The organism is Streptomyces sp. NPDC086549, from assembly GCF_044746205.1.
Lineage (GTDB): Bacteria > Actinomycetota > Actinomycetes > Streptomycetales > Streptomycetaceae > Streptomyces.
The window spans coordinates 55,166-110,966 of sequence record NZ_JBIVBS010000009.1 but is presented as its reverse complement, the minus strand read 5'-3'; the positions used below and the strand labels follow the sequence as shown (position 1 = coordinate 110,966).

52 protein-coding genes (2 of these 52 cut by a window edge) are annotated in these 55,801 nt (G+C 70.3%); 16 read left to right on the top strand and 36 right to left on the bottom strand.

Annotated elements, in window-relative coordinates; translation table 11 throughout:
* Positions 1-750, bottom strand: partial view of a pyridoxamine 5'-phosphate oxidase family protein gene (locus tag ACIPSA_RS26965; RefSeq protein WP_402638810.1) — the 5' portion only. It extends 126 nt beyond the left edge of the window; only the first 750 of its 876 coding nucleotides appear in the window; it begins with the start codon at positions 748-750; its stop codon lies off the left edge, out of view.
* Positions 751-918: 168 nt separating this feature from the next.
* Positions 919-1,215, bottom strand: a complete 297-nt coding sequence (locus tag ACIPSA_RS26960) for a hypothetical protein (RefSeq protein WP_402638807.1) — start codon at positions 1,213-1,215, stop codon at positions 919-921.
* 185 nt (positions 1,216-1,400) lie between these two features.
* On the opposite strand from ACIPSA_RS26960, the gene ACIPSA_RS26955 reads away from it, so the two are divergent.
* Positions 1,401-3,680 carry a heavy metal translocating P-type ATPase gene (locus tag ACIPSA_RS26955; protein WP_402638805.1) on the top strand — a complete coding sequence of 760 codons (2,280 nt, stop codon included), beginning with the start codon at positions 1,401-1,403 and terminating at the stop codon, positions 3,678-3,680.
* Between the two features lie 8 nt (positions 3,681-3,688).
* On the opposite strand, the gene ACIPSA_RS26950 is transcribed toward ACIPSA_RS26955, so the two are convergent.
* Positions 3,689-4,498 carry a CBS domain-containing protein gene (locus ACIPSA_RS26950; protein ID WP_402638802.1) on the bottom strand — a complete coding sequence of 270 codons (810 nt, stop codon included), beginning with the start codon at positions 4,496-4,498 and terminating at the stop codon, positions 3,689-3,691.
* A gap of 263 nt (positions 4,499-4,761) precedes the next feature.
* On the opposite strand from ACIPSA_RS26950, the gene ACIPSA_RS26945 reads away from it, so the two are divergent.
* From ACIPSA_RS26945 to ACIPSA_RS26935, 3 genes are read left to right on the top strand one after another with little or no spacing between them, the layout of a single operon-like run.
* Positions 4,762-5,079 (top strand): hypothetical protein, encoded by a 318-nt coding sequence (locus ACIPSA_RS26945; protein WP_402638801.1) that lies wholly within the window; start codon positions 4,762-4,764, stop codon positions 5,077-5,079.
* Entirely contained in the window at positions 5,079-5,966 is an 888-nt protein-coding gene (locus ACIPSA_RS26940) for a hypothetical protein (protein ID WP_402638799.1), read from the top strand. Before ACIPSA_RS26945 ends, ACIPSA_RS26940 begins: the two co-directional genes overlap by 1 nt.
* 47 nt (positions 5,967-6,013) lie before the next feature.
* Positions 6,014-6,901: a universal stress protein gene (locus ACIPSA_RS26935; protein WP_402638797.1), complete on the top strand. Its 888-nt coding sequence runs from the start codon at positions 6,014-6,016 to the stop codon at positions 6,899-6,901.
* Positions 6,902-6,985: 84 nt separating this feature from the next.
* On the opposite strand, the gene ACIPSA_RS26930 is transcribed toward ACIPSA_RS26935, so the two are convergent.
* From ACIPSA_RS26930 to ACIPSA_RS26915, 4 genes are all read right to left on the bottom strand, one after another.
* A complete protein-coding gene (locus ACIPSA_RS26930) occupies positions 6,986-7,201 on the bottom strand; it encodes an SHOCT domain-containing protein (protein WP_402638795.1) in 216 nt (71 codons plus the stop codon).
* Between the two features lie 110 nt (positions 7,202-7,311).
* Positions 7,312-8,208 (bottom strand): universal stress protein, encoded by an 897-nt coding sequence (locus ACIPSA_RS26925; protein WP_402638793.1) that lies wholly within the window; start codon positions 8,206-8,208, stop codon positions 7,312-7,314.
* 55 nt (positions 8,209-8,263) lie between these two features.
* A complete protein-coding gene (locus ACIPSA_RS26920) occupies positions 8,264-9,142 on the bottom strand; it encodes a universal stress protein (protein ID WP_402638792.1) in 879 nt (292 codons plus the stop codon).
* A 70-nt stretch (positions 9,143-9,212) separates the two neighbouring features.
* A complete protein-coding gene (locus tag ACIPSA_RS26915) occupies positions 9,213-9,413 on the bottom strand; it encodes a hypothetical protein (protein ID WP_402638789.1) in 201 nt (66 codons plus the stop codon).
* 397 nt (positions 9,414-9,810) lie between these two features.
* On the opposite strand from ACIPSA_RS26915, the gene ACIPSA_RS26910 reads away from it, so the two are divergent.
* On the top strand, positions 9,811-10,479 hold the full coding sequence (locus ACIPSA_RS26910; protein ID WP_402638788.1) for a CBS domain-containing protein: 669 nt from the start codon (positions 9,811-9,813) through the stop codon (positions 10,477-10,479).
* 174 nt (positions 10,480-10,653) lie between these two features.
* Here ACIPSA_RS26910 and ACIPSA_RS26905 read toward each other — a convergent pair whose 3' ends face one another.
* The 7 genes from ACIPSA_RS26905 to ACIPSA_RS26875 form a co-directional block, all read right to left on the bottom strand.
* On the bottom strand, positions 10,654-11,151 hold the full coding sequence (locus ACIPSA_RS26905; protein ID WP_402638786.1) for a flavodoxin domain-containing protein: 498 nt from the start codon (positions 11,149-11,151) through the stop codon (positions 10,654-10,656).
* 16 nt (positions 11,152-11,167) lie between these two features.
* On the bottom strand, positions 11,168-11,893 hold the full coding sequence (locus ACIPSA_RS26900) for a CBS domain-containing protein (protein ID WP_402638784.1): 726 nt from the start codon (positions 11,891-11,893) through the stop codon (positions 11,168-11,170).
* Between the two features lie 13 nt (positions 11,894-11,906).
* Positions 11,907-14,600 (bottom strand): GNAT family N-acetyltransferase, encoded by a 2,694-nt coding sequence (locus ACIPSA_RS26895; protein WP_402638781.1) that lies wholly within the window; start codon positions 14,598-14,600, stop codon positions 11,907-11,909.
* 183 nt (positions 14,601-14,783) lie between these two features.
* Positions 14,784-15,797 (bottom strand): type I glyceraldehyde-3-phosphate dehydrogenase, encoded by a 1,014-nt coding sequence (gene gap, locus ACIPSA_RS26890; protein ID WP_402638778.1) that lies wholly within the window; start codon positions 15,795-15,797, stop codon positions 14,784-14,786.
* A gap of 45 nt (positions 15,798-15,842) precedes the next feature.
* Positions 15,843-16,748: a universal stress protein gene (locus ACIPSA_RS26885; RefSeq protein ID WP_402638775.1), complete on the bottom strand. Its 906-nt coding sequence runs from the start codon at positions 16,746-16,748 to the stop codon at positions 15,843-15,845.
* 150 nt (positions 16,749-16,898) lie between these two features.
* Positions 16,899-17,528, bottom strand: coding sequence for a hypothetical protein (locus tag ACIPSA_RS26880; protein WP_402638773.1), 630 nt, complete (start codon positions 17,526-17,528; stop codon positions 16,899-16,901).
* Positions 17,529-17,789: 261 nt separating this feature from the next.
* Complete coding sequence (locus ACIPSA_RS26875; RefSeq protein ID WP_402638771.1) at positions 17,790-18,149, bottom strand: hypothetical protein; 360 nt, start codon at positions 18,147-18,149, stop codon at positions 17,790-17,792.
* 291 nt (positions 18,150-18,440) lie between these two features.
* Between ACIPSA_RS26875 and ACIPSA_RS26870 the strand changes: the two genes are divergently transcribed.
* Positions 18,441-20,177, top strand: a complete 1,737-nt coding sequence (locus ACIPSA_RS26870) for a GAF domain-containing protein (protein WP_402638769.1) — start codon at positions 18,441-18,443, stop codon at positions 20,175-20,177.
* A gap of 310 nt (positions 20,178-20,487) precedes the next feature.
* Complete coding sequence (locus ACIPSA_RS26865; protein ID WP_402638767.1) at positions 20,488-20,925, top strand: pyridoxamine 5'-phosphate oxidase family protein; 438 nt, start codon at positions 20,488-20,490, stop codon at positions 20,923-20,925.
* 57 nt (positions 20,926-20,982) lie between these two features.
* On the opposite strand, the gene ACIPSA_RS26860 is transcribed toward ACIPSA_RS26865, so the two are convergent.
* Positions 20,983-21,675, bottom strand: coding sequence for a response regulator (locus ACIPSA_RS26860; protein ID WP_402638765.1), 693 nt, complete (start codon positions 21,673-21,675; stop codon positions 20,983-20,985).
* Positions 21,676-21,887: 212 nt separating this feature from the next.
* Here ACIPSA_RS26860 and ACIPSA_RS26855 point away from each other — a divergent pair, with 212 nt between their 5' ends.
* The 3 genes from ACIPSA_RS26855 to ACIPSA_RS26845 all read left to right on the top strand — a co-directional run bounded on the left by ACIPSA_RS26855 (position 21,888) and on the right by ACIPSA_RS26845 (position 26,548).
* Complete coding sequence (locus tag ACIPSA_RS26855; RefSeq protein ID WP_402638764.1) at positions 21,888-22,898, top strand: zinc-dependent alcohol dehydrogenase; 1,011 nt, start codon at positions 21,888-21,890, stop codon at positions 22,896-22,898.
* A 111-nt stretch (positions 22,899-23,009) separates the two neighbouring features.
* On the top strand, positions 23,010-25,694 hold the full coding sequence (gene ppdK / locus ACIPSA_RS26850) for a pyruvate, phosphate dikinase (protein ID WP_402638762.1): 2,685 nt from the start codon (positions 23,010-23,012) through the stop codon (positions 25,692-25,694).
* A gap of 173 nt (positions 25,695-25,867) precedes the next feature.
* Positions 25,868-26,548, top strand: a complete 681-nt coding sequence (locus ACIPSA_RS26845) for a CBS domain-containing protein (RefSeq protein ID WP_402638760.1) — start codon at positions 25,868-25,870, stop codon at positions 26,546-26,548.
* A gap of 80 nt (positions 26,549-26,628) precedes the next feature.
* Here ACIPSA_RS26845 and pflA read toward each other — a convergent pair whose 3' ends face one another.
* The 6 genes from pflA to ACIPSA_RS26815 form a co-directional block, all read right to left on the bottom strand.
* Positions 26,629-27,375 carry a pyruvate formate-lyase-activating protein gene (gene pflA, locus ACIPSA_RS26840; protein WP_402639302.1) on the bottom strand — a complete coding sequence of 249 codons (747 nt, stop codon included), beginning with the start codon at positions 27,373-27,375 and terminating at the stop codon, positions 26,629-26,631.
* Entirely contained in the window at positions 27,366-29,624 is a 2,259-nt protein-coding gene (pflB, locus tag ACIPSA_RS26835; protein WP_402638757.1) for a formate C-acetyltransferase, read from the bottom strand. Before pflB ends, pflA begins: the two co-directional genes overlap by 10 nt.
* 158 nt (positions 29,625-29,782) lie before the next feature.
* Entirely contained in the window at positions 29,783-30,706 is a 924-nt protein-coding gene (locus ACIPSA_RS26830) for a carbamate kinase (RefSeq protein ID WP_402638756.1), read from the bottom strand.
* Positions 30,707-30,710: 4 nt separating this feature from the next.
* Positions 30,711-31,712, bottom strand: a complete 1,002-nt coding sequence (gene argF, locus ACIPSA_RS26825) for an ornithine carbamoyltransferase (RefSeq protein ID WP_402638755.1) — start codon at positions 31,710-31,712, stop codon at positions 30,711-30,713.
* Positions 31,713-31,734: 22 nt separating this feature from the next.
* Positions 31,735-32,949, bottom strand: a complete 1,215-nt coding sequence (locus tag ACIPSA_RS26820; RefSeq protein WP_402638753.1) for an arginine deiminase — start codon at positions 32,947-32,949, stop codon at positions 31,735-31,737.
* Between the two features lie 30 nt (positions 32,950-32,979).
* The gene (locus ACIPSA_RS26815; protein ID WP_402638751.1) at positions 32,980-34,509 is read right to left on the bottom strand and encodes an APC family permease; all 1,530 of its coding nucleotides are present in this window, start codon (positions 34,507-34,509) and stop codon (positions 32,980-32,982) included.
* A gap of 373 nt (positions 34,510-34,882) precedes the next feature.
* On the opposite strand from ACIPSA_RS26815, the gene ACIPSA_RS26810 reads away from it, so the two are divergent.
* The 3 genes from ACIPSA_RS26810 to ACIPSA_RS26800 all read left to right on the top strand — a co-directional run bounded on the left by ACIPSA_RS26810 (position 34,883) and on the right by ACIPSA_RS26800 (position 38,593).
* A complete protein-coding gene (locus ACIPSA_RS26810) occupies positions 34,883-35,599 on the top strand; it encodes a CBS domain-containing protein (protein WP_402638749.1) in 717 nt (238 codons plus the stop codon).
* A gap of 128 nt (positions 35,600-35,727) precedes the next feature.
* Positions 35,728-37,299 (top strand): oleate hydratase, encoded by a 1,572-nt coding sequence (locus tag ACIPSA_RS26805; protein ID WP_402638748.1) that lies wholly within the window; start codon positions 35,728-35,730, stop codon positions 37,297-37,299.
* A 193-nt stretch (positions 37,300-37,492) separates the two neighbouring features.
* Positions 37,493-38,593 (top strand): PP2C family protein-serine/threonine phosphatase, encoded by a 1,101-nt coding sequence (locus ACIPSA_RS26800; protein WP_402638745.1) that lies wholly within the window; start codon positions 37,493-37,495, stop codon positions 38,591-38,593.
* A 20-nt stretch (positions 38,594-38,613) separates the two neighbouring features.
* On the opposite strand, the gene ACIPSA_RS26795 is transcribed toward ACIPSA_RS26800, so the two are convergent.
* A complete protein-coding gene (locus ACIPSA_RS26795) occupies positions 38,614-39,210 on the bottom strand; it encodes a sigma-70 family RNA polymerase sigma factor (protein WP_402638742.1) in 597 nt (198 codons plus the stop codon).
* Between the two features lie 77 nt (positions 39,211-39,287).
* Here ACIPSA_RS26795 and ACIPSA_RS26790 point away from each other — a divergent pair, with 77 nt between their 5' ends.
* Positions 39,288-40,166: an alpha/beta fold hydrolase gene (locus ACIPSA_RS26790; RefSeq protein WP_402638740.1), complete on the top strand. Its 879-nt coding sequence runs from the start codon at positions 39,288-39,290 to the stop codon at positions 40,164-40,166.
* On the opposite strand, the gene ACIPSA_RS26785 is transcribed toward ACIPSA_RS26790, so the two are convergent.
* The 5 genes from ACIPSA_RS26785 to narJ form a co-directional block, all read right to left on the bottom strand.
* The gene (locus ACIPSA_RS26785) at positions 40,152-41,225 is read right to left on the bottom strand and encodes a DUF6801 domain-containing protein (RefSeq protein WP_402638739.1); all 1,074 of its coding nucleotides are present in this window, start codon (positions 41,223-41,225) and stop codon (positions 40,152-40,154) included. The two genes, ACIPSA_RS26790 and ACIPSA_RS26785, sit on opposite strands and share 15 nt — an antisense overlap.
* On the bottom strand, positions 41,225-42,967 hold the full coding sequence (locus tag ACIPSA_RS26780; RefSeq protein ID WP_402638736.1) for an NACHT domain-containing protein: 1,743 nt from the start codon (positions 42,965-42,967) through the stop codon (positions 41,225-41,227). The genes ACIPSA_RS26785 and ACIPSA_RS26780 overlap by 1 nt, the downstream gene beginning before the upstream one ends.
* Positions 42,968-43,389: 422 nt before the next feature.
* Positions 43,390-43,815 (bottom strand): hypothetical protein, encoded by a 426-nt coding sequence (locus tag ACIPSA_RS26775; protein ID WP_402638735.1) that lies wholly within the window; start codon positions 43,813-43,815, stop codon positions 43,390-43,392.
* Positions 43,816-43,939: 124 nt separating this feature from the next.
* A complete protein-coding gene (narI, locus tag ACIPSA_RS26770; RefSeq protein WP_402638733.1) occupies positions 43,940-44,707 on the bottom strand; it encodes a respiratory nitrate reductase subunit gamma in 768 nt (255 codons plus the stop codon).
* Complete coding sequence (narJ, locus tag ACIPSA_RS26765; RefSeq protein ID WP_402638731.1) at positions 44,704-45,372, bottom strand: nitrate reductase molybdenum cofactor assembly chaperone; 669 nt, start codon at positions 45,370-45,372, stop codon at positions 44,704-44,706. Before narJ ends, narI begins: the two co-directional genes overlap by 4 nt.
* Before the next feature lie 276 nt (positions 45,373-45,648).
* Between narJ and ACIPSA_RS26760 the strand changes: the two genes are divergently transcribed.
* Positions 45,649-46,125, top strand: coding sequence for a hypothetical protein (locus tag ACIPSA_RS26760; protein ID WP_402638729.1), 477 nt, complete (start codon positions 45,649-45,651; stop codon positions 46,123-46,125).
* Positions 46,126-46,228: 103 nt separating this feature from the next.
* Here ACIPSA_RS26760 and ACIPSA_RS26755 read toward each other — a convergent pair whose 3' ends face one another.
* A complete protein-coding gene (locus ACIPSA_RS26755; RefSeq protein ID WP_402638727.1) occupies positions 46,229-46,825 on the bottom strand; it encodes a hemerythrin domain-containing protein in 597 nt (198 codons plus the stop codon).
* A 683-nt stretch (positions 46,826-47,508) separates the two neighbouring features.
* Between ACIPSA_RS26755 and ACIPSA_RS26750 the strand changes: the two genes are divergently transcribed.
* Positions 47,509-48,114, top strand: coding sequence for a vitamin K epoxide reductase family protein (locus tag ACIPSA_RS26750; RefSeq protein ID WP_402638725.1), 606 nt, complete (start codon positions 47,509-47,511; stop codon positions 48,112-48,114).
* A 19-nt stretch (positions 48,115-48,133) separates the two neighbouring features.
* Here the strand turns inward: ACIPSA_RS26750 and ACIPSA_RS26745 are convergent, their stop codons facing one another.
* From ACIPSA_RS26745 to ACIPSA_RS26710, 8 genes are all read right to left on the bottom strand, one after another.
* Complete coding sequence (locus ACIPSA_RS26745; RefSeq protein ID WP_402638723.1) at positions 48,134-49,453, bottom strand: cytochrome P450; 1,320 nt, start codon at positions 49,451-49,453, stop codon at positions 48,134-48,136.
* A 298-nt stretch (positions 49,454-49,751) separates the two neighbouring features.
* Positions 49,752-49,907, bottom strand: a complete 156-nt coding sequence (locus tag ACIPSA_RS26740; RefSeq protein ID WP_402638720.1) for a DUF6131 family protein — start codon at positions 49,905-49,907, stop codon at positions 49,752-49,754.
* A 126-nt stretch (positions 49,908-50,033) separates the two neighbouring features.
* Positions 50,034-51,035 (bottom strand): zinc-dependent alcohol dehydrogenase family protein, encoded by a 1,002-nt coding sequence (locus ACIPSA_RS26735; RefSeq protein ID WP_402638717.1) that lies wholly within the window; start codon positions 51,033-51,035, stop codon positions 50,034-50,036.
* Positions 51,032-51,907 (bottom strand): carbohydrate ABC transporter permease, encoded by an 876-nt coding sequence (locus ACIPSA_RS26730; protein ID WP_402638715.1) that lies wholly within the window; start codon positions 51,905-51,907, stop codon positions 51,032-51,034. Before ACIPSA_RS26730 ends, ACIPSA_RS26735 begins: the two co-directional genes overlap by 4 nt.
* Complete coding sequence (locus tag ACIPSA_RS26725; protein WP_402638713.1) at positions 51,904-52,761, bottom strand: carbohydrate ABC transporter permease; 858 nt, start codon at positions 52,759-52,761, stop codon at positions 51,904-51,906. Before ACIPSA_RS26725 ends, ACIPSA_RS26730 begins: the two co-directional genes overlap by 4 nt.
* Before the next feature lie 191 nt (positions 52,762-52,952).
* The gene (locus tag ACIPSA_RS26720) at positions 52,953-54,320 is read right to left on the bottom strand and encodes an ABC transporter substrate-binding protein (protein ID WP_402638710.1); all 1,368 of its coding nucleotides are present in this window, start codon (positions 54,318-54,320) and stop codon (positions 52,953-52,955) included.
* 119 nt (positions 54,321-54,439) lie between these two features.
* Entirely contained in the window at positions 54,440-55,201 is a 762-nt protein-coding gene (locus tag ACIPSA_RS26715; RefSeq protein ID WP_402638708.1) for a DeoR/GlpR family DNA-binding transcription regulator, read from the bottom strand.
* 544 nt (positions 55,202-55,745) lie between these two features.
* Positions 55,746-55,801, bottom strand: the 3' end of a protein-coding gene (locus ACIPSA_RS26710) for a hypothetical protein (RefSeq protein ID WP_402638705.1). It continues 562 nt past the right edge of the window; 56 of the gene's 618 nt are visible here — the last part of the coding sequence; its start codon lies off the right edge, out of view; the stop codon is at positions 55,746-55,748.

The window sequence follows — 55,801 nt, the reverse complement described above, 5'->3', positions numbered from 1 at the left end:
GGGCTCCGTGACGACCTGGGCCGTGCCCACGACGAGCACGCTCCAGCCCTGGCTCAGGGCGTCGTCCAGATGGTCGACCTCGAAGGCGACCTCCTTCCCCACGGCCGCCGCGGGAACCGAGTCGGGCGCTGTCCGAAAGGCGATCGCGCCGTCGATGACTTCGTAGTTGACCGGGACGACCGCCGGGCCGTCGGGTGTCGTCACCGCGACGCGTCCCACACCGTGGGTGGAGAGCCCGGCGCGGCATTCATCCGGGCCGAGGTCCCGCAGCTGAGGGTGCAGAAGGGCCGCGCCCTGACCGGGGGGAAGATCGAAGCCGCCCCCACGCAGGGTTTCGACGTTGGTACCCAGCGCGTCGGCCAGACGGATCAGCGTGGCCAGGCTCGGGTCGGCCGGGTGTTCTTCGAGATACGCCAGATAGTCCGGCGCCATCGCGGCACGGCGGGCCGTTTCCGCCCGGCTGATTCCCTGCCGACTGCGTTCGGCGGCCACCCGTCGTCCGATGTCCCCGGGGTTGGGTCCTCTGTCCGGCGGGAGCGTACCGGTCGGGACAGCTTCCTCGTGCCGGAGGTGGCGGACGTGCGCGTCGGGCCCGGGGAACACGAGAGTCACCTCATCGGTGTCCGACCAGCGCACGTCGTACGGAGGGGTCCCGTCCTCGTGATGGAGTCCGACGATCTCGCCGTCGCGCCTGGCGGCACCGGTGGCCGGACTTTCGATGACGAGTTGATCGCCGAGGTGAGCTCGCATGACCGCCGCCCTTTCCTCAGAATGTCGCTGTATCCAACGTGCCACGCGCGATCCGGCGCCGCACCGACAGGCGGGGCGCCGGAAGAACCGCGCCTCCGGACCATCAGGCACCGACACCGCCGCGGCCGCCCTGATGCCGGCCTGGGAGCCGCAGTGGACCGCTGATCTTCAGCGACGCGCTCCGTACAGGTCGTACCTCGGAACGGTGGCACCGCCGCCGACCCGCACGGCTTCCACCGCCGCCTGGTGCAGTTGCCGGCTGGCCTGCGCGGAAGAGCAGGGCACCGGACTTCCGGCAACGTTGAACCACGCGGAAGTGCCGCTGTACTGAACCGCTACATGGGCCAGCCTGCCGTCCCAGGTGGTGTGCAGGGTCAGGTCACCGGTCACGATGCCTGCCTCGTCGGTACGGACACCTCCCCGCCCGGCGAACACCCCTGTCGTCGTCCATGATGCTCGGGCCATGGCCATCAGCCTTCTTTCCGGAATGCAGGTGTCTCCCATGGTCGCTCGCGCCGCTAGCCCTTGCCCAGGCCGACAGTCCCGCCGTCGGGGACCGACCGGCCCTGGCACATCTCGTTTGTCGTGCCGTCCGGCTCTCCCCGGACGAGCCGCCCAAGGACGACGCTGGATATGAGGGAGGGCGGTCCATGTCGCTGAAACCCGAACCGGTTCTGCTGATCGTCACCAGTGCCGCGCTCGCTGCCGGAGGCGTTCTCTGGCTCGTCGGAGCACCCGGCCTGGCCGATCTGTGCTGGGGTCTGGGCACGCTCGTCGCGATCGGGCCCGCCATCGGCTGGGTGCTCTCCGCGTTGCGCCACGGCCACGCCGGCGTGGACCTGATCGCCGTCCTGGCGCTGGGCGGCACCCTGGCCGTGCACGAATACCTCGCCGGAGCGCTGATCGCGCTGATGCTCGCCACCGGACGCACCCTCGAGGCGGCGGCCCGGCGCCGGGCCTCCCATGACCTGCGGGCGCTGCTCGAACACGCGCCCCGCACCGCCCGGCGGCGCACCGGCACCCAGGTGCGCACGGTGCCGCTCGCCGAGGTCGTCGTCGGAGACGTGCTCGTCGTCGGCCCCGGCGAAGTGGTCCCCGTCGACGGACACGTGGTCGAGGGCCCGGCCGTACTCGACGAGTCGGTCCTCACGGGTGAGTCCGCGCCGGTCGAGTACGGGCACGGCCGGACCGTCCGCAGCGGTGTCGTCAACGCCGGCGGCGCGTTCGCACTGCGCGCGTCGGCCACCGAGCAGGACAGCACGTATGCGCAGATCGTACGACTGGCCCGGCAGGCAGGCGCCGAGTCCGCGCCCGTCGTCCGGCTGGCCGACCGCTACGCGGCCTGGTTCCTGCCACTGTCCCTGGCGGCGGCCGGGCTGGCCTGGCTGATCAGCGGCTCCGCCGTGCGGGCGGTGGCGGTGCTGGTCGTCGCCACGCCCTGCCCCCTGCTGCTCGCGGCGCCGGTGGCGGTCGTCTCCGGGCTGTCCCGGGCGTCCCGGCTCGGCGTGGTGGTCCGGGACGGCGGTGCGCTGGAGAACCTCGGGCGGGCGCGTACCCTCCTCCTCGACAAGACCGGCACCCTCACCCGCGGACGCCCGCACGTGCTGGAGGTGACCGGCGCACCGGGCTGGAAGCCGGCCGAGATTCTGCGCCTGGCCGCCTCCGTCGACCAGTACTCGCCCCACGTCCTCGCCCACGCGATCGTCGACGCGGCCCGCGAGCGCGGGCTGGAACCGTCCGCGGCCACCGGCGTGTCCGAGGAGCCGGGCCGGGGCGCCCTGGGAACTGTCGAGGGACACCGGTTGGCAGTCGGCCGACTCGACCTCGGTACGAATCGGGCTCCTTGGGTGCGCGCGACCCACAACCGGGCCCTCCTGGACGGGGCGGCCGTCGCCTGGCTCACCGTCGACGACCAGCCCGTCGGTGCGGTTCTCCTTCGCGATCCGCTCCGCCACGACGCGCCCCGGACCCTGCGCCGCCTGCGCGCGGCGGGCATCGAGCGGCTCGTGATGCTCACCGGCGACCGGCCCGAACCCGCCGGGGAGGTCGCCGCCGTCCTCGGCCTCGACGACGTGTGCGCCGATCTCACGCCCACGGACAAAGTGGCGGCCGTACGGGCGGAGGGTGAGCGTGCGGTCACCGTGATGGTCGGCGACGGGGTCAACGACGCTCCCGCCCTCGCGGCCGCGCACGTCGGCGTGGCGATGGGGGCGCGCGGTTCCTCCGCGTCCTCCGAAGCCGCCGATGTCGTCCTGACCAGCGACCGGGTGGACCGCTTGGCCGACGCCGTGGCGATCGCCGTGCGGTCTCGGCGGATCGCGGTGCAGAGCGCGCTCGGCGGGATGCTCCTGTCACTGGCGGCCATGGCCGCCGCCGCAGCCGGCCTTCTGCCGCCGGCCGCGGGAGCCCTGCTCCAGGAGGCCATCGACGCCGCGGTCATCCTCAACGCACTGCGCGCCCTGAACGTCGGCCAGGCGGCGGGGCCGGCCCTCGAACCCGCCACGGAGGCGCTCATCCACCGCTTCGCCGCCGAGCACGACGACCTGCAGGAGGTCCTGGAATCCGTGCGCGCCGCCGCCGACCGCCTCGCCGACGACAGCGGCTCGCAGTCCCTGGCGGCTGTGGCCGAGGCGCACCGGCTGCTCACCGAGCGGCTGCTGCCGCACGAGTACGCCGAGGAACATCAGCTCTATCCGGCGTTGGCCCCTGCACTCGGCGGACCCGAGGCGACCGCCACCATGAGCCGCGCCCATGTCGAGATCGAGCGGCTCGCCCGGCGCATCGCCACCCACCTCACCCTCGCCGACACCGACACGGGCCTGGCCCCTGAGCAACTCGACGACCTACGCGCCTGCCTGTACGGGCTGCACACCGTACTGCGGCTGCACTTCACACAGGAGGAGGAGAGCTACTTCTCCCTCGCCCCGTGAATCCTGGGTCAGGCCACGGTGAGATGGCTGTTCACCTCGATCACGTCGTCGATGCTTTCCACCTCCACCACCAGTCTGGACATCGCCGCCTGCGACATCCGCCCCTCCAGCTCCACCACTCCGTCGTGCACCGTCACCTCGACGGCGTCGCGGTCGGCCGGCGCGCAGAAGGCGGAGATCTTCGCTTCGACCTCCTGTCGTATTCCGGCATCGTCCCTGATGAGTGCCTGGAGCAGCGCGTCGCGCCGCACGACTCCGACGAGACGGCCCTCGTGATCCGCGACGGGAATCCTCTTCAGTCGCGAGAGCGCCGCGAGCCAGGCCGCCTCCGCAACGGTCGCGCCGGGAAGCACCGTGATCGCCGGACTGGTCATCAGGTCGGCCGCCGTCCGGCCGCTGGCCTTCTCGTACAGCCTCCGCTCTCGCAACCTGGCGATGGGTCCGGCCCGGTGGCCCGAGAAGGCCTCGAACGCGACCTTGGCCAGCAGGTCGGACTCCGACACCATGCCGGTCACCCGGTCATCGGCGTCCACCACGGGGAGGGCACCGACGTGTTCGCGAGCCAGCAGGCGCGCAATCTCGCGGTAGGACAGGTCGTCCCGCATGGACGCGGCGGGCACGTCCATCACATCCCTCACGAGCGTGGCCTCGCGCCCGGCGGACGGCTGGGTCGAGGGCTCCGAGGACCGGGCGGGCCGTTCCCGCGCCTGCGGGTGCGTCCTGGCGAGCGTGTCGGCCACGGGCGGCGCGCCCTGCCGCGCGGGTTCCGCGTGTCTGGCCGAGACCGCGGCCACGGCACCCAGATAGCGCAGGAGCATGTTCTGTCGTCATGCCTCGTCGGGACGCCAGTGGTGGGAGGGCACGCCACTGCGGGCCTCGGCGTCCGTGGAGAAGTTCTCGCGCTTGTTCATCGCGGCCTCCGGACTCCGTCAGGTTCCCTACTGTCCCAGTCTCCCCTCCGCCCACTCTCGGTGTAGAGCCGAACGGCCCTGGTGGAGCGGTCTGACGTCCCCGTCCGCTGCGCGCCCCGGCGGCAGCGGTGAAACTGAAGGAGCAGCGGATCGGCAGGAGGGCGGTCGTGATGAGCCTGCGGGACTTCCTCGAACGGTTCCAGCCGACGGGCACGCCGGGCGCGGCGGCCACCGGGGTTCCGGCCGATCGGGCGGCGGAACGCGCCGCGGAATCAGGACCTCCGCTCGCGCAGGTGACGGAGGCTCAGCAGGAGACGTCCCGGGCGGCGGGCCCGACTCGCGCCCGCCTCGCGGTCTCAGGCCCCGCGCTTGATCTCGATGTGCCTGGCCTCCGCCTTCTCCTCGCCGATGCCCACGCTGACGGTGAGCATGCCTTCGGCGTAGTCGGCCCTGAAGTCGTCCTCGTCGGCCCCGCGCGGGAGGGGTGATGGCGGCGGCCGGGCGGCCCCTGGTGGGCTTCTCGCTGCGCCGTACCCATGGCCCCTGGACCGGCCTGCAGTCGGCCCGGCCGGGTGCCCTGGTGGGCTTCCCCGCCACCAGCAACGTGGCCGCGGCGGCGGCCCTGGATATTCCGGCCGCAGGCACGATGGCCCACTCCTACGTGGAGGCGTTCCCCGGTGAGGAGGAGGCGTTCCGCGCGTTCGCGCGTACCCGTCCCGGCCCGGTCACCTTCCTCGTCGACGCTCATGACACCGACGGGGGGTGCGGGCGGCGGCCCGCGTCCTCACGGAGATCCGGCGCGGGCCCGGGTGCGCGATCCGTCTGGACAGCGGCGATCTCGGGGAGCTGTCGCGGCGGGCGCGTGCCACGCTCGACGCCGCCGGGCCGGCCGACGTGCGGATCATCGCCAGTGGCGGGCTCGACGAGTACTCCGTCGCCCGTCTGGTGCGGAGCGGGGCACCGATCGACGTGTACGCGGTGGGTACCCGCGGCCCCGGGCCGCAAGCAGGTCTTGCGGCGTTCCGGGCGGACGGACGTGATCGGCCTGTGGGAGGAGGACCCGGCGGACTCTGCGCGGCCGCTGCTGCGCACCGTCATGCGGGGCGGCCGGCGGACGGTCCCGGCGGACCGCTGGGAGGACGCACGCGCACGGTTCACCGGTGACATCGGCGGCCTGCCCACCGCCGCACGCAGGATCGACGATCCCGAACCGCTCCGACCGGTCCGGTCGAAGGCGCTGGAGGACCTGACGTCCAAGGTGCGCGCGGAGCTCGCGAGCCGGTACCTCCGGGGGGCACCTCACCATGCCCTCGGTCGGTGGGGCGAGGCGCGGGGCTCACCATTGGACCAACAGCCCTGGAAGGTACCGCGCTGATGAGCAGCTCATGAAAGCAGCGGAAGAATCCCACGCTGGAGGCGACGATGTCCCGACCGAGTGATCGTCGGCCGATCGTGGTGGGTGTCGAACCCGAGCCCGCCAAGCGGATGGTGCTGGCCTGGGCGGCCGACGAGGCCGCACGGCGCCGCGTACCCCTGCGCCTGGTGCACGCGGAAGGCGTGCCGACCAGGGGCTACCGGAGGCGGGAGCCCCCGCCGTCCTGGGAGGAATGGAACAAAACACTGCACGAGGCGGGCGAACGGACGCTCAAGGCGGCGGTGACCTTTGTGGAGGCCCGGCAACCGCAGATCGAGGTGGACTGGCTCCTCGCCGAGGGAGACCCCGCGTGGATCCTGCGGGAGCAGAGCCGGGACGCCACGGCTGTCGTGCTCGGGTCGCGGCATCTGAGCCGCGCGAAGGAGGTGTTCGGCGGGGCCTCGGTCGCCCTGCCGGTCGTGGCACACGCCCACTGCCCGGTGGTCGTCGTACCTGAGCCGGAGCACATCACCCAGCAGCCCGCGTACTTCGTGGTGGGCGTCGACGGAAGCGCGCGTTCCGGCGCAGCCCTCGACCTCGCCTTCGAGGAGGCGGCCCTGCACGGCGCCGCGTTGCGGGCCCTGTATGCGTGGCAGCCGGGACCGTTGGGCATCTTCGACGAGCACACGGAGCAGCAGGAGTGCCGGCGGGTGCTCTCCGAGGCCGTGGCAGGGCGCACGGAGCGGTATCCGGAGGTCGAGTTGCACCACGAGCTGGTCATCGGTCATCCCGTGCAGGTGCTGACCGAGCAGTCCTCCCATGCGCTGGGCCTCGTGGTGGGGACCCGGGGTCACGGAGGCTTCACCGGCATGGTGCTGGGCTCGGTGAGTCAGGGCGTCCTGCACTACGCGCACTGTCCTGTCATCGTCGTCCCGGACACGCCGCGCGAGCCGTGACACCGCACGGGCCTTCCACACCGGCGGCGCACCTCGGATGCGCCGTATCGCACGGGCGCCGTAGGCACCGCCTCGCGGCGCAGGTCAGGGCGAGTACCCGGCCCCGTCCCGGCCTTCCGCCTTCAGGACGGCGAGTTTGCGGCGGTACTCGTCCTCGTCGATCTCCCCGCGCGCGAACCGCTCGGCGAGCAGTTGTTCCGGCTCGGGGCGAGGGACGGAAGGACGCTGCCCAGGGCCGCGGTTCACGGCGCGGAAGAGCAGAACACCCGCGGCGATCAAGAGGCCCCAGAAAAGGATCATGCTCAACAACATGACGAACCATCCCCAACCGTTCATGTAGTGCGGATACCAGAACATCACCGTCGTCTCCTCGGTGGACGGGCGCGGATCGCGGACGTGCCCCGCCGCCGTCAGCCGTGCGGGACCAGCACGACCGGCCGGTTCACGTGGTGGATCAGCGCGTGGGCGACCGGGCCGGTGTGCGCTCCGATGCCGGCACGGCGGCTGTGGTGCCCCACCACGAGCAGGCCGGCCCCTTCGGCGGCCCGTACGAGGATGTGTGCCGCGTGGCCTTCGTGCAGGGTCTCGTGAACGGACACCGCGGGGTACTCGGTCCGCCACGGTTCGAGCAGAGCCGCCAGCGCGCGCTCCGCTGCCTCCCTGACGTGCGTACGCTCCTCGGCGCTCGGAACGCCCTTGCTGAGCGGCACGTGCCAGGCGTGCACCACGCGCAGCGGCGCCTGCCGGAGCTGGGCGGCCTGGAACGCGAAGTCAAGGACGTCGTCGCAGGTCCCGCCGAGGTCGACGGCGACCGCGACGTCACGGTGAGGGGTGCGGGTCGACGCCTTGCCGAAGGCGTCGGGCAGGTGCTCGTCCGTCGCGGTCTCGTCGGCCCGCACGAGCACGATCGGTCGTTCGACGTGGGCGATGGTGGCCAGGGCGACCGAACCGGACATGAATCCGCCCACACCGCCGAGTCCCAGGCTTCCGATGGCCAGCAATTCGGCGTTCTCCGCCTCGGCGAGCAACGCGCGGCGGGGCTGTTTCCGCAGCTGTTCGGCGGTGACGTACAGCTGCGGGTACCGCTCGTTCAACATCTCGACCGCGCCCCGCAGGGCCCGGCGGGCCTGGTACTGCGGCGCCCGCAGTTCGGGCAGGTCCGCGCGGACATCGTCCTCGGGCAGTCCCTCCCAGGCGTGCACCAACCGCAGGGGCAGTCCCCTGCGCAGGGCTTCCCGGCCCGCCCAGTCGGCCGCGGCCAGGCTCTCCCGGGAACCGTCCAGACCGACCACGATCGGTTTCAGCATGGCTGGTACCTCCCATGTCCATCCGTCACTGGATGCACGGCGCGCAGCGTCCCGGTCACACCGGCTGGGGCACGATCGCCACCGGACAGTACGCGTGGTGCAGCAGGGTGTGGCCGATGCGACCGAGCTGCAGGCCGAAGTGGCCCGCCCTGCGTCGTGCGCCGACGATCACCAGATCGGCGGCGGCCGAGCGCCGCACGAGGATCCGGTGGGCCGACCCCTCGACAGTCACGCTGCGTACCCGGACTCCCGGGTGGTCGCCCATGGCGTCGTGCAGCGCGGCGTCGAGCAGGTCCGAGGCCCGCTCCTCGTGCCGGCGTCCCGGTTCGCCGGCGAGCCCGCGGTGGTCGGCGGTCTCGTGCGCGGGGCAGCGCCAGGTCCGCACGGCGTCGAGGACGCACCCGCGCACCTCGGCCTCACGGAAGGCGAACCGCACGGCTTCCTCACTGGTGGCGGGGTCCCCCACGCCGAGCAGGATCCGGCCGTGGCTGCCGGCCAGACCGGCGCGGTCGCCCCGGACCACGATCACGGGACAGTGCGCGCGTGCCGCCACGGCCAACCCGACCGATCCGAGGAGCAGTCCCCTCAGCCCACCGCGGCCGCGCGATCCCGTCACCAGCGCGGAGGCGCTGTTGCCCTCGTTGAGGAGGGTTTCCGCCGCCTCCTCGGGGACGATGTCCGTGGTGACCTTCACGTCCGGGTGCCGCCGCACGGCGCGCTCCGCCGCGGAGGCGACGATGTGCTCGGCCAGCACGCGCTCGAACGGCCGTTCCGGGCTGCTCCGCGGGACGGCCCCCTCGTACCGCTCCCAGAGCGAGGCGTGCACGAGCCGGAGCGGCAGCCCGTGGCGAGCGGCTTCGTCCGCCGCCCAGTCCACCGCCTGCAGACTCGAATCCGATCCGTCGACGCCCACGACCAGGGGGAGTGTCATCATCGTGCCCACCGCCTTTCATCGAGTCGCCCTCGTCGGGTTCGGCCCATGCGCACTGCCCGCGCCCCCGAACTCAACAGCCCACGGAGGTGCGGTGATCGGACTGCTCACGTCCTTGCGGCTGCCGCGGCGTCGTGACCCTGCGCGTCCGACGGCTGAGCAGGCGGACAGCGACGTGGTCGAGCGTCGCGGCGAGGATCATCGTCAGGGCCACTGCCACGACCAGCAGAACCGCGAACCGTTCCCAGAACTCAGGTGTGAGGCTTGTGCCCACGGTCGTCCCCTCCTTCGGTCGGAGTCGTTCCCTCATCTCCAGCCAACTCCGACGTCGGTCTCAGCGCATGAGCCGAGCGGTCCGGTCCTCGGTTCGAAGGTCGGTCTCGACGAGAGACCGATCGGCCCTGGTGGCCCGGCGGCTCCTGTGGTGTGCTGGAGGTGGCGGGAAGGACCCGAAACAGACGCGGGGAAGCGGCCGACAACCGTGCACCGCGCTATCAGGATCCGCGAGAAGCGGATGGCGCCCTTCCCGCCCTGTCATGCTGTCGCCCCGTCGGGACCGGCTCAGCGGCACCGGGGCCGAACGCCCCATTGCCAGGTCCGAGCGGCCCGTGGTGCGCAGCTTTCTTCGCGCGCACGCTGGAATCAGAGATTCCACGTCGGAGGAGGAGATCATGCACGGTAGCCCGCACATCGTGAGCGACGTGATGACGCCCACCGTCGTCGCCGTCGGCCGTGACGCGCCGTTCAAGGACATCGTCAAGCTGATGGAGCAGTGGAAGGTCAGCGCCCTGCCCGTGCTGGAGGGCGAGGGCCGAGTGGTCGGCGTCGTCTCCGAAGCCGACCTGCTGCCCAAGGAGGAGTTCCGGGACAGCGACCCGGACCGGTTCACCCAGCTGCGCGGGCTGTCGGACCTCGCCAAGGCCGGCGGGCTGACCGCCGAGGAGCTGATGAGCACTCCGGCCGTGACCGTACACGCCGACGCCACGCTCGCGGAGGCCGCGCGCATCATGGCCCGTCGCAAGATCAAGCGACTGCCCGTCGTCAACGAGGTGGGCATGCTCGAAGGGGTCGTCAGCCGCGCGGATCTGCTCAAGGTGTTCCTGCGGGAGGACGAGGACCTCACGGAGGAGGTACGTCACGAGGTCATCGACCACCTGTTCCCCCTCTCCGCCGATCACATCCAGGTCGAGGCGTCCGAGGGTGTCGTGACCCTGACCGGCTGGGTCGAGAGCACGGCACTGGTACCCGTGGCCGAACGCCTCGCACGCGCAGTAGAGGGCGTCGTCGACGTCCGCTGCCGCCTCGCCCAGGCGTCGGTAACCAGCGGTCCTCGTACCTGACGTACTTGACGGTGTGCGCGGCCGGAAGACACCGGCCGCGCACACCGGGTGCGGCCCCGGCACGTCCCCCCGGTTCAGCCGTGCCGCACCGGAGCGGTCCTGGCCCCCGTCTTCTCCTCCGGGACCGGGACCCTGATGGTCAGCGCACCGCCCTTCATGGATGAGGGGCGTCGGCTAGCCGCGTGTCAGGGCGTCGGCGACACCGGCCGCCCACGTCTCGATCGCGGTGAAGTCCCGGAAGTCGCCGCCCTTTCCGGAACGCAGAATCATCCTGGCCATGCGTCCTTCGGCGCCTTCCTCAAGGCATCCTCCGAAGGTGATGTGATCCCGGACGTCCAGCCGGGTCATGGCCCGTTCGACGCCGGGCACCGGCGGGATGTTCCGCTCCGAGGCCGACGCGTCGAGGGGGCCGCTGCTGAAGAACCACACCGGGAGCTCCGCGAGTTCGGCACGGCGCCGACGGACGAAGCGCCGTGCGTCCTTGTGCCAGCGTCCGGCGTACAGGCCGCCGCCGACCACCACGGCGTCGTACGACGCCACACTCCCCACGGAACGGGCCGGCAGCGCGTCGGCCCGCAGTCCCTCCTTGCGCAGGACGTCGGCGACGGCTTCGGCGATCAGCGCCGTCGATCCGTTCTTCGTTCCGTAGGTGACCAACACGCTGCCGGTCATGGCGGAACGCCTCCTTTCACAGTCCGCGCGGCCGGCCCTCGGCCGCGTCCCGCAGTGCCTGAGTTCGCAGGCCCGCGTCGTCCAGGCGGTAGGTGAGTCCGTCGACCACGGCGACCACACCCTCGATCCGACGGGTCATGGAGAGGGCGATCTCCGTCTCGCTCCTGCGTTCCATGTGCCCGGTGAGCGTGACGACGCCCTCGGTCACGGAGACGTCGACACTGCGGGGCGGCAGCCACAGAGCGCGCACCAGTACCTCCTCGATGACCTCGTTGCGGAGCTCCTTGTCGGGCCGCAGGAAGACCTGCAGGAGATCGCGCCGGGTCACGATGCCGACGAGCCGGTCCTCCTCGTCGAGGACGGGGAGCCGCTCCACATGTCGCCGGGCCATGGTGCGGGCGGCCCGGGCGATGGTGTCGTGGGCGTGCACGGTGACGGGCGGTTCGGTCATCAGCTCACCGGCGGTGCGGGCCTTCGCCTTGGCGGCCCGGCGCCGGGCGCGCGGGGTCAGTGCGGCATGTCCGGTGCGGCGCTTCGTCCCGTACGGGCCGGGGTCTGTCGCCTGGCGCGTCATCAGATCCGTCTCGGAGACGACCCCGACGACCCTGTCGTCCTCGTCCACCACCGGCACTCCGCTGATCCCGTGGTCCGCGAGCATCCGGGCCACCGCCTTGAACGGGGTGTCGTAGTCGGCGCGGACGACATCCATGGTCATCACGGAGCCGACCTTGTCGTGCTTCATGTCCGTCCCCTCCTCAGCGGAGTCGGCGCAGGTACGGGTCCTGAGGTCGACGCGGCAGCAGACGCACCCGTGCGTCGAGCACGGTGACGCCGCCGGGGGCCGCCAGGACCGGGTTGAAATCGGCCTCGGCGAGTTGCGGCAGGTCCGCCGCCATCCTCGACAGCCGAAGGAGCAGTTGTTCCAGGTCGTCCAGGTCGACGGGGTGGTGACCGTTCGCGCCCAGCAGCAGTGGTGCGCAGCGCGGAGACGTGATCAGGTCGTGCACGTCGCGGTCGGTGAGCGGCGCGAGCCGGGCGGCATGGTCGGCCAGCACCTCCGTGGCCGTGCCGCCGAGTCCGAACAGGACCAGCGGGCCGAAGACCTCGTCCTGGACGACGCCCGCGAACAGGTCGGTGCCGCGCGCGGCGAGCGGCTGCACGACCACGCCGGACATCAGCCCCGCGAAACGGGTCTCCAGATCGCGGAACGCGGCCCGCACCTGCGAGCCACCACGCAGGTCGAGGTGGACCGCGTGCTGCTGGGTCTTGTGCAGGAGTCCGGGCCAGTGGGCCTTCATGACGACACGGCCGTCGAAGCCGCGCAGCCGGTCGGCGGCGAGCACGGCCTCGTCCTCGGTCTCGGCCCAGGCCCACGGGATCTGCGGGATGCCGTAGCAGGCCAGGAGGTCGGCACAGGTGCGTGGATCGAGCCAGCCGCCGTCGGGGTGCGCGGCGAGGTGGTCCTGGACGACCGTGCCGGCCCGCTCGGTCTCGATGCCGCCGAGGTCGGGGACTGTTCCGGCGGGCCGGGCGAGCCAGGCTGCCCGGTCGGCCGCGCGGGCGAGCGCGCGGGCCGCCGCCTGGGGTTCGGCGTACGAGGGGATCGCGCCGCCGTCGGTGGTGGGCAGCAGCCGTACCGGCAGGTCCTGCTCCAGGCGTACGGCGATCACGGGCCGCGCCCACCGTCCGGGTACTGCGGTGAGGGCACGCACCAGGTCGTCTCCGGTGGCCGCGGCGACCGCCGTGGGAACGAGTACCGCGACGACGGCGTCGATGCCCGGACACCGGGTGAGGCGGTCGACGCACTCCATGAGCTGTTCCTCGGACACCGCGGCGGTGGCATCGACCGGGTTTCCGATGGCGGCGCCGTCCGGCAGTACGCCGAGCAGTTCGTCGACCATGGCGGGCGTGAAGGGCGGGAGGGCCAGCCCCGCCTCCGCGCAGGCATCGGCAGCGAGGACGCCCGCGCCGCCCGCGTTGGTGACGATCGCGACGCGGGACCCGTCCGGCAGCGGCTGGGAGTGGAACAGGGCCGCGGTTTCCAGGAGTTCGCCGATCGAGCGGGTCGCGGTGATGCCGGCCTGGGTGAACAGGGCCTGGCGGGTCATGGTGCGGGTGGCGGCGGCCGCGGTGTGCGAGGCGGCCGCCTTGCGGCCCGCGTCCGTGCGACCGGCGTCGACGGTCAGCACCGGGATGCGGCGGGTCACGCGGCGGGCGGTGCGGGAGAAGGCCCGTGGGTTGCCGAAGGACTCCAGGTGCAGCAGCGCGAGCTCGGTACGGCGGTCGCTCTCCCACCACTGGAGCATGTCGTTGCCGCTGACGTCGTACTTGTCGCCGAGGGACACGAAGGACGAGACCCCGATGCCCAGCCGGGACAAGCCGTCGAGCAGTGCGATGCCGACCCCGCCGGACTGCACGGCGACACCGGCCGTCCCGGGGCGCGGGTGGTCGGCGGCGAACGTGGCGTCGAGGCGCAGTTCCGGGTCCGTGTTGGAGATGCCGAGGCAGTTGGGTCCGACGAGGCGCATGCCGTAGGTGCGGCACGCGGTCAGCAGGGCCTGGGCCTGGGAGGGGTCGAGTCCGGCGGTGACGACGACGAGGGCGCGCACCCCAGCCCGGCCGCACTCCTCGGCGACGGCCGGGACCGCGGCGGCCGGTACGGCCAGGACCACGAGGTCGGGGGTCTTGGGCAGGGCGCTGACGGACGGATAGGACGGCACTCCGAGAACCGACGTCACGGCGGGGTTCACGGCGAACAGCCGATGGGTGAAGCCGCCCGTGCGCAGGTGGTGGAGTACGGCCCGCCCCACCGACCCGGGTGTGCGGCCGGCCCCTACGACGGCGACGGCGCCGGGGTGCAGCAGTGGCTGGAGGCTGGCCACGTCGGCTGCCCGGCCACGGGCCTCGACGGCGGACAGGTAGGTGTCGTCCTCGTCGAGGCGGATGACGCAGCGCACCTCCGGTCCCTCGAAGCGCCGGGACGTGTGCAGGCCGAGGTCCGCGAAGAGCTGCAGCACCTGGCGGTTCTCGCTCAGGGCGTCCGCGGTGAAGGTGGTGACGCCCTCCGCCCGCGCCGCCGAGACCAGGTGCTCGACGAGCAGCGTGCCCACGCCCCGGTGGTGCAGGCCGTCGGCGACGGCGATGGAGATCTCCGCGTCGTCCTTCTCCCCGCCGGTGTCATATTCGGCGAGGCCGATGACCTGGCCGTTCGCCTCGGCCAGCAGAGCACGGTAACCGGGGTGCGCCGGGGCACAGGCCCGGTCGGCGGCCATGGCGGCCGACCGTCGGCTCGCCGCGAAGAACCGCAGGCGGAGATTCTCCGGCGACATCTCCTCGTAGAGACCCTGCAGCTGAGCGTGGTCACCCGGCAGAACCGGACGGATGCACACGGTGGTGCCGTCCGCGAGCAGAGCGTGGACCGAGGGCCGATGGAGCAGGTCGTCCGTCATCGCAGGTCTCCTCCTTCTTCGACACTTCGGTCGTCGGCTTCTTCGACACTTCGATCGTCGGGCGGTGTGGCGGGGCATCCCATGGGCTGTCCGGGGGCGGCCGGGGGGCCGGTCGGCCCCGGGCGCCGCTGATGGTCCCGGCTGTGACCCGCGGGGAGGGGGTGGTGGCCCCCTCCGGACGCGTCAGTCGTCCGCCACCAGGCCCGTGAGGTCCAGGAGACGGTTGGTGTAGCCCCACTCGTTGTCGTACCAGCCGAAGACCTTGGCCAGCGTGCCGTTGGCCTGGGTCAGGGCCGGGTCGAAGACGCAGGACGCCGGGTCGCCGATGACGTCCCGGGACACGATCGGGGCCTTCGAGACGCGCAGGATGCCGTTCAGCGGGCCCGCCGCGGCCGCCTCGAACACCGCATTGATCTCGTCCGCGGTCGCCTCCCGAGCGAGGACGACGGCGAGGTCGGTGAGCGAGCCGTCCTCGACGGGCACCCGGACCGCGATGCCGTCCAGTGCTCCGGCCAGCTCCGGGATCACCAGGCCCACGGCGCGGGCGGCTCCGGTGCTGGTGGGGATGATGCTCAGGGCCGCGGAGCGGGCCCGACGCAGGTCCTTGTGCGGCGCGTCGAGCAGGGACTGGTCGTTGGTGTAGCCGTGGATGGTGGTCATCACACCGCGCTCGATGCCGAAGGCGTCGTCGAGCACCTTCACCATCGGGGCGACGCAGTTGGTCGTGCAGGAGGCGGCGGAGACGATCCGGTCGCGGTGCCGGTCGTAGTCCCGGTCGTTGACACCCATCACTATGGTGGCGTCCACGCCCTTGCCGGGCGCCGACAGCAGCACGGTGTGGGCTCCGCCCTTCAGGTGCAGCGCCGCGGCGTCGCGGTCACGGAAGCGGCCGGTGGATTCGATGACGATTCCGGCGCCGTGGTCGGACCAGTGCAGGGCCGCGGGGTCGCGCTCGGCAGTGACTGCGATGCGTCGCCCGTCGACGGTGATGGAGCTGTCGTCGTGCCGGACGTCACGTCCGATGTGCCCGAACGTCGAGTCGTACTCCAGCAGATGGGCCAGCGTGGCGGGTGAGGTGATGTCGTTGATGGCGACCACTTCGACGTCCTGGGTGCCTTCTTCGGCCCGGTCGAGAGCGGCGCGGAGATACGAGCGGCCGATGCGGCCGAAGCCGTTGATACCGACACGTGCGGTCATGGTCGTGAATTCCTTTCGAGGTGAGGGATGGTCAGGAGTTCCGACTCAGTCGTGCGGGACCACGACGACGGGAGCGGTGCAGTGGTGCAGGACGGCGTGGGTCACGTGGCCGATGTGGGCGCCGAACGGGCTACGGCGAATGCGCCGGCCCACGACCACCAGCGACGCGTCGCGTGCGGCTTCCACAAGGAGGATCGCCGGGCTGCCGTAGCGGGACTCCTCGACGACCTCCACCTCCGGGTGCTTCTGCCGCCAGGGCCGCAGCACCTCGGTCAAGGCCGCGGAGTCGCTCAGGGACAGTGCCTCGTGCAGTACGGGAGTGGCGGGTGCGCCGTACGCGTAGTACGGCGGCGGGGTCCAGCCGTGGACGACGCGCAGGGACGTGCCGCGGCGCATCGCGGCGTCGAAGGCGAACTCGATCAGCGCCTCGTCCGGGTGCTCGACGTCGAGCCCGAGCACCACCGGCCGGAAGGGCGTCGCGGCGGACGCGATCCCCGCCGGATCCTTCTCGTGCTCGTCGCCGGCCTGCTCCCCGGCGCGGACGAGCACGACGGGTCGTTCCGCGTGCGCCAGGACGGAGAGACCGACGGAGCCGACCATGAACCCGCCGATCCCGCCGAGGCCGCGCGAACCGAGGACGAGCAGTTCGGCGGTCTTCGCCGCCTCCGCCAGTTCCTCGCCAGGACGGCCGGAGAGGTGCTCGCCGGTCACCTGGACACCGGGGTGGCGCAGGGAAATGCCCTCGGCTGCTTCCCGGGGGATCCGCTCGGTCCAGTGCTGGTGGGTCTCGGCTCCCAGCTGCGGGGCCTGCGCCATGGGCTCCGGTACCGGCTCCCAGACGTGGACGATCTTCAGGGGCAGGTCGCGCAACTGCGCCTCGCGGGCCGCCCATTCGGCGGCGGCCCGGCTCTCGGGGGATCCGTCGAGACCTACGGTGATGCTGCGGAGCATGAACTCCACCTCCAGGAGCGAGGGTTGGGATTCCAGCGTCGCGTTCGGGGGGTATCTCGCGCAGGGGCCAGTGGTCCCGGATCGGGGCCGACAGACCCTCCGCACGGCTCGGCGCGGTGGGCCGCGGCGGGCCCACCGCGCCGCCGGCGCTCAGCGCAGCCAGCCGTGGTCGCGGACGAACGGCAGCTTGGCCCAGAGCCTGCCCGCCCCCAGGGTGTCGCCCGCCGCGACAGCGGCCAGGACGATCAGGGTGACGGCGTAGATGACGTGGTAGTCGACGAACGGGTTCGTGGACATGCTCAGCGAGCCGTCCGACAGGTGCTTGGCGGGCGGCCATTCGGCGATCCACATCAACGCCATCATCGCGGTGCCGGCGACGGCGGCGATGCGCAGCGCGACCCCGGTGACGAGGGCGAGTCCGATCCCGAGCAGCCCTGCCATGAACAGCCAGTCCGCCCATGTGTCGCCGGCCCACGAGTGGAAGGTGGACTTCATCGGTCCGGCGGCGACGGAACCGAGAAAGCCCTTCGTCGGCGATCCGCCGTCGATCCAGCCCTTGCCGGACGGGGTGGCGTAGCCGAAGCCGAAGGTCTTGTCGAGGAAGGCCCACAGGAAGACGAACCCCGTGAGCAGGCGCAGGGACGCCAGGGCGTAGGCTCCTGCGGTACGCGTGCCGGTACCGGCCGACACGGCCGACTCGGACGCGGAGGCGGTCCGGTGCCTGCGGAACGACGGCAGGTGGAAACCTGAGCTCCGGTGAGGATGCTCGTGCACGGCCATGGTCGTAATTCCCTTCAGGGGCGGTCGGGTCGATGCCTGATGCCCCTGACTGTCGTCCCGCACGCCGAGCGGCACCGGATGCCGAAGGTCTGCGACCACTGGGCTGAACGTCCCTATCCGCAAGGCCGGTTGAGCCCGCGCTCCTGATGGCCGCCGTCGGCCCGCTCGCCCAACACCCTCATCTGCTCGGCGAGTTCCTCGCGGTGGCCGCACGGAACATGCACCGCCGGTCAGGCCGCGTCGGCCGCGCAAAAGGAGCCGCTACATCAACGGGCCACGTCCGCCTTCCCCGCCCTCCGGGCTCAGGCCCGTGTGCTCCCGGATGACTGCGGCCACGGTGTCGGGATCGTCCGGGGTGATGAACGGGCGGACGAACCGTCCGAGGTCCAGGACGAGACCGATGCTCTTCCTGGGGCGCTCTGGATCCAGGCTCGCCCAGTAGCGCGGGTGGGCCGTGCCCCAGATCCGCCCCCGTCCGGTGAGGAAACCCAGCTCGACACGGCGGACTCCGCGGATCGCGGCGTAAGGAATGGCCTTGCTGCCCCACGGGAAGTAGTAGGCGCGAATCCGAAGGCTGTCATCCGTACAGGTGATCCAGCGATCCCGATACCTGCTGTCCATGATCCGCTCCCCTCCTGATCCGGTGAGTGACCATCATGCTCCGGCACGTTGACGCTCCGCCAACGATCAACCTGCTCAGCCCACCGGACGCAACAGTGCTCTTCCGGTGACCGCCCGCGGCCGTGTCCGGCTGAGCCACGGATCGCGCACAGGGCCCCGGTCACGGCTGTCAGCGGGCCGAATAGGATCTGGGCTGCCCGGACGGCCTATTAACACATGCGTTCGCATGCGGACAGGGCCGGTCGGGCATGATGCGGAGGTGCCGACGGCACCTTTCCGGAGGGAGTGGAAATGGCGGAGAGTCCGCCCGAGGAGCGCAGGAGCAGTCCGGCGGCGCCTCAGTTGCGGCTGGATGAGCTCCTGGAGGGGCTGCAGGCGCAGGTCGAGCAGGTGCGGGCGACCCGGGACCGGGTGCACACGCTGCTGGATGCGGTACTCGCCATCGGCTCCGAACTGGATCTTGACGTGGTGCTGCGGAGGATCACCGAGTCCGCGGTGAGCGTGGTGGACGCGCAGTACGGGGCACTCGGGGTGGTGGGCGAGGAAGGACGGATCAAACAGTTCATCACCGTCGGCGTGGACGAGGAGGCCATCGATGCGATCGGCCACTATCCCGACGGCCAAGGCATCCTGGGACTGCTGATCCGTGAACCCGAGCCGCTGCGGCTGGCCGACCTGGGCCGGCATCCCGATTCGGTGGGCTTCCCGGAGGGCCACCCGCCGATGACCACGTTCCTCGGGGCACCGGTGCGCGTCCGCGACCGCGTTTTCGGAAACCTGTATCTGACCGACAAGCGCGACGGCGCGGAGTTCGACGACGATGACGAGGCGGTGCTGCGCACGCTCGCGGCAGCGGCAGGCGTGGCGATCGACAACGCCCGCCTGTACGAGGACACCCGCCGCAGGGAGCGGTGGCTGACCGCGAGCAGCGAACTGACCCGCAGCCTCCTGTCCGGCACCGATCCGGACCGGGTGCTGCACCAGGTCGCGTCGACCGTCAGAGCTCTGGCGGACGCGGACCTGGTGACGCTGGCGGTGCCGCTCGACGGCGGCGAGCTGGTGATCGAGGCCGCCGACGGGGAGGGCGCCGAGCGGGTGCGCGGGTTGGTACTGCCGACCACCACGCTGGCCGCGAAGGTCTATCAGTCCAATGAGCGGATCACCAGCGGTGCACTGTCCCACGAGCCGCAGGCAGGCGGCGGATCCGCGGCACAGATCGACCTCGGACCCGGGTTCCTGCTCCCGCTCGGCGGGGGCAGGCACGTGCGCGGGGTCTTGCAGGTCGCCAACCTGCCGGACGGTGCCGAGTTCTCCGACGCCACCATGACCATGATCGACGGCTTCGCCGATCAGGCTGCGCTGGCGCTGGAGATCGCCGACCACCGGCGCGAGGCCGAACACCTGCTCGTCCTGTCCGATCGCGACCGCATCGCCCGCGACCTCCACGACCTGGCCATCCAGCGGCTCTTCGCCTCCGGCCTGACCCTGAACTCGGTGGTCGGACGGCTCTCCGACCGGCCCCAGGTGGCCGAACGCGTTCAACGGGTGGTCGACGACCTCGACGACACGATCAAGACCGTGCGGGGCACGATCTACGCGCTGCGCGAGCGAGACCGTGCCGACGGACGTGGCGGGCTGCGCGCGAATCTGCTGGCCGAGACCGACCAGGCTGCCGCCATGCTCGGATTCACCCCGGCCCTGCGCATGACCGGCCTGCTCGACACCGGCGTGCCGGTCGGCCATGCCGAGCACCTTCTGGCCGTGCTGCGCGAGACCCTGTCGAACACCGCCCGACACGCGCACGCCACCGCCGTCGAGGTCACCGCCGAGACGGACGGCGAGCGACTACGCCTGCGCGTCACCGACAACGGCCGGGGCCTCGACCCCAGCATCACCCGCCGTAGCGGCCTGGACAACCTTTGCCAGCGCGCCACCGGCCTCGGCGGCAGCTTCACCCTCGCGCCGAACGAACCCGTCGGCACCGTCGCGGAATGGACGGTGCCCCTCCCCTCTCAGGAGGAGGCCTGAACTCCGCCTCGGTGGCGCTCGAAGTACCCGTCACATGAGCCGACGCGGTGCTCCGGTCCCGGGCCAGGCGTCCCGGCTGCGGTCGGACGGCACGGCTACGCCGGGGCCACGCCGCGACCAGGGGTGCCTGGTCTGCGGACCGGCGTTCCTGGCCGCTTTCCGCTGCCGGGGCGGCGTGTGGCAGGGGCCACCGGTCCCTGCCACGGCGCGGACGGTCCCCGGTCCGGCAGGCGGTCGCTGGGCGGCGGAGGACGCCGAAGAGGGCCGAACGGCCCTACCCCTGCACGGTGCCTACCAGAACGATGGGCGGATGCCCCAAGACGACGGCTTTCGCGCACTCGACCGGCAGGAGTGCCTGCGCCTGCTGAGCAAGGTGCCGATCGGCCGTGTGGTGTACACCCGCCGGGCGCTGCCCGCGGTCCTGCCGGTCAACTTCTCCCTGGACGCGGACTCCTCTGTCGTGCTGTTCACGTCATCGGGCTCCGACCTCGTCCGCGCCATCGACGGTGTCGTGGTCGCCTTCGAGGTGGACGACTTCAGGGAAGAGACCCGGTCGGGCTGGAGCGTGGTGGTCACCGGCAGGGCGCAGGTCGTGAACGACCCGGCCGAGCACGAGCGTCTGTCACGTACCGGCCCTCGCTCCTGGATGCCGGTGCGGGGCGGGGTCTTCGTACGGATCGAGTCCGAGATCGTCACCGGACGCACGGTCCAGGGGTCCCATCGGCGCGACGCAGTTGGTGGTGCATGAGCCGCACGGGCGCCGGACCAGGGGCGTTCGCCCCCGGACCGGGACCCGTACGGAGGCTCAGTGCCGTTCGTTCTTGAGCCGGTCCTGGGCCTGCGTGGCGATGACCGCGGCCTGGACGCGCCGCTCCACACCGAGCTTGGCCAACAGGCGCGAGATGTGGTTCTTCACCGTCTTCTCGGCGAGGTACAGCCGCTCGCCGATCTGCCGGTTGGTCAGGCCCTCGCCGATCAGGGTCAGGATCTCCCGCTCGCGGTCGGTCAGGCCGGGCAGCGTGTCCGGTTCCTGTTCCTGCTCCTGAGCGCCGCGCAGGCGGGCCATCAGCCGGGTGGTGGCGCTGGCGTCCAGCAGGGACTGGCCGGCGGCGACCGTACGCACGGCGGACACCAGGTCCGTGCCCTGGATCTGCTTCAGGACGTATCCGGACGCGCCCGCCATGATCGAGTCGAGCAGGGCCTCCTCGTCGTCGAACGAGGTCAGCATCAGGCAGGCCAGGTCCGGCATGTGTGAACGCAGTTCGCGGCACACGGTCACCCCGTCGCCGTCGGGCAGGCGCACGTCGAGCACCGCCACCTGGGGACGCAACGCGGGGACGCGCACCAGTGCCTGCTCCACCGTCCCGGCCTCACCGACCACGGTGATGTCCGGCTCGTCGTTCAGCAGGTCCCGTACCCCGCGCCGTACCACCTCGTGGTCGTCCAGCAGGAAGACCCGGATCGGGCTGTCGCTACCGGGCCGCTTGCTGTCCGCCATTGAGTGCTCCTCTTCCCGCATGTCTGTTCTCTGGTACCGGAACGAGCCCGGTGAGCCTCCATTGTTCCTGTCCGGTCAAATCCTGCGGGATCCGGGGACCTACGGCCAGGGCCGAGCAGCCCCGCGGCCGGGACGTCCAGGACCTCCTGTCGAGCCACGGCTCGTTCGACGCTGGTAGCGCATCGCCCCGAACAACTCTCCAGGAGCAGGCAATGAAGGCAGCAGTCGTCCGGTCCTTCGGCGAGCCGCTGGTGATCGAGGAGCGCCCCGACCCGCAGCCCGGCCCGGGCCACGTCCGCATCCGTCTCGAGGCATCGGGGCTGTGCCACACCGACATCCACGCCGCCCACGGCGACTGGCCCGTCAAGCCCACCCTGCCGTTCGTCCCCGGCCACGAGGGCGTCGGCATCGTCGAGGCGCTCGGCGAGGGAGTGACCTACCTGGAGATCGGCCGGCGGGTGGCAGTGCCCTGGCTGGGCTGGGCCTGCGGTCGGTGCGAGCACTGTCTGTCCGGCTGGGAGACGCTGTGCGAGCAGCAGCAGAACACGGGCTACGGCGTCGACGGTGGCTACGCCGAGAAGATGCTCGCCCCGGCCGACTTCGCCACCCCGGTCCCTGACGGCGTCGACCCGCTCGACGCCGCCCCGCTGACCTGCGCCGGCGTCACCACGTACAAAGCTCTGAAGGTCGCCGGGGTCCGCCCTGCCCAGCTGGTGGCGGTCTCCGGCGTCGGCGGACTCGGGCGCCTCGCCGTGCAGTACGCGAAGATCGCCGGAGCCACCGTCGCCGCGATCGACGTCACCGACGAGAAGCTGGCCCTCGCCCGCGAGCTCGGCGCGGACATCCTCGTCGATGCCCGCAAGGAGGACCCGGCCGAGGTGCTCAAGCGGCACGGCGGCGCCCACGCGGCCATCGCGCTGGCGGTCGACGAGCGGGCGTTCGCCTCCGTGTACGGAGGTCTGCGGCGCGGCGGCAAGCTGGTCATGGTCGCCCTGCCCGCCGGGGGCACCATCCGGATCCCGATCTTCGACACGGTTCTGAACGGCACCTCCGTCATCGGCTCCATCGTCGGCACCCGCCAGGACCTGGACGAGGTGTTCCGGATCCACGCCGCCGGACGGACCAAGGTCATCTACGAGGCCCGGCCGCTGGAGACCGTCAACGAGTCGATCGCCGAGGTCCTCGACGGACAGGTCAAGGCACGCATCGTCTTCGAGATGTGACCCGTTCCCACTGCCCACCGCGCGTCGAGCGCCCGCAGCAGTGCACCGCCCGGCGCGCGGCCGGGCCCGCACCTCTCAGGCACCAGTAGCCGAAAGGAAGAACACATCGTCATGGACCGCTACGTGTACGCGTTCGCCGAGGGTGGCCGCGACATGGCCGGCCTGCTCGGCGGCAAGGGAGCCAACCTGGCCGAGATGACCCGGATGGGCCTGCCCGTCCCGCCCGGGTTCACCGTCACCACCGAAGCCTGCCGCGCCTATCTCGCCACCGGCGCGGAGCCCGACGGGATGTCCCACGCGATCTCCGGGCACCTGTCACTGCTGGAGGCGGGTGCGGGGCGGTTGCTGGGGCAGCCCGACGACCCGCTGCTGCTGTCGGTCCGCTCCGGCGCGCGGTTCTCCATGCCCGGCATGATGGAGACGATCCTGGACATCGGTCTCAACGACGAATCCGTTCACGGCTTGGCCAAGTCCTCCGGGAACGAGCGTTTCGCCTGGGACTCCTACCGCCGCCTTGTGCAGATGTTCGGCAGCACCGTGATGGGTGTCGACGGCGCCCTGTTCGAGGAGGTGATGGCCGACTTCAAGCAGGCCCGCGGGGCGGCGGACGATCTCGGCCTGGACGCGGCGGATCTGGCCGAGCTCGTCGAGGCGTACAAGGAGCTGATCCGGCAGGAGACGGGTGAGCGTTTCCCCCAGTCCCCGGCCGAACAACTCCAGCGCGCGGTCCTTGCCGTCTTCGCGTCGTGGAACGGCGAGCGCGCCCGTCTCTACCGCCGCCGGGAGCACATCCCCGACGACCTGGGCACCGCGGTCAACGTGCAGACCATGGTCTTCGGCAACCTCGGCCCCGACTCCGGCAGCGGCGTCGCCTTCACCCGCGACCCGGCGACCGGACGGCCCGGGCTGTACGGCGACTACCTGCCCAACGCACAGGGCGAGGACGTCGTCGCCGGCATCCGCAACACCGTGCCGCTGACCGAGCTGGAACGGCTGGATCCACGGTCGTACGCCCAGCTGTGCGACCACATGCGGACTCTGGAAGGGCACTACCGGGACCTGTGCGACATCGAGTTCACCATCGAACGCGGTCGGCTGTGGATGCTGCAGACCCGGGTGGGCAAGCGCACCGCGGAGGCCGCGTTCGCCATCGCCGCCGAGCTCGTCGACGAGGCCCTGATCACCCCCGACGAGGCCCTGGCTCGCGTCGATGGCGGCGGCCTCGCCCATCTGATGTTCCCCCGGTTCGACGCATCGGCCGTCGGCGAGGCGCTCGCGCACGGCCTGTCGGCCTCGCCGGGCGCCGCCGTCGGCGCCGCGGTGTTCGACTCCGCCGAAGCCGTCCGGCGGGCCGCCGCGGGCGAGAAGGTCGTCCTGGTACGCCAGGAGACCGCGCCCGACGACCTGCCGGGCATGATCGCCGCACAGGCCGTACTGACCAGCCACGGCGGCAAGACCAGCCATGCCGCCGTCGTCGCCCGCGGCATGGGCAAGGTCTGCGTCTGCGGTGCCGAAGCAGTCGCCGTGGACACCCGGGCCCGCCGGTTCACGGTGGGCGACACCGTCGTCGAAGAGGGCACGGTGATCTCCGTGGACGGCTCCGAGGGCACCGTCCACCTGGGCGCCGCTCCGCTGGTCGACTCCGCGGTGATGCGGTACTTCGAGACGGGCGAGCGTTCGGGCGGGGTGGTCGAGGCCGTGGCCCGCGCCATGGACAGGGCCGACGAAGTACGGCGGATGGAAGTGCGGGCGAACGCCGACACCCCCGAGGACGCCGCCCGGGCCCGCCGGTTCGGGGCGCAGGGCATCGGGCTGTGCCGCACCGAACACATGTTCCTCGGCGCACGTCGCAAGCTGGTCGAGGAGATGATCCTGGCCCGGACGGACGTCGAGCGCGAGCGGGCGCTCAAGGCCCTGTTGCCGCTGCAGCGGACGGACTTCACCGGCATCCTGGAGGCGATGGACGGGCTGCCGGTCACCATCAGGCTCATCGACCCGCCCCTGCACGAGTTCCTGCCCGACCGCACGGAACTCGCCGTGCGCGTCGCCGCCGCCGAGGCCCGCGGCGACGTCCCGGACCCGCACGACGCGGATCTGCTGGACGCCGTGAACCGCATGCACGAGGAGAACCCGATGCTTGGCCTGCGCGGGGTCCGGCTGGGGCTGGTCGTACCCGGACTGGTCGCCATGCAGGTGCGTGCCATCGCCGAAGCGGTCGTGGAACGCGTCCGGGCCGGCGGCTCCCCCGAGGCGGAGATCATGGTGCCGCTCGTCGGTGCCGTGGAGGAGCTGCGCATCGAGCGGGAAGAGGTGGAACGGGTGCTGGCCGAGGTCTCCGAAGAGTCCGGCGTCCCCGTGCACTGCCCCGTCGGTACGATGATCGAACTGCCCCGGGCTGCCCTGACCGCGGGCCGGATCGCCGAGGAGGCGGAGTTCTTCTCCTTCGGCACCAATGATCTCACCCAGACCACCTGGGGATTCTCCCGCGACGACGTCGAGGCGGCGTTCTTCTCCGCCTACCTCGACAAGGGCATCTTCGCCGCCTCGCCGTTCGAGACGCTGGACCGTACGGGCGTGGGCCGGCTGATCCGGATCGCCGTCGACGAAGGACGCGCGGCACGGCCCGGCCTGAAGATCGGCGTCTGCGGCGAGCACGGCGGGGATCCGGGCTCCGTCCACTTCTTCCACACCGCGGGCCTCGACTACGTCTCCTGCTCGCCCTTCCGCGTACCGGTCGCGCGTCTGGAGGCCGGACGGGCCGCGCTCAGCGGGACGGAAGGGAGCGACAGCAGGTGACGGAACGAGACTGGTGAGGGGACCTGCCCATCGAGGGGTGGGCAGGTCAGTCCCCTGGAACAGGACAATCGGCCCCTGCGCCGGCCGAGGTGCCGGAGGGAGCCTGGAGGGGTATCCGAACGGCTCCGTCGCGCTTGGCTCGTGGACGGCAGACCAGGAAGGAAGTGGTCGGCATGGCCCGCACAGTCGGCGAGGTGATGACCCGGGAGGTCGTCCAAGCACACCGGGAGACACCGTTCAAGGTCGTGGCGCGGCTGCTCGACCAGTACCGGATCAGCGGGCTGCCCGTCGTGGATCACGACGACAAGGTCGTCGGGGTGGTCTCCGAGAGCGACCTGATCCGCCACCAGGCCCGGTCCGCGGACGGCCAGGCCCAGCGCAACCGTGTGCCCGCGCTGGGCCGCCCCGCCCGTCACCCCGTCGCCCGCGCCGGCACGGCGGGGGAACTGATGTCGACGCCCGCGATCACCGTGCATCCGGAACAGCGCGTCGCGGACGCCGCGCGTGTCATGGAACGCCACGGCGTCGAACGACTCCCGGTCGTGGACGAGGAGGACCGGCTCATCGGCATCGCCACCCGCCGCGACCTGCTCCGTGTCTTCCTGCGAACCGACGAGGAGATCCGCGAGGAAGTCGTCGACGACGTCCTTGACGGCTCCCTGTCCCTTCCGTCCCCCAGCGTGGTCGTCACTGTCCACGACGGCATGGTCACGCTGCAGGGCCGGCTGGAGCACCGGAGCGACATACCACTCGCGGTCCACTCGACGTACCGGGTGGACGGAGTGATCGGCGTGGTCAACAGCCTGACCTTCCGCGTCGACGACACCCGCCCGTCCCTACAGGGCGATCGCTGATCCGCCTAGACATCGGCGAAGGCCTCGACCTGGTTGCTGTCGAGGCCTTCGCTCTGCGCCCCCGGCGGGCGCGCGGTGGTTCAGCAGGCGCTCACCCCTCGTGCGCGGAACTGTTCGCGGACCCGCCGGACCAGGTCGGGTGCTGGACTCGGGGTGTCGCGCAGGGGAAACGGCAGCCCGAGGGCTTCGTACTTCGCCGCGCCCAGCTTGTGGAACGGGAGGATGTCCACGCGATCGACGCTGCCGAGACCGGCGACGAAGCGGGCGAGACCGTCGACGGCTTCGGGGTCGTCGGTCCAGCCCGGCACCAGGACGTAGCGGATCCACATGCGCTTGCCGAGCCGGTCGAGACGGGTGGCGAAGTTCAGGGTGGGCGCGAGCGTGCCTCCGGTCAGCCTTCGGTACGTGTTCGCGTCGAAGGACTTGATGTCCAGCAGTACCAGGTCGGTGTCGGCGAGGAGCTCGTCGGTGGCGCGGGCGCCGAGGAAGCCGGAGGTGTCGAGCGCGGTGTGCAGTCCGGCCTCCTTGCAGCGGCGCAGGACCGCGGCGGTGAAGGCGGGCTGGAGCAGGGGCTCCCCGCCCGTGATCGTCACTCCTCCGCCGGCCGTGGTGATGAAGGCGCGGTACTTCTCGATCTCCGCCATCACCTCGTCCACGGTGGCCTCCCTGCCGTCGCGCATGTGCCAGGTGTCCGGGTTGGCGCAGTACTGGCAGCTCAGCGGGCAGCCGTTCACGAAGAGGACGAACCGGGTCCCGGGACCGTCCACGCCGGTGGACAGGTCCCAGGAATGGATCCGGCCGGTCGCCGTCAGGGACTTCACAGCGATCCGTGGAAGGTGCGGCTGATCACGTCGAGCTGCTGCTCTCGGGTCAGACGGACGAAGTTGACGGCGTACCCGGAGACCCGGATGGTCAGGTCCGGGTACTTCTCCGGGTGTTCCATGGCGTCTTCGAGAGTGGTCCGGTCGAGGACGTTGACGTTCATGTGGAAGCCGCCGGAGGCCATGTAGGCGTCGAGGATGCCCACCAGGTGGCCCGCGCGCTCCTCCGGACGGTGCCCCAGTCCCTCGGGCGTGATCGTCGTGGTCAGTGAGATGCCGTCGCGGGCCTGCTCGTACGGCAGCTTCGCCACCGACAGCGCGGAGGCGGCCACCCCGTGCCGGTCGCGGCCGTTCATGGGATTCGCTCCGGGAGCGAAGGGCTGTCCGGCCCGCCGGCCGTCGGGCGTGTTGCCGGTGTGCTTGCCATAGACCACGTTGGAGGTGATCGTCAGCACGGACTGGGTGTGCTCGGCGTTCCGGTAGGTGGGGTGCGTGCGCACCTTGGCCATGAACGACTCGACCAGGTCGACGGCGAGGGCGTCGACGCGATCGTCGTTGTTGCCGTAGGCCGGGTAGTCGCCTTCGACGACGTAGTCGACGGCGAGGCCGGTCTCGTCCCTGATCACCTTCACCCGCGCGTGCTTCACGGCGGACAGGCTGTCGGCCGCGACGGACAGGCCGGCGATGCCGCAGGCCATGAAGCGGTGCACCGGGTGGTCGTGCAGCGCCATCTCGATGCGCTCGTAGGCGTACTTGTCGTGCATGTAGTGGATGACGTTGAGCGCGTCGACGTACGTCTTCGCGAGCCACTCCAGCATGCGGTCGTAGGCCTTCGACAGCTCGTCGTAGTCCAGGTACTCGCCCGTCAGGGCCGGCGTCTCGGGTGCGACCCGCTCGCCGGTCATCTCGTCCCGGCCGCCGTTGATCGCGTACAGCAGTGCCTTGGCGAGGTTGACCCGGGCGCCGAAGAACTGCATCTGCCGGCCCACCGCCATGGCGGAGACGCAGCAGGCGATCGCCGTGTCGTCACCGGTGCACGGCCGCATCAGCTCGTCGGACTCGTACTGGACGGCACTGGTGTCGATGGACACGCGGGCGCAGAACTCCTTGAACCCGCCGGGCAACCGGGGTGACCACAGGACGGTCAGGTTGGGTTCGGGGGCGGGGCCCAGGTTGTAGAGGGTCTGCAGGAAGCGGAAGGAGGTGCGGGTGACCAGTGTGCGTCCGTCGCAGCCGATGCCGCCGATGGACTCGGTCACCCAGGTGGGGTCACCGGAGAACAGGGCGTCGTACTCGGGGGTGCGCAGGAAGCGCACGATGCGCAGCTTGATGACGAAGTCGTCGACCAGCTCCTGGGCGCGTGTCTCGTCGATGGTCCCTTCGTCCAGGTCGCGCTGGAGGTAGACGTCCAGGAAGGTCGAGGTGCGGCCGAGTGACATCGCGGCGCCGTTCTGCTCCTTGACCGCGGCGAGGTAGCCGAGATAGAGCCACTGGACGGCCTCGTGCGCGGTGGCGGCGGGGCGGGAGACGTCACAGCCGTACGTCGCCGCCATGCGGGTCAGCTCGCCCAACGCCTTGATCTGTTCGGCGAGTTCCTCGCGGTCGCGGATGACGTGCTCGGTCGACGGCTCGGTGTCCAGCAGCGCCTTTTCGGCCCGCTTGGCCTCGATCAGCCGGTCGGTGCCGTACAGCGCCACCCTGCGGTAGTCGCCGATGATCCGGCCCCGGCCGTAGGCATCGGGCAGCCCGGTGATGATCGCCGCCTTGCGGGCGGCACGCATCTCGGGCGTGTAGGCGTCGAAGACGCCCTCGTTGTGGGTCTTGCGGTACGTCCCGAAGACCCTCGTCACGAAGGGGTCGGGCGTGTAGCCGTACGCGTTGAGGCCGTTCTCCACCATCCGCAGGCCGCCGTTGGGCATGATCGCCCGCTTCAGGGGTGCGTCGGTCTGCAGGCCGACGATCACCTCGCGGTCGCGGTCGATGTATCCGGGGGCGTGCGAGGTGATCGTGGAAGGGGTGGCGGCGTCGACATCGAGGATGCCCTTGCGCCGTTCCTCCGGGAAGAGCGCGCTGACCTTGTGCCAGACGGCCCGGGTGCGTTCGGTGGGGCCGGTGAGGAAGGACGCGTCGCCCTCGTAGGGCGTGTAGTTGGCCTGGACGAAGTCGCGCACGTCGATCCGCTCGTGCCACCTCGTCCCGGCGAATCCCCGCCATGCCTCCGCCGTGAGGCTGCCAACTGTCACCGTTGCGGTCATCGCCGGTTGTCCTCTCCCTGCTGATTCCGCTTGTTGGTCTGTCACTTCATGCTCGTCTCGTCCGGGCTCTCGTCGGCAGTGCCGGACAGCGCCCCGTGCGCCGCCGGCGGTCCCGGCGTGATGGGGCCGTTCGGCCCGCCGGCGTGCTCCGGCAGAGCTCAGCCGTCGACCATGTCGGGGCGGACGAGGGTTCCCGACCTGCCGTGGACGATCTCGTACGCCGCGTCGAGGGCGCCGATCGCGGCCAGGCCGCCGGTGCGTTCCACGAACCGGGCGGCCGCCTCCGCCTTGGGCCCCATCGAGCCGTCGGGGAAGCCGCCGCGGCGCAGGGTGTCGGGGGTGGCGTCGAGGACGGGGTGCGGGTCGGGGGTGTCGTAGCCGTCGTAGACGCACGGGACGTCGGTGAGGATCAGCAGGAAGTCGGCCTTGAGGTCCTCGGCTAGCAGGGCGGCGGTGAGGTCCTTGTCGATGACCGCCTCGACGCCGTTCAGCGCGCCGGTGTCGTTGTCGGCGGTGACCGGAATGCCTCCGCCGCCGGCACAGATCACCAGGGCACCGCCGGCGAGAAGCTCATGGATGGTCTGGGTCTCCAGGATCCGCTCGGGCAGCGGTGAGGGAACGACGCGACGCCAGCCCGTGCCGTCCTTGGCGATGTGCCAGCCGTACCTGCGGGCGATGGACTCGGCCAGTTTCCGGGAGTACACCTGGCCCACGAACTTCGTCGGCCGCTCGAAGGCCGGATCGTCGGTTCGGACGAGGGTGTGGGTGATCAGCGCCGTGATCCGGTGGCCGGGCAGGGCATTGTGCAGGGTGCGCGCCAGCAGGGAGCCGATCATGCCCTCGGTCTGGGCGCCGAGCAGGTCCAGTGGATACGGGGCGGTGAGGGCGGGGTCGGCGGCGCTCTCCACGGCGAGCAGGCCGATCTGGGGGCCGTTGCCGTGAGTGATGACGAGCTCGTGGTCGTGGGCGAGGGCTGCCAGAGCGGTCGCGACCCGGTCGATGTTGGCCTGCTGGACCGTGGCGTCGGGGCGTTCGCCGCGGCGCAGCAGGGCGTTGCCGCCGAGGGCGACGACGATGCGCATGACGTCAGTCCTCCAGGGTGGCGACGAGCACGGCCTTGATGGTGTGCAGCCGGTTCTCCGCCTGGTCGAAGACGATCGAGGCGGGCGAGGCGAAGACCTCGTCGGTGACCTCCAGTCCGTCCAGGCCATAGGTGTCGAGCAGTTCCCGGCCCAGGTGGGTGCGGTGGTCGTGGAGCGCGGGCAGGCAGTGCATGAACTTCACGTCCGGATTGCCGGTCGCGGCCAGCGTCTTGTCGTTTACCTGGTACGGGAGCAGCAGCTCGATGCGCTCGCGCCAGGTGTCGGCGGGCTCGCCCATCGAGACCCAGACGTCGGTGTGCAGGAAGTCGGCGCCGCGCACGGCGGTCTCGACGTCCTCGGTGAGGGTGATGCGCGCTCCGCTGCGCTCGGCCAGCGAACGACAGGTGGCGACCAGTGCGGGGTCCGGCCACAGTGCCTGCGGCGCGGCGATGCGGACGTCCATGCCGAGCAGGGCGCCCATGGAGAGCAGGGAGTTGCCCATGTTGTTGCGGGCGTCGCCGAGGTAGCAGTAGGCGATGTCCGGCAGGGGCTTGGGGCTGTGCTCGCGCATGGTGAGCATGTCACACAGGCTCTGGGTGGGGTGCGCGGTGTCCGTCAGCCCGTTGTAGACGGGGACGCCGGAGTGGGCGGCGAGCTCGGTGACGATCTGCTGGGCGGAGCCCCGGTATTCGATCGCGTCGAACATGCAGCCGAGGACACGAGCTGTGTCGACGATGGATTCCTTGTGGCCGATGTGGGTGTCGCCGGGGCCGAGGTAGGTGGTGTGGACGCCTTGGTCGGCGGCGGCGACCTCGAAGGCGCAGCGGGTGCGGGTGGAGGTCTTCTCGAAGAGAAGCGCGAGGTGCTTCCCGGTCAGCCGCGGCTGCTCGGTGCCGGCGTGCTTCGCCGCCTTGAGGTCGGCGGCGAGGGCGAGGAGGTGGTGGATCTCGGCGGCGGTGAAGTCGAGTTCGCTCAGGTAGGAGCGGCCTCGCAGATCGATGGTCACGATGACTCCTGGTGGGATGCGGTCAGACGGCCGGGTCGCGCTGGATGGGGCAGCTCATGCAACGGGGGCCGCCGCGGCCGCGGCCGAGTTCGGCGCCGGCGATGGTGACGATCTCGATGCCCTGCTTGCGCAGATAGGTGTTGGTGGTGACATTGCGCTCGTAGCCGACGACCACTCCGGGGGCGAGGGCGAGGAAGTTGCTGCCGTCGTCCCACTGCTCGCGTTCGGCGTTGCGGATGTCCTGCGGTGCGGAGAGCATGCGGACCTTGTCACGGTCGAGGGCCTCGGCCAGGGCGGTCGCCAGGTCGGAGTTCGGTGTGACGTCGAAGCCTGTCTCGCGGTTGTCACTGGGGGTGAGCGTCCACGAGCGCAGGGAGTCGGCGAGGCCCGGGTAGATGACGAAGGTGTCCCGGTCGACCATGGTGAGGACCGTGTCGAGGTGCATGTAGGCGCGGGCGGAGGGAAGTCGGACGGCGATCACCCGTCTCGCCGTGCCGTCGGCGAAGAGCCGGGCGGCCAGGTTCTCCACCGCCTGGGCGGTGGTCCGCTCCCCCATGCCGACCATGACGGCACCGTTTCCGAGAACGTGGACGTCGCCGCCTTCGAGGGTTCCGGCGGGGCCGTCGAGCAGGGGTGCGGGGGCGACGCCGGCGAACATGGGGTGGAAGCGGTAGATGGCTTGGGCGTGCAGGCTCTCGCGACGGCGGGCGGGCATGGCCATCGGGTTGACCGACAACCGGTCGTAGATCCAGCAGGAGTTGTCGCGCGGGAAGAGGTGGTTGGGCAGCGGGCTGAGGGCGAAGTCATCGCCGTCCAGGACGTTCCAGACCAGGCTGTGCGGAGTGGCGAGCGGCAGGTCGCTCATGAGCAGCCCGCCGATCAGATAGCCGGCGAGGGTTTCCCCGTCGAGGCCCTCGCACAGCTCGCGCACCGGATCGACCAGCGCCGGGCCGATGATGGCCGGGGTGATCACCCGGTCCAGGAGCCACTCACGGCCCTGGGGGACGTCGAGGGTCTGAGCCAGCAGGTCGGCGAAGTAGTGGACGCGCGTGCCGTGGTCCCTGAGGACCTGGGCGAAGGCGTCGTGCTCTTCACGCGCGCGCTTGGCCCACAGGATGTCGTCGAACAGCAGGGCGTCGACGTTGCGCGGCGTGAGGCGGGAGAGTTCGAGACCCGGGCGGTGAAGGATCACCTGGCGGAGGCGGCCGACCTCGGAATCGACGTGGAACGTGTGCATGGCGTTGCTTCCTCGCTGGTGGCGGGATGGTCAGTGGTGGTGGCGGGCGATCAACCGGAAGTCGACGAATCGGCCGGTCCGGGGCCGGGGGGTGCTGCGCTCGGGCGCGGCCGCGGCCTGCGACGCGCGGACCGGCGGTGCGTCGGACGGAGTCGGGACGGCCGGAGCCGGGGCGGTCGGCGTTTCCTGGACGGCACTCGGCTCGCTGGTGGTCGGCTCGCCGTACTCGCCGCGGTCGCGCTTGAGCAGCACGTAGACCGGCAGTCCGAGCAGCAGCACGAACAGGCCGTAGTAGACCGTCTGGTAGCCACTGCCCTGGATCGACCAGTACGAGAAGGCCATCGCCAGGGCCGCGACGGTGACGTCGCGTGCCAGCCGCCCCGGGCTCAGGCTCTCCCGTCCACGCACCAGCAGCCAGTACAGCTGGGCGGCGGCGGAGAACAGGTACGGGATCACGGCGGTGAGCACGCTCAGCAGCACGATCTTCGTGAAGACGTCCTCGAAGCGCGTGTAGCTGAACACGGTGATCAGCGAGGCCAGCACGGTTGAGGCGACGATGCCGAAGGCCGGGACGCCGCCCTCGCCGCGCAGTCGGGCGAAGGCACCGGGGAAGAGTCCGTCGCGGGCGGCGGCGTACGGCATCTCGGCGCACAGCATGGTCCAGCCGTTGAGGGCGCCGATACCGGAGACGATGGCCGCCGCGGCGACGATGTCGCCGGCCCAGCTGCCGCCGAAGATGTTGTTCGCCGCATCGGTGAACGGCGCGCTGGAGGAGCCGAGTTCGCCGTGCGAGACGGTGCCGAACACCGCGAGGGTGCCCAGGATGTAGATCACGGCGCAGACGATGGTGCCGTACACGGTGGCCCGCGGCACGTTCCGCTCCGGGTCGCGCACCCGGCCGGCCACCACGGAGGCGGCCTCCAGGCCCAGGTAGCTGAACAGGGCGATGGCCCCGGCTGCCGAGACGGCGCCCAGTGCCGACTGGCCGCTGGCGTTGAAGGGGCCGAAGTTGTCCGGGTCGATGAACAACAGCCCGACGGTGGCCATGAAGACCAGCGGGACGAACTTCAGCACCGTGGTGACGACCTGGAAGGCGCCGATGTTCCGCACCCCGGTGAGGTTGATCGCGGCGGGAATCCACAGACCGATCAGCGCGATCAGCACGGAAAACAACTTTCGATGCCCGGTGTTGACGAACACCTCCACGTAGCCGACCCACGCCACCACGATCGCGGCGTTCCCGGCCCAGGCGGTGATCCAGTACGACCAGGCGTTGAGGAACCCGGCGAACTCCCCGAAGGCTTCGCGGGCGTAGACGTACGGCCCGCCGCTGGCCGGCACGCGCTTCGACAGCGCCCCGAAGGTCACGGCCAGCGCGAGCGAGCCGAGCGTGACGGCGACGAACGCTACGAGCGAGATGGGCCCGTACGGGGCGAGGGCCGACGGGAGTGCGAAGACCCCGGTTCCGATGATGCTGCCGATCACGAGGGCGGAAGCGGCCGGCAGACCGAGTGCCGCCCGGGGAGCGGGTCTTGAACCGCTCCGTGGGGTCTTGGACATGGATGCGCTCCTTGCTGAGGTGGCTGTGGACCGGTCGGTCGGGAATCGATCCTGGTGTGCCACGACGACCATGGTCAGCGGCCACAGGTCCCCCACTGGGTCCGTTGGTCCCGAGAGCGGATGACCATTCGGTCCCTTCCGTCGACTCGCAGAAGGGACCGGGACGCGGTGCCGAGCGGCCCGGTCGCGGGGCTCAGTGGCCCCTGGGCTGGGCCTGCGCCGTGGACGACGCTGAGTGGAGAGGCCGGTACGCCCTGCTGGAGGCCCTGGCTCTTCGGCACGCACCCGGCTGCTGGACCTCTACGCCCCGTACGGCAGCGGGAGCCCGCTGACCGGTCCCACGAATCGAAGCGACCCAGACCAAGGAGGCACCATGCCAGGCGGCCCGCACATCGTGAGCGACGTGATGACCCATACCGTCGCTGCCGTCGGCCGCGGGGCCGGCTTCAAGGAGATCATCCGCATGATGCAGGACTGGAAGGTCAGCGCCCTCCCTGTTCTGGAGGGTGAGGGCCGCGTCGTCGGTGTCGTCTCCGAGGCCGACCTGCTGCCCAAGGAGGAGTTCCGCGACAGCGACCCCGACCGGCTGACCCAGTTGCACCGCCTGGACGATCTCGCGAAGGCAGGGGCCGTGACCGCGGGAGAACTGATGACCTCGCCGGCCCTCACCGTACGCGCCGACGCGACCCTCGCTCAGGCCGCGCGATCCATGGCCCACGCCAGGGTCAAGCGGCTCCCCGTGGTCGACGAGCTGGGCATGCTGCAGGGCGTCGTCAGCCGTGCCGACCTGCTGAAGGTGTTCCTGCGGGACGACGAGGAGATCGCCGAGGAGGTGCGCCGGGAAGTGGTGTCCTATCTCTTCCCTGCGCCGGCATCAGCCGTGCGCGTGGCGGTGCGCGAGGGAGTCGTGCGGCTCGGCGGAAGTGTGCGGGACACATCGCTCATCCCTGTGGCCGCGCGTCTGATCCGAGCGGTCGAGGGTGTCGTGGACGTGGAGTTCGACCTCACCCGGTGCGGCGATCACGCCCCGTCGGCCGACCGTGCTGCGGAGCGGGTCGCGAGCGCCGCACCCGCGGAAGCCGCCGAGTGAGCGAGGGGGACCTCTGTGGGCCGTCCGGGCCAGGGAGGTGCCCAACGGCCCACTGACGCAAGCCCGCGCCGAGGGAAACCATGAGACGTGCGGTCCCCGATCCATGTGTGAGAACCAGGAGTTGTGTGATGGCGAAGGCGTATCTGGTGGGCAGCGGCATCGCGGCACTTGCCGCGGCCGCGTTTCTGATCCGCGACGGCGGTTTCAAGGGATCCGACATCCACCTCTTCGAGGAACAGCGGACCATCGGCGGCAGCCTGGACGCGGGCGGCACCGCGGACGCCGGCTACACCATGCGCGGCGGGCGGATGTTCGAGGCCGAGTTCCGCTGCACCTACGATCTGCTGTCCGGTATCCCCACCCTCGATGATCCCGCCGTGTCCGTGACCGATGAGATCCTGGCCGGGCACGAGGACTTCGCCTGGGACGACATCGCCCGACTCGTCGACGGTGACGGCAAGATAGTCGACACCGGCTCGATGGGCTTCTCCGAGCGGGACCGGATGGAGCTGGTCCGGTGCCTGGCGACCCCCGAGGAGCACCTGGACGGCAAGCGGATCACGGACTGCTTCGGCGAGCACTTCTTCGCCACCAACTTCTGGTTCATGTGGTGCACCACGTTCGCCTTCCAGCCCTGGCACAGCGCGATCGAGTTCCGGCGCTACCTCCGGCGCTTCATCCACCTCTTCCCCGAGTTCGCCTCCATGTCGGGCATCCACCGGACCCGCTACAACCAGTACGACTCCATCGTGCGGCCGCTGACCGCCTGGCTGCGGGAACGCGGCGTCACCGTGCACACCGGCTGCCGTGTGACCGACCTCGGATTCACGCCGGGCATCCGCAGCGGTACCGTCGACACCCTGTTCCTGAGCCGGCACGGCCAGGACGAGAAGGTTTCCGTGGCTCCGGAGGATCTGGTCCTGGTCACCAACGGTTCCATGACCGACGCCTCCAGCCTCGGCTCGCACACCTCTGCCCCGCCCCCGGCTCCCCACCGCTCGGACGCCTGGCTGCTCTGGCATCGGCTGGCCCGCGGACGCGAGAACTTCGGCAACCCGGCCGCCTTCGACAAGCACGTCAAGGAGTCCCGCTGGGAGTCCTTCACGGTCACCACCAAGGACCCCGCCTTCCTCGCGGCGCTGGAGAAGTTCAGCGGGCGCCCGACCGGCAGGGGCGGGCTGATGACCTTCACCGAATCCAACTGGCTGCTCACCATCGTCGCCAACCGCCAGCCCGTCTACCGCGACCAGCCCGAGGACGTCGGAGTCTGGTGGGGCTACGGCCTGTTCCCCGACCGGGCCGGCAACCAGACGCCCAAGCCGATGACCATGTGCTCCGGACGGGAGATCCTGGAAGAGGTACTGCACCATCTGCGGTTCGACGAGCAGACGGCGGCGCGGGTCCTGGAGACGTCCACCGTGGTGCCCTGCGTGATGCCTTACATCACGAGCCAGTTCCTGGTACGCCGCCGGGAGGACCGACCCGAGGTCGTGCCCGACGGATCGGTCAACCTCGCCTTCATCGGCCAGTTCGCCGAAGTGCCCGACGACGTCGTCTTCACCGTCGAGTACTCCGTGCGCACGGCCTGGACCGCCGTGGCCCGACTCCTCAAGCTGGACAAGCGGCCGCCGGCGGTCTACAAGGGCCACCACGACCCCCATGTACTGGCCGGCGCCCTGGAAACGATGCATCGCAGGTAGAGCACGCGGAGGGGGAAATACCCGGAGGCATGGCCCCCACGAAGTTGCGGCTCTGCAGGGACCGTCGTCGCTGCCCCACGGGGTCCGGGGACGAGGAGGGCGAGTGGAACACTCGACCTCAGTGAGTCAGGCTGTACTCATGCGGTCGCTCCTCCGCTCAGCTGGCCGATCAGAGGCGGGCGGTCATTGCCGGGTGCTCTTCACGCTCGGACGGTGGGCGCCGTTCATGATCGTACTGTTCGCGCTGGGGATCGAGCTCTCGCCCGCGCATGCTGTGGTAACCGGCCCCATCCTCGCCGCGACGCCGGCTCTGGCTTCGCTGACGATGGGGCCGAAAGGCATTCTTTCGGCGGCCGCCGGAGCCTGCGCCGTCACCCTGATCACGGCCGGCCTCCACCAGAGTTGGGGTGGCCAGGTCTACAGCAACCTCCTGTCCCTGCTCATGGTGTCGGTGGCCAGCGTCATCGTGAGTAACGCCATGCGTACGCGCAGACAGATCGAGCTCGACCAGGTCCGCCGGATTGCCGAGGCCGCCCAACGGGTCCTTCTGCGAGGTGTGCCGGCCCGGCTCGGTCCGGTACGGATGGCCAGCATGTACCTCGCGGCTGAGACAGGGGCGCAGATCGGTGGTGATCTGTACGAGGCCACGCAGACCCGGTACGGGGTGCGGATGATCGTTGGTGACGTCCGGGGCAAGGGGCTGCCTGCCGTGCGCCTGGCCGCAGCCGTGCTGGGTGCTTTCCGGGAGGCCGCGCACTACGAGGCGGACCTGGTGGAGGTGGTGAACCACTGCGCGGCCGCAATCGAACGGGAGTGCGCCATGCCGACGGCGGCCGGTCAGGGCGCCGAGGAGGACCAGACCGAGGGTTTCGTCACCGCTGTCGTGGCAGAGGTGAACGACAGCTTCGAGGTTCAGGTGGTGAATCGCGGCCATCCACCCCCGCTGATGGTGCGCCACGGCAAGGTCGAGGCGTTGACGTCCACCACAGAGCTGCCGCCGTTGGGCCTGGAGGAGTTCATGACCGTCGCCCCTCCACTGGCCGAGCGCTTTCCGTTTGCGCCAGGTGACCGTCTGCTGCTGCACACCGACGGCGTGATCGAGGCCCGAAGCCCTGACAACGATTTCTTCGCCCTGCCCGAGGCCATGGAAGCGGTGCACCCGTGCACCCCGTCGGAGTTCCTGGACCGTCTGCACCGGGGCCTGGTCCGCCACACCGGAGGCTACCTGGCGGATGACGCGGCGATGCTCCTCGTCGAGCGGCTCGACGGGGAAGACGGACTCCCGAGGTCCTGAACCCCGTCGCGGAGCCACCCTCACCTGAGCCGATCGCGCTGGATCTCATGGGCGAGGGCGCGACGCACGGAGGCCGATCCGGTGGCGGTGACCTTCTCGGGGATGTCCAGACGGCGGCTGATCTCGTCGTACGCGTCCCGGTAGCTGCCAGGCAGCCGTGCCTGATGCCGCTTCAGATCCTCTTCGAGAAGGCGCCGCAGGTCATCGACGTTCTGGGGCGGCGTGAAGCGCTTCTTCCCCCGACCGAGGTCGTTGACGAAGCGAGTGCAGTGGGCGCCGCCGTCCAGGGCCTCGGAGACTGCCTCGGCAAGGCCCCACAGGCGCCCTTCGAGCCACGGGACGTCTCGCTGGTCGAGGTGGAGCTCCATCGGGGGCGGCCGGTCGCCGGTCTTGCACTTCGCCACCTGCTTGGACACGGCGGGCTGACTCATGTCCGCGAGCTCGGCGATCTTGTCCTGTGTCCAGCCGAGGCCGGCGAACAGCTTGATCATTTCCGCGCGCAGCTTCCGCATCTCCTCACCCGCGCGGATGACCTCGTTCATACCGGCGAGTATCCGCTCGGCCTGCTCCTCGGTCAGTGCCCCCGGGTTCTGACGCGTGCCCTCTTCGCCTGCCACAGCTCGGTTATACAGCCAAACCCCCCATCGCCATAACCGGGTTGTATAACCGGATTATGACTGCCAGGATCCGCGTCGTGCCTACCTACACAGCGCCTGACGGAACTCAGCTCGCCTACCGCGTACACGGAGACGGCGAGCCGCTCGTGTGCATCCCCGGTGGTCCCACGGACTCCGCCTACCTAGGCGATCTCGGCGGCCTGTCCGCACACCGGCAGCTGATCCTGCTGGACCTTCGCGGCACCGGACGGTCCGCGATTCCCGAAGACCCCGGTTCCTACCGCTGCGACCGCCTCGTCGACGACGTCGAGGCCCTGCGCGATCACCTCGGACTCCGCCGGACGGACCTGCTCGGCCACTCCGCCGGCGCGAACATCGCGACGCAGTACGCGGCCCGGTACCCGCACCGCGTCAGCAGGCTCGCTCTGGTCGGCCCCGGCACCCGGGCTGTCGGCATCACGATCACCGGGGAGACGCGACGCCGGCTCGCGCAGCTCCGCAAGAACGAGCCGTGGTTCCCGTCGGCGCTCGCCGCCCTGGAGGCGATCACCGAGGGTACCGGCACGGACTGGGAGGCCATCAGCCCCTTCTATTACGGCCGGTGGGACGCCGCTGCACAGCGGCACCATGCGGCCGGTCGGCCGAGCAACAGGGAAGCTGTGGCCGGCTTCGCGGCAGACGGCGCCTTCGACCCGGAGACCACTCGTGCGGCGCTCGCCCGCTGTGAAGCGCCGGTCCTGCTGCTGGCCGGAGAGTTCGACTTGAACAGCCCTCCCGCGTCGGTGGCCGAGTTCGCGGCCCTGTTCCCGGATGCCACGCTCGTGGTGCAGTCGGGAGCGGGACACTATCCCTGGTTCGACGACGCCGAACAGTTCGTGGCGACCACTGCGGCATTCCTGGGAGACAGGTCTCCGTCGGGCGGGCCGGCAGCGGCAACCGCGTCACCGTCCGGGTGACGGCCCGCGATGCTCGCTTGATCGGCGCTTCCTGAGCCGTGAGCCGAAACCGACGGTAGCGGCGACGCCGCCCACGACGAGGACGCCCGTCGTCAGCACGATCGGATTCCTGGGGTCCAGGTCATCGGACGTGTTGTCGTCGGCGGCGCTGGTCGCATCGTCCTGTGCCGTATCGACGGTCGGTGCTCCTTGCGAAGCGGTCGGGGGACGGGGAGCGGACCCGGTTGAGCTGTGTGCCGGCGCACTCGGCGTGGTCGACGTGCCCGACGTACCCGACGTCGAACGGCCGGAACCCGCTCCGGGCCGCGTGCCTTTGGTCGAACCCCCGGCGCCTCCGGAACCGGTCCCGCCGGTCGTCCTACCGTTCGAACCGCCGGTCGTCCCGGAGGAGGCCTCGCCGCTCGTCGTCGCCGTTGGCTTCACCGGTTCCGTGACGACGATCGACTGCAGGACCGTGTTCTGCCCGGCGTCCAGTGCGCAGGATGCGTTGATGGTGCCCACGGCGGTCGTGTTGCCGTTCGCGTCCTTCGGGGTGAGGTGCAAGGTGAGGTCGCCGACGGTGACCTTCGCCTTGCCCGGTCGGCTGAAGGTGAGGGAGGGCGCGGTGCCCTTGGCGGTGACGTCGAACGAACCCGAGGCCGGGATGGCGGTCCTGGGGATCGTCATGGGCACGGTCAGGGGGATGCTGCCCTGCGGTGCGGTCACGGTGGCGTTCCCGTCCAGCGAACCCTCAACGGTCTTCGCGCCGACCAGTGTGGCCCACTGCGTGAAGCTCGCGTCCACCGTCGTCACTCCGTTCAAGGCGGATTTCGGGGTGGCCTTGCCGACTTTGATCGTGTTCGGGAGATCCGCGTCGAGCTCCATCGTCACAGGCTGGCTGCCGAGTCCCGAAAACGCACAGGTGTAGTGCAACGTGAGCGAAACCGGTTCCGCCGAAGCTGTCTGGGAGCCCGACAACCCCACGATGCCGACCCCGGCTGCCGCGGTCGCCACGATGCCGAGGGCCGCTCCGGCCCCGTACCCCCTGGTGCCGCGTGCCGTGCGGTGCCCGACACTCATCAGCTACCACCTGCCGTCGACTGTTCGTGTGACGCGTAGACCTCGGCCAGGCGATCCCGGAGCCGCGCGTGACGGAACTGGTAGACCGCGCCGGCCTGACGCAGCACGCCTCGCTGGTAGGCATCGTCCAGGAAGGCGTTCACCGCCCACGGGAGCCGCCCCGTCAGGGGTAACCAGATGCGGACCAGGACCACCCACCGACCCCAGGCGGTCAGCGTGCCGACCCCGAGCCCGACCGCGACCGCGCTCGCGAGCCCGGTCGTGACCCCGGTTGCGAACCCGTTCACGAATGCGACGACAGTCCCGTACCCGAGCCCGAGCGTCAGCCCGACCGCCAGCATTTGGGCGAGCACGTTCGTGCGGTTCGTGTTCAACAGGTCAGACGGGCTGACCGAGGATTTTGCGTCGATGACGGCCTCGAGCCCGGCCATGAGGGCGAGTATGAGCCCGATCGCCAGTCCGAGCACGAGCCCGACCACCAGCCAGTTCCCGAACACGAAGGCGATCACGGTCCAGGGGTAAGCCAGGAGACCCGCATAGATCGCCAGCCCGAGTCCGAACACGGCCCCGAAGATCAGCCCACCCACGAGTGCACCCCGGATTCTGGGCAGGGAACTCTCCTTCACCCTCTTCGCCCCGCCGCGGATCTGTATCTGCATGCGCGACGGTTCGAATGAGCCGCCGACCTCGAGTTTCGACCCGAATCCGTGCATGAGCCCGAAGGTCAGCCCGATCCCCGGCACATTCAGAAGCACGTTGACGAACACCTCCCCGGGCCCGTTCGTGAGTCCAGAGACGAGTCCGAACACGGTTCCCAATACGAGCCCGCTCATGACCCCGACGACGAGCATGCGCGAAGGGAGGCTCATCGCGGTTCCCAGTCGCCACCATTCGATGTCGTGTGTGTCGAGTTCCTTCAGGTGCGTGGCGAGGTAGCCGAGGCAGTGGCGGGCGCGTTCGGCGCGCCAGGGCCGGCGTTTCGTGTCGGGTCGGTTGCTGAGAAAGCGGTCGTAGACGGTGGGGATGAAGTTGTCCAGGAGATGGTCTTCAATGGCTCCTCGGGTGCTGAACTCGGCCCTTTCCAGGAGTTCCACCGGATCGCGGCCGGATGTGTAGACGGTGTGGGCGAGTGTGACCATCAGGGGGGTGGTCAGCACATCGGCGAGAGCGGCGCAGGCCGGTTTGTCGGGGTGACGGCGCACCATGGTCAGGACGTACTCCCATCCGGTCGGGGCGGTGGTGTCCGTGCCGTCGCAGGAGGGCGTGTCGGAGGCGCGCGTATCGGTGTCGGGCATCAGATGGGCGACGGAGTCGTCGAGGGTGAGGTCGGCCAGTTCGATACCGGCGAAGAGCGAGGTTGTTCCCACGGCGGCTTCGAGTTCGGCGCGGCGACTGGTCAACAGCAGCGGCACTGTGGTGGCCCTGAGGTCCCGCAGCGCGGCTTTTTGCAAGCCGTCGGCGATCTCGTCGAACCCGTCCAGGATCGCCAGCACGCGGTCGGCACCGACCAGCGCGGCGGCCCACGTCGCTCCGTCGGGGCCGGCTCCGGCCAGAAAAGGGTGGTCTCGCTCCAGCCGGTCGATCAGCCAGTCCCGTAATGGAGTGGTGGCGGGATTCCACGATCCCAAACTGAAGATCACCGGTACGGGTGCTTCGCTGATCGGATCGCGGGCGTCCAGCCGGGCTGTTGCGAAACGCCGGATCAGGATCGTCTTCCCCGAGCCCGCCCGGCCCAGCACCATCAGCCTGCCGGGCCTTGTCCCCTCGTAGACAGCCGCGATCTCGTCCAGCGGACCGGTCAGGTCCAGCGGGAGAGGGGCCGCCGGCTCGGCCGGGACGTCGAGGATGGTGTTCCGGCGGCCGGTCAGCGTCGGAGGTACCGGTCGGCAGCGCACAGGCAGCGGGGCCGGATCCCACAACCGCTGCTGCTCCTCCTCGCGCTTCAGGAAGTCAGCGACCCTGCCCGCAAGCAGATTGGCCTTCCCGGCCAGCGAGTTCTCGGCGGGGCGTGGTGCGGGAAGGACGAGTACGTTGTGCGCGTTGTCGCCGGTGCTCACGATGCCGTGGTTGTCACCGTGCATGATGACCGACCGGTCGCCGCCCGACCGGTCGGGCTGGTGCTCGGCGGGATCCGGCTCGTTCTCGTGCGGACCGGTCCTGCCGTTCACTGGTGCAGGGTGTTCTTCGCACCGTCGCCGGTGGAAATGATCCCGGAGTTGTTTCCGGCGAGGGCGACGCTGCGCTCGCCGCCGGCCTGGACGGCGGGAGGCTCCGGCAGCAGCTCCGCGAGCTGATCGGCAAGGCCTGGGGAGTCCCTGAGCGCATCCCGCAGCGCGATCCTCAACTCCGCACGCCGTAAGGCCAGCACATCCCGGTCCGTGCCCGCGCCCGCCAGGCCGGTGAGGCCGGCTCGAACGGGGTCGGGGTCGGCGCCGCGGTGCAGGATCCTGGCGAGCAGCCGCTGCCCCAGCCGTACGGTCGCCCCCGCCGTCTCGTCCTGGGCTCTGGTCAGGACACTCACGCCGTAGGCGGCGACCGCCGCTTCGGCTGCCGGCACGATCTGGTCGAGCAGCGCATCGATCTCAGGCACAGGCATTCCCTCAGTCGCGCAAGTGAATTCGGGCTTCATGCTAGCCACGCGGACGCCTTCGGTCAGCGGTTCGGCCACGAAATCGACGCCGAGTCAGGTCACGCCGTCGGTGGGGCAGGTCCCCTCACCCGATGCGTTCCCAGCCACGGCGTGGAGCGCGGGCGCCGAGCTGGGTGTCGCGGCTGCGGTAGACGATGTAGGGGCGGGTGAGATAGCCGATCGGAGCGGTCAGCATGTGGACGAGGCGGGTGAAGGGCCACGCGGCGAACAGCAGCATCGCGCTGACGGCGTGAAGCTGGAACAGCGGCGGCGCTCCGGTCATCCGGCCGGGCTCGGGGTGGAAGTAGAAGATGGACCGGAACCAGACGGAGATGGTCTCGCGATAGTTGTACCCGCCACCGACCAGGTTGGCCGCGACGGTGGCGGACAGGCCGAGGACGATGGTCACGGTGAGCGAGACGTACATCGCCTTGTCGTTGCGGGTCGTGGCGGAGAAGACCGGGCCGACGGTGCGGCGCCGGTAGATCAGGATCGCCAGGCCGCCCAACGTGCAGACGCCGGCGATGGTGCCGAGCACCACGGCGGACACGTGGTAGGTGTGCTCGCTGATGCCGACCGCATCCGTCCAGCCTTCCGGGATCACCAGACCGCCGATGTGGCCCAGGAGCACGATGAGGATGCCGAAGTGGAAGAGCGGGCTGCCGATGCGCAGCAGCCGGCGTTCGTAGAGCTGGGAGGAACGGGTGGTCCAGCCGAACTTGTCGTAGCGGTAGCGCCAGATGTGACCCAGGACGAAGAGGGCGAGACAGAGGTACGGCAGGACGACCCACAGCAGGATTCCGCCGGTGCCGGTCTCGGCCGCCGTGGTCAGACGCTGAGGGGATGTGGTCATCGGGGGCCTCCTGCCGGGTCGGGCATGAACTGCTCGGGCGTGTACGGAGCGAGGCCGACCTGCTCCTCGGGCGGTCCCTCGGTGGCGAGCTGGGCTACGGCCTCCCGCTCGTCGCCCACCAGCGGCGGCAGCGTGGCCGAGACGGACTGCGTGACGGCCGCCCAGGGCGAGTGCTCGTCGGCGAGGGCCAGGCGAAGCAGTTCGAGACCGGCGCGGTGTTCGAGCAGCAACCGGTGTCCGGTCGGCGGGTCGGTTGCCGCGAATTCGAGGACGACAGCGAGGTGATCGGGCAGCTCGTCGTCGTTCAGGCGCCAGCCGGCGGCGGCGTAGGCCTGCTTGAGGCGGAGCAGAGCGATGCCGCGTTTGCGGGTGTCACCGTGGGCGTAGTAGGTCAGGTAGGGGCAGCAGCGTTTGCGGTGGTCGAAGGTGGCGACATAGGCGGCTGCCAGTTCGTCGGCGGGGGTACGCTCCGCGTGGTCGGTGAAGCGCAGCAGGGGTTCGCGGACCGGTTCGGGCAGGGCGACGGCCGTCCGGCGGGCCAGGGACAGACGCTCCGGCTGCTGCTCGTCCGGGTAGGCCAGCAGCAGCGAGTGGACCTGCCAGGCGTGCGCGTGCCACGGCTCGATGCGGGCGGCGGGCTTGATCGTCCTCTTGGCGATTCTCATGGTTTCGGCTCGCCCTCTGCATCACTGCCGGTGGCCGCTGTGCCGTCGTCGCCGCTCTTGGGCGGGAAGAGCCCCGGCGGGGAGCTCTTGCCGTCCCAGTTGAGGAGGTTGACCCGGGCGGCCGCCAGCAGTGCCAGCCCGAACCAGGCGGCGACGACTCACCGGCCCGCCCCCGGGCAACCGTTCACCCGAAGGCCGGCTCTCTCCGGCCCCGGGCGGCGACAGAGCCCTCGACCAGCCGGACACCCCCGTGTCACCACACAAGAAAGAACACCCATGACATACACCAACCGCGGAGCCGACACTCTGCTCAAGGCGATGGGTGCGGCCATGCTGGCGGCCGGACCCGTGATGCTGTGGCGCAGCCGCACCGGCAGAAACGAGATCCGCACCGAACTGGCGGCGCAGCGGATCACGTTCCCCGAACGCGGACTTCCCGCCCACCTGGCGGACTTCGTCGGCCGGCCCGTCGAGACCGGCCCCGAGGCGCGCGCCTTCGCCGACATGATCAAGGGCAACCTGGCCCGTGCGACGAACGGCCGCACCTACTCGGAGATCACCGCGGAACTGCACGCCGCCGGGGACGACGAGAAACTGGCCAAACTCCGTCAGACCGCTTTCATGGGTGAGACGTTGCGCGCCTCTCTGATGTCCGCCTACCAGGCCTGGCAGCTGACGTCACTGGTCACCGGCCTCGGCGCACTGCTGACAGGGGTGGGCACGGCACTCGTCGCCTCGCCCCGCACCAAGTGAGACGAAGCCCCACTCCGGTACGGGGAATGGGGGGTGCCGGGCGGCGAGACCGCGCCCGGCACCCCCATCCGCCTTCCTGGGCCGGACCATACTCGGCGGCTTCCTAGGCACCACAGCTGCAGCCACAGCCACAGCCATCCGTCTCCCCGCTCTTGTCCTCGTCCTTCATGTCTCCTGCCCTCCCGGTGCCGTCGGTGTCGCCACCGTTGGTCGTGGCACGGGCAACCCGGTCGTTCAGTCTCCTGAGCAACCTGGCGAGGCGGACCCCGGGGGCCGCGGCGAGCAGGGGGAGGACGAGGCCGTTCTGCTTCGCCACGTGCTCCTCGAAGAGCACCTGAAGCGCGCGGGCTTCCGCCGCGGCACCGGCCGGCGTGGGCGCGTCGCGCAAGGCGTCGACCAGCGTGGCCAGGCAGCGGTGTTCACCGATCAGGCTCTCGACGAGCAGACGGGTGTCGGGCAGGCGGCGGGCCACGGGATACAGCGAGACCTCTTCGGCCGCCGCATACGGCAGGAGTTCGGCATCGCAGAAGGCCACAAGACCTGCGCGAAAGCTTTCGGCGACCCGGTCGTCGCGGCCGGCGGTGGTGAGCAACAGTGTCACGTGCCCGGCCAACTCCCCAGCCAGGCGGGCGTGATGCGCCTCGGCGCGGCAGAGGGCCTCGGCGTCCTCCGGGGCCGACGCGAAGGTGAGGTCACTCATCCAGGTTTCTCCTGCGGTTCACGGCCCGAAGAGACGGCCGGTGCTGGTCGGAACGAGTCGTCCGCCACGCCCCGGACGCGGACAGCACACCGAGCGGGCCAGCACATGGTGAGCGCCGGCAACCGGGGACGCGGCGGAACACCGTCCGGCGGTCGCAGAGCGGATGCCCGGACGGCGACCGATTCCGGGTGCCACGTCGCGCCTGCCGCGGCCTCGAACACGAGAGGACAAGGCCGAGCAGCCAAACGCGGCGGTCCGTGGCACCTCCCGACCGGTCGAGGACCAGCCTCTCGCGCGACGCGCGCCACAGCATGGGCCGAACGGCCCTTTCATACCGTCCACCGGTCCTCATTCCCAGGGCCGGGGACAACGGGCATCGCCGCCGTCCTGCCCGGCACGGCCGACCCCGGCTCCATCGATGCCGTTGCGAGTTGGGCCAGAAGGTCGCCTGACCAGGGACATTCGGCCCCAGTCCCGGGGCGGGGCCCCCGCCTAATGTTCCCGACCATGGAGAACGATCAGACCGCACGACGGCGACAGTCGCGCGTGACCGAGGGCCGGCCCCCGCTGGCCACCACCATCTGGGGCACCCCCGCCGGCCACCTCGCCCGCCCGGCCCTGCTCCACCGGCGTCGCATCACATGGACGCTCTCTGCCTCCGCATCCCCTACCCCCCGCGCCGCATGACGCCGCCGCACACCACCGGCGCCGGCAGGCGCATCGGCTGGCTGATGACAGTGACCGGGATCGTGGGCTGGCTCGCCTCCCTCCGGCTGAGCATCGACGACTGGCACGTGCTCAAGGACCCCACCTACCAGCCGAGCTGCAACATAAGCCCGGTCGTCGGCTGCGGCAGTTCGATGGCGAGCTGGCAGGGCAACCTGCTCGGCTTCCCCAACATGCTGCTCGGCCTGGGCGCCTTCGCCGCCGTCGCCACCCTCGGCGTGGCGGTGCTCGCCGGAGCCCGCCTGCACCGACTGCTCTGGCTCGCCCTCAACGCCGGGGCACTCGCCGGTGTCGGATTCGCTCACTGGCTGATCTTCCAGTCGCTGTACGAAATCAACCGGCTGTGCCCCTATTGCGCCGTCATCTGGGTCATCACCATCGCACTGTTCTGGTACGTCACGCTGCACAACCTCAAGCACGGCGTCATCCCCGTGCCGGTGCGCGGCCGCAGCGCCCTGAACCTGGTGCTGGAGTCCCAGTGGATGTTGTTGGCGGCCTGGTACGGCGTGATCATCATGCTCGTCCTCACCCGCTTCTGGTCCTACTGGAGCAGCCTGCTGTGACCGTCGAGGCCGGTCCCGGTCAGGTCAGGGTTGCGGGGGTGGGGCCGTCGGGGCGGACGGTGATGCCGTACGCCGCCTTCGTGGGCGTGGAGGAGAAGACCGGGATGTGGACCGGCAGCAGTTGTTCGAGCAGGACGGTCGATTCGCGGAGCGCGAATTGCAGACCGAGGCAGGCACGGGGACCGATGCCGAAAGGGAAGTAGGCGCCCGGGTGGGGAGGTCGGCCGTCCGGGGTGATGAAGCGCCGGGGGTCGAAGTGCTCCGGGTCCGGCCACAGTCCGGGATCGCGGTGCGTGAGGTACGGGCAGACCAGGATGTCGGTGCCCGCCTCGACTGCGTAGCCGGCGAGGGTGTCGTCCTCGTCGGCCCGACGGGGCAGGATCCAGGCGGACGGGTAGAGCCGTAGCGTCTCGTGGACCAGGGCCTGGATGGCCTGGCGGCGTTGCGCCGAGCCTTCGCCGCCGGCGGCGAGGGCTTGTTCGCGGGCGGCGGGGTACCGGTCGAGGAGCAGGTGGAGCCAGGTCAAGGTGGTGGCGGTGGTCTCGTGCCCGGCCACGAGCAGCGTGACCAGCTCGTCGCGGATCAGCCGGTCGGTGTACTCGGGGCGCTCGGTGGCGGCGTCGACCAGGACGTGCAGCAGGCCGGGGCCGTCGGGGCCGGCCGCCCCGCCGCGGGCTGCGTCGATGGCGTGCCGGGCGACCGCGTCGATCCGGGCGAGATCGGCGGCAACGGCGTTCTGGGCGTCGTTGACATCGGTGGGAAGAGTCGGAAGGGCGGCGGCCACAGCTGCTACGGCGGCCAGTTCGCGCTCGGTCCCGTCATCGAGGGGGTGGCCGGTGAGAGAGCGCCAGATGGCGTCCAGCGCGAAGCGCCGCATCTCCTGCCCGACGTCGAAGGTCTGCCCGGTGCGGGAGTACCCGTCCCAGCGTCCGGCGGTGGTCCGGGCGGCCTCGGTGATCCGCCCTTCGTAGCGGCGCATCCCGGTACCGGTGAACTGGGACTGCAACAACCGGCGTTGCCGCTTCCAGGCCGCACCGCTGGCGGCGAGGACACCGTCACCGATCAGGGCACGGGCACGGTGGGAGCGCTTGACGTACCGCTCCGGATGCCGGGCGAGTACGTGCTGGACCGCCTGCGGGTCGGTGACGAGAACGGTGGGGGCCGGCCCGAGGCGAAACGCGGTGATGCCACCGAACCGCTCGCGCACCTGGGACAGCAGCTCAACCAGTTCCCCTCCCCCCGAACGCCACCGCTCCACGAGTCCGGGCTCGGCTTCGGGAACCGGCCGCCGCATGCCGGGGACGTAGGGAAAGGAGCCCAGACCTTCTTCGGTGTCCATGCTTCATCTCCTGGTCAACCGCGGGGCTTGGCCGTGACGGAGCACCGCCGAACACGGACTGTACGGGATCAGGCGCACCAGGTGACAGCCCGCCTCGGCACGCACAGCTGACCGGGCGGGTCGCAGGGGAGCATGCGCACCAGGACACGACCACGGCACTTGAGCAACCGACACTCCCTCAGATGTGACGGGGAGCCGCACTTCAGCCGCCGCACCAGTACCCCTCGTGTGGCGAATGACTCGACCCGGCGCGCCCCCACCGAAGAGGGGGCGGCGCCGGGGCGAAGGGCCGGCACGATCACCAATAGTGGCGTCGGCCGGCGACGGCATGGCCCATCGACCCCAGGATCCAGAAGACCGCGCCTATCACGGTCAGGATGACGCCGAGGGTCCACAGGATCGCTATGCCCGTGACGAAACCGATGATGAGCAGAATGATGCCGATGGCGATCATGCTGTGCCTCCTGCCGTTCTCATGACTCCCGCCTCCCGGGTCCCCCGAAACAGCGACGTCATGCCTCCACAGGTGAACCTGCAGAACCGGCGTGGCGGCCTCGTCTGTTCCGCCTTGCCGGGATGATCAGATCCCGAGGCCGGGCTGCACCTGGATCTTGCGGCCCTCGCCTGCCTGGAATCGCTTGAGGGCCTCTCCGTAGGAGGCAAGCGGCAGGCGGTCGCTGATGAAGACTTCCGGGTCCAGCACGCCGGCACTGAAGAGCTCTGCGGCGCGTTCGAAGCTGTGCAGGACCGCCATCGATCCGGTGATGGTGATCTCCTGGTTGTAGATCTGGTAGGGCTGGATCGTCGCCCGGGCGGCGTAGTCGGAGACGCCGAACTGCAGATAGGTTCCGCCCTTGCCCACCCGGCCCAGGGCGTCCTGGATCGCCTTCTCGTTGCCCGTCGCGTCGATGACGAGATCCCAGCCACGGGGCATTTCGAGCTCGTCCGCGGACGTCACGGCGTTGCTGCAGCCCAGCATCCGCGCGGTTTCCAGACGTACGGGGTTGATGTCGATCACGTCGACGCCGGCGGCGCCGGTGCGCTTGGCCAGCTCCAGCATCATCAGGCCCATCGTGCCCGAGCCGTAGATGAGAACGTGACGGGCCAACTCGCTGCGCAGGACGTCGTACCCACGGACCGCGCAGGCCAGCGGCTCGATCAGGGCAGCGTCGTGGGTGGATACGTGGTCGGGCAGGACGACGCAGTTGGCGACCGGGGCCACGGCGTATTCCGCCGCACCTCCCGCGGTCGTGACGCCGATCGCCGCCCAGCGCTCGCACAGGTTGTTCTTGCCGAGCCGGCAGTAGTAGCACTCGTTGCAGCTCAGTGAGGGGTCGACGGCGACACGGGCGCCCACGGCCAGTTCGGTGACATCGCGGCCGACGGCGACCACCTCGCCGGCGAACTCGTGGCCGGGAATGATGGGCAGCTCGGGGGCGAACTCGCCCTGCAGGATGTGCAGGTCCGTGCCGCACAGTCCGCAGGCCGCCACGGCCACGACGACCTCACGGGGCCCCGGCGCGGGATCCTCCACGGTGACCATCTCGACGGTCCCCTGCTCGGTGATGAGTGCGGCCTTCACTTGACGGCTCCCATGGTCAGACCCTGGACCAGCCGGTCCTGAGCGGCGAATCCGGCGACGAGAACCGGTATGGACACAGCGACGGCCGCGGCGCAGACCTTGGCCAGGAACAGTCCCTGGCTGGTGACGAAACTGGTCAGGAAGACCGGCCCGGTCGAGGCCTGGACCCCGGTGAGCACCTGGGCGAACAGCATCTCGTTCCAGCTGAAGATGAAGCAGATCAGTGAGGTGGCGGCGATACCGGGCGCGGCCATCGGGATGATGATCCTGCGGAAGACGGTCGGCAGACCGGCGCCGTCGATCGCGGCGGCCTCAAGGATCGCCACGGGGATCTCCGCGAGGAACGACCGCATCATCCATACGGCGATCGGGAGGTTCATGGTCGTGTAGAGGATGACCAGGAGCCAGATGTTGTCCAGCATCCCGAGGTTCTGGGCCGCCAGGTAGATCGGGAGCAGACCGGCGACTGCGGGAAGCATCTTCGTGGACAGGAAGAAGAACAGCGCGTCGGACCACTTGCGCACCGGTTTGATCGACAGTGCGTACGCCGCGGGGATGGACAGCGCGAGAACAACCAGGGTGGAAACCACGCTCGCGTTGGCGGAGTTGATCAGAGCCGGCCAGGGGCTGGCCCCTGTCGAGGCGCCGAAGAACTCGCGATACCCGTGCAGGGTCAGGTGCGCGGCGAGGGAAGGCGGATTGGTGGCGGCGTCCGTCTCACTGTGGAAGGAGGTCAGGACCATCCAGGCGAACGGCGCGAAGAAGAGCAGGCCTACGGCCCAGGCCGCGAGTCCTACAAGAGCCTTGGAGCGGTGCCCGACGGTGTGGTCACGGTGCCGACGGGATCGGGCACGGGCCAGGGTGAAACTCATGAGGTCTTCTCCTCCCGCAGGAGTGTCGACACCGTGCGAAGCGCGAGGGTGGCCACCACGATGCTGCCCAGGACGACTACGACGCCGGCTGCGGAGGCACGACCGTATTCGTGTGCCTGGTAGAAGGTCTGGTAGATGGTGTAGGGAAGGTTCGCGGTACCCAGCCCGCCCGAGGTGATCGTGTAGACCGCGTCGAAGTTCTGCACGATGTAGATCGACCCGAGCAGGGCCGCCAGCTCCAGGTACCTGCGCAGGTGCGGCAGGGTCAGATGGCGGAAAACCTGGAAGGCGTTGGCGCCGTCCACCCGCGCGGCCTCGATGATCTCCAGGGGCCGGCTCTGCAGTCCGGCGAGCAGGATCAGCATCATGAACGGGGTCCATTGCCAGATCAGGGATACGGCAACGGCGGTCAGGGGCGTGGAGCTGATCCAGTCGGGCTGTGGCGGGGCGTCCGAGCCGAACAGCGACCAGATCCAGGTCAGGGTGCCGTTGAGGAGTCCGTACTCGGGGTTGTAGAGAGCATGCTTCCACAGCAGAGCGGCCGCGACGGGGACGACGAGGAACGGGGCGATCATCATGGTTCGCACCGCTCCGCGCCCGCGGAACTTGTGGTCGAGCAGGAGCGCCACCCCCAGACCGAGCAGGAGGCTGAACAGCACCACACCGGCCGTGAGCCAGATCGTGGTGAGCACCGAGGCCCGCATGTCCGGGTCGCTGAAGACCAGCTTGTAGTTGGTGAACCCTGCCCAGCCGCGTTCGTCGGGGCGCAGAGCGTCCCAGTTCATGAAGGAGATCACCAGTGTCGCGACGAACGGCAACTGGGTGACGATCACCATGTACACCAGCGCCGGCATCAACGGGGCGCGCCTGGCCCACGCCTTTGCCCGGCCCGACCGTTGTCCAGGTACGGGAGCCGTATGCGACCCGGCTGGACGTCTTGCTTTCTGTATCAGGGCACTACTCACTTATGTCTCTCCGCTCCGTCGGCCCCCCTGCCCCTGTGCGAGGGGAAAGGGGGGCCACACAAAGGGCATGGGGGATGCGGTCAGTTGTTCCGGTACTTGGCGGCGACCTGCTCAGCCAGCTTCTGTCCCTTGCCGAGGGCCTGCCCCACCGACTCGCGTCCGGCGATCGCGGCGGAGATCTCCTGGGTGACCTTGGTGCCCAGATCCTGGAACTCGGGAATGGTCACGTACTGCACGCCGACCGTGGGGCGAGGCTGGGTCCCGGGGTTCTTCGGGTCGGCTTCGCTGATGGCGGTCAAAGTGGCCTGGTAGAAGGGCGCCGCCGCCTTCTGGTAGTCCGGATTGTCGTAGGTCGACTTCCGCTTGCCGGCGGGGACCCTGGACCAGCCGAGCTTCTCACCGACGAGCTTCTCGTAGCCCTGGCTCGCGGCCCACTTGACGAACTGGGCGCCGGCGTCCTGGTGCTTGCCCGCCTTCGGCTGGGCAAGGGCCCAGGTCCACAGCCATCCGGAGGCCTTGGTCTCGGTCACCGGCGCCTGGGCGTAGCCGACCTTGCCGCGGACCGGGGAGGAGGGGTCTTCCAACAGGCCGGCTGCCGACGTGGCGTCCATCCACATGGCGGTCTTCTGCTGCGTGAAGTCATTGAGGCACTCGGCGAATCCGGCCTGCGGGGCGCCGGCCTCGCCGTGCTTACGGACGAGATCGACGTATTCCTGGGTCGCCTTGGTGAAGCCTTCGCCGTTGACCTGGGCCTTCCAGTCCTTGGTGAACCAGGTTCCGCCCTCTGTGTTGACCACGGTGGTCAGGGCGGCTCCGAGCTCACCCCATCCCGGCTTGCCCCGCAGGCAGATGCCCTTCATGCCCTTCTCGGCACCGTCCGCCTTGGCGGCCAGGTCGGCGACCTGCTTCCAGGTCGGGCGGTTCGGCATGGTCAGGTGCTTGGCCTTGAAGACGTCCTTGCGATACATGAGGAAGGAGGACTCGCCGTAGAAGGGCTCGGCATAGAGCTTGCCGTTCTCGCCGCGCAGCCCGTCCGTCATGGACGCGAAGACATCGTCCTGCTTGAAGGAGGGGTCCTTGGCGACCGTGTTGTCCAGCGGTGAAAGCCAGCCGTTCTTGGCCCACAGGGGGACTTCATAGGCGCCGACCGTGACCACGTCATAGCCGCCCGCCTGGGTCGCGACATCCTGTGTGATCTTGTCCCGCACCTCGTTCTCCGGCAGCACGGTGAAGTTGACCTTGATGCCGGTCTTCTTGGTGAACTGGTCTTTGGTCAGCTTCTGGAGGTCGAGCATCTGAGGGTTGTTGACCATGAGCACGTTGACGGTCTTGTCACCGTCGCCCCCGCCGCTGCCTCCCGCGCCGGCACAGCCGGCGAGCAAGGCGGTACAGGTGAGGCCGGTCAGGGCCGCGGTCGTCAGTCTGGCCCTGGTGGGTCTGGAGCGCATGAGAGCACCTTTCTTGGGGAAACGACGAGGTGGGAACGGTCGTACGCCGAGGAATGACGGCGTGCTTGAAGGAGCCTGCGGTGGATGGACCTCAGGCTGGGCGGCTCGAAGGCGAGGGGTCAGACCCGGATGACGTTGGGTCCGTGCAGGGAGTAGCGGTGGGCTTCGGCAGCCGGCAGGCCGGTGTCGGTGATGATGGTCTCGAAGTCGCCGATCTTCCCGAATCGGCAGAAGCTCTGCGCGCCGAATTTGGTGTGGATTCCGAGCAGTATCCGGCGATGTGAGCTGCGGATTGCTTGGGCTTTGACGTCGGCCACCACCGGGTCGGGTGTGGTGAGGCCGGCGTCGCGGGAGATGCCGTTGGCTCCCAGGATCGCCAGGTCGATGACGAAGCTGGACAGCATCTGGCTCGTCCAGGATCCGACGGTGGCCAGGGTGCGGCCGCGGACCTTGCCGCCCAGCAGCAACACGGTGGCCTGGGAGGCTTCCGCCAGCGCCGCGGCTGTGGGCAGGGAGGCGGTCACCACGGTCAGATTCCGGTCGGTGGGCAGGAGTTCGGCGATGAGCCGGTGGGTGTAGCCCTCGTCGATGAAGACCGTCTCCGCCTCACCGAGCAGGTGCACCGCGGCGGCGGCGATGCGGCGTTTGTCCTCCACATGGTGTGTCTCACGCTGGGCCAGCGAGGTCTCGAACCCGGCGCTTTCCACCGGGGAGGCACCGCCATGGCTTCTGCGGACCAGGCCGCCCCGCGCGAGTTCGTTCAGGTCCCTGCGGATCGTCTCCGGTGCCACCCGGAAGTCGGCCGCCAGGGCGGAGACCTCCACCCTTCCGCTTCGGCGTGCGAGAGCCAGGATTCGATGCTGCCGCTCTTCGGCTTTCACGCACGCACCTCGCTGATGTTCCCGTTCGGGCGAACACTGCCCGTCTGTGCCCGCCCTGGATTTATAGCGCCGTACTTCTCCAGGTGTGCCGCCCGTGGCTCAGCGGATATTGCCCGTTTGGGTGTGCGTGCTCGACGGTATTCCTGCAGCTCATCGCGGTGTGACTCGTATGATCGCCGTCTCGCGGCAACCGAATGTGGTGGCTGCGGTGCCCGAATCCACAACACAGCCGCTTGCCGGCCGGTGCTTGCGGGGTGATCCGGCGTCGCCACCGCGCTGGACGGTGCGGTTCATGAGGGACCTGGCCGCCGGGCTCTCACCGGTTCCGCCGGTTCACAGACGAGGGCCGGGCGGCCCGGCCGGCGAGCACCAGGGGATGCCGACGGCACCGGGATTCCGCTCGCGGTCGCACTGCCCGGCGGCCACCGCGGCGACGTCACGCGGCTCGCCCCGCTGCTGGAGGCGGTGCCGCCGGTGCGCGGCAGGTCGGGCAGGCCTCACCACCGCGCGCTCAGCAGCCGGAGGGGGGCGACGCCCGGCGGCGTCAGAGGTGGTCGGCGCAGCAGGGGGTCGGATTGGGGACCTCGAACGGCGCGAGCG

Coding starts and splice junctions, on each gene's coding strand:
- ACIPSA_RS26880 (WP_402638773.1), bottom strand. CDS start 17,528: ATGGCCGTGCACGAGCATCCTCACCGGAGCTCAGGTTTCCACCTGCCG.
- ACIPSA_RS26885 (WP_402638775.1), bottom strand. CDS start 16,748: ATGCTCCGCAGCATCACCGTAGGTCTCGACGGATCCCCCGAGAGCCGG.
- narJ (WP_402638731.1), bottom strand. CDS start 45,372: ATGAGAATCGCCAAGAGGACGATCAAGCCCGCCGCCCGCATCGAGCCG.
- ACIPSA_RS26830 (WP_402638756.1), bottom strand. CDS start 30,706: ATGCGCATCGTCGTCGCCCTCGGCGGCAACGCCCTGCTGCGCCGCGGC.
- ACIPSA_RS26905 (WP_402638786.1), bottom strand. CDS start 11,151: ATGACCGGCAGCGTGTTGGTCACCTACGGAACGAAGAACGGATCGACG.
- pflB (WP_402638757.1), bottom strand. CDS start 29,624: ATGACCGCAACGGTGACAGTTGGCAGCCTCACGGCGGAGGCATGGCGG.
- ACIPSA_RS26855 (WP_402638764.1), top strand. CDS start 21,888: ATGAAGGCAGCAGTCGTCCGGTCCTTCGGCGAGCCGCTGGTGATCGAG.
- ACIPSA_RS26725 (WP_402638713.1), bottom strand. CDS start 52,761: ATGCCGGCGCTGGTGTACATGGTGATCGTCACCCAGTTGCCGTTCGTC.
- ACIPSA_RS26900 (WP_402638784.1), bottom strand. CDS start 11,893: ATGAAGCACGACAAGGTCGGCTCCGTGATGACCATGGATGTCGTCCGC.
- ACIPSA_RS26860 (WP_402638765.1), bottom strand. CDS start 21,675: ATGGCGGACAGCAAGCGGCCCGGTAGCGACAGCCCGATCCGGGTCTTC.
- ACIPSA_RS26930 (WP_402638795.1), bottom strand. CDS start 7,201: ATGATCCTTTTCTGGGGCCTCTTGATCGCCGCGGGTGTTCTGCTCTTC.
- ACIPSA_RS26865 (WP_402638767.1), top strand. CDS start 20,488: ATGCCCCAAGACGACGGCTTTCGCGCACTCGACCGGCAGGAGTGCCTG.
- ACIPSA_RS26955 (WP_402638805.1), top strand. CDS start 1,401: ATGTCGCTGAAACCCGAACCGGTTCTGCTGATCGTCACCAGTGCCGCG.
- ACIPSA_RS26920 (WP_402638792.1), bottom strand. CDS start 9,142: ATGATGACACTCCCCCTGGTCGTGGGCGTCGACGGATCGGATTCGAGT.
- ACIPSA_RS26960 (WP_402638807.1), bottom strand. CDS start 1,215: ATGGCCCGAGCATCATGGACGACGACAGGGGTGTTCGCCGGGCGGGGA.
- ACIPSA_RS26780 (WP_402638736.1), bottom strand. CDS start 42,967: ATGGTGCTGGGCCGGGCGGGCTCGGGGAAGACGATCCTGATCCGGCGT.
- ACIPSA_RS26750 (WP_402638725.1), top strand. CDS start 47,509: ATGACGCCGCCGCACACCACCGGCGCCGGCAGGCGCATCGGCTGGCTG.
- ACIPSA_RS26810 (WP_402638749.1), top strand. CDS start 34,883: ATGCCAGGCGGCCCGCACATCGTGAGCGACGTGATGACCCATACCGTC.
- ACIPSA_RS26720 (WP_402638710.1), bottom strand. CDS start 54,320: ATGCGCTCCAGACCCACCAGGGCCAGACTGACGACCGCGGCCCTGACC.
- ACIPSA_RS26815 (WP_402638751.1), bottom strand. CDS start 34,509: ATGTCCAAGACCCCACGGAGCGGTTCAAGACCCGCTCCCCGGGCGGCA.
- ACIPSA_RS26925 (WP_402638793.1), bottom strand. CDS start 8,208: ATGCTGAAACCGATCGTGGTCGGTCTGGACGGTTCCCGGGAGAGCCTG.
- ACIPSA_RS26820 (WP_402638753.1), bottom strand. CDS start 32,949: ATGCACACGTTCCACGTCGATTCCGAGGTCGGCCGCCTCCGCCAGGTG.
- narI (WP_402638733.1), bottom strand. CDS start 44,707: ATGACCACATCCCCTCAGCGTCTGACCACGGCGGCCGAGACCGGCACC.
- ACIPSA_RS26945 (WP_402638801.1), top strand. CDS start 4,762: ATGAGCCTGCGGGACTTCCTCGAACGGTTCCAGCCGACGGGCACGCCG.
- ACIPSA_RS26845 (WP_402638760.1), top strand. CDS start 25,868: ATGGCCCGCACAGTCGGCGAGGTGATGACCCGGGAGGTCGTCCAAGCA.
- ACIPSA_RS26950 (WP_402638802.1), bottom strand. CDS start 4,498: ATGCTCCTGCGCTATCTGGGTGCCGTGGCCGCGGTCTCGGCCAGACAC.
- gap (WP_402638778.1), bottom strand. CDS start 15,797: ATGACCGCACGTGTCGGTATCAACGGCTTCGGCCGCATCGGCCGCTCG.
- ACIPSA_RS26935 (WP_402638797.1), top strand. CDS start 6,014: ATGTCCCGACCGAGTGATCGTCGGCCGATCGTGGTGGGTGTCGAACCC.
- ACIPSA_RS26875 (WP_402638771.1), bottom strand. CDS start 18,149: ATGGACAGCAGGTATCGGGATCGCTGGATCACCTGTACGGATGACAGC.
- ACIPSA_RS26730 (WP_402638715.1), bottom strand. CDS start 51,907: ATGAGTTTCACCCTGGCCCGTGCCCGATCCCGTCGGCACCGTGACCAC.
- ACIPSA_RS26740 (WP_402638720.1), bottom strand. CDS start 49,907: ATGATCGCCATCGGCATCATTCTGCTCATCATCGGTTTCGTCACGGGC.
- ACIPSA_RS26785 (WP_402638739.1), bottom strand. CDS start 41,225: ATGAGTGTCGGGCACCGCACGGCACGCGGCACCAGGGGGTACGGGGCC.
- ACIPSA_RS26910 (WP_402638788.1), top strand. CDS start 9,811: ATGCACGGTAGCCCGCACATCGTGAGCGACGTGATGACGCCCACCGTC.
- ppdK (WP_402638762.1), top strand. CDS start 23,010: ATGGACCGCTACGTGTACGCGTTCGCCGAGGGTGGCCGCGACATGGCC.
- ACIPSA_RS26870 (WP_402638769.1), top strand. CDS start 18,441: ATGGCGGAGAGTCCGCCCGAGGAGCGCAGGAGCAGTCCGGCGGCGCCT.
- ACIPSA_RS26755 (WP_402638727.1), bottom strand. CDS start 46,825: ATGAGTGACCTCACCTTCGCGTCGGCCCCGGAGGACGCCGAGGCCCTC.
- ACIPSA_RS26895 (WP_402638781.1), bottom strand. CDS start 14,600: ATGACGGACGACCTGCTCCATCGGCCCTCGGTCCACGCTCTGCTCGCG.
- ACIPSA_RS26745 (WP_402638723.1), bottom strand. CDS start 49,453: ATGGACACCGAAGAAGGTCTGGGCTCCTTTCCCTACGTCCCCGGCATG.
- ACIPSA_RS26805 (WP_402638748.1), top strand. CDS start 35,728: ATGGCGAAGGCGTATCTGGTGGGCAGCGGCATCGCGGCACTTGCCGCG.
- ACIPSA_RS26760 (WP_402638729.1), top strand. CDS start 45,649: ATGACATACACCAACCGCGGAGCCGACACTCTGCTCAAGGCGATGGGT.
- ACIPSA_RS26940 (WP_402638799.1), top strand. CDS start 5,079: ATGGCGGCGGCCGGGCGGCCCCTGGTGGGCTTCTCGCTGCGCCGTACC.